This window comes from Pelomonas sp. Root1444, assembly GCF_001426885.1.
GTDB lineage: Bacteria > Pseudomonadota > Gammaproteobacteria > Burkholderiales > Burkholderiaceae_C > Pelomonas.
Genome location: NZ_LMFP01000011.1, coordinates 113763 through 168958 on the forward strand (window position 1 = coordinate 113763; position 55196 = coordinate 168958).

Annotated in this window: 51 protein-coding genes (2 of these 51 cut by a window edge); 24 read left to right on the forward strand and 27 right to left on the reverse strand. The window is 70.8% G+C overall.

Annotation, left to right across the window (positions count from 1 at the left end; genetic code table 11):
• Positions 1-109, forward strand: the 3' portion of a protein-coding gene (locus ASD35_RS12105; RefSeq protein WP_056875191.1) for a hypothetical protein. The gene continues 80 nt to the left of window position 1, outside the view; 109 of the gene's 189 nt are visible here — the last part of the coding sequence; the start codon falls outside the window, past its left edge; it ends in the stop codon at positions 107-109.
• A 68-nt stretch (positions 110-177) separates the two neighbouring features.
• Here ASD35_RS12105 and ASD35_RS12110 read toward each other — a convergent pair whose 3' ends face one another.
• Positions 178-828 carry a response regulator transcription factor gene (locus tag ASD35_RS12110; protein ID WP_056875192.1) on the reverse strand — a complete coding sequence of 217 codons (651 nt, stop codon included), beginning with the start codon at positions 826-828 and terminating at the stop codon, positions 178-180.
• Positions 829-1016: 188 nt separating this feature from the next.
• Between ASD35_RS12110 and ASD35_RS12115 the strand changes: the two genes are divergently transcribed.
• The 4 genes from ASD35_RS12115 to ASD35_RS12130 all read left to right on the forward strand — a co-directional run bounded on the left by ASD35_RS12115 (position 1017) and on the right by ASD35_RS12130 (position 3895).
• Positions 1017-1337, forward strand: a complete 321-nt coding sequence (locus ASD35_RS12115; RefSeq protein WP_056875193.1) for a BON domain-containing protein — start codon at positions 1017-1019, stop codon at positions 1335-1337.
• A gap of 125 nt (positions 1338-1462) precedes the next feature.
• Positions 1463-1873 carry a response regulator transcription factor gene (locus ASD35_RS12120; protein ID WP_056875194.1) on the forward strand — a complete coding sequence of 137 codons (411 nt, stop codon included), beginning with the start codon at positions 1463-1465 and terminating at the stop codon, positions 1871-1873.
• Entirely contained in the window at positions 1839-3332 is a 1494-nt protein-coding gene (locus ASD35_RS12125; RefSeq protein ID WP_056875195.1) for a CHASE3 domain-containing protein, read from the forward strand. The genes ASD35_RS12120 and ASD35_RS12125 overlap by 35 nt, the downstream gene beginning before the upstream one ends.
• Positions 3333-3451: 119 nt before the next feature.
• Positions 3452-3895 (forward strand): hypothetical protein, encoded by a 444-nt coding sequence (locus ASD35_RS12130; protein WP_056875196.1) that lies wholly within the window; start codon positions 3452-3454, stop codon positions 3893-3895.
• Here ASD35_RS12130 and ASD35_RS12135 read toward each other — a convergent pair.
• A complete protein-coding gene (locus ASD35_RS12135) occupies positions 3892-6453 on the reverse strand; it encodes an EAL domain-containing protein (RefSeq protein WP_056875197.1) in 2562 nt (853 codons plus the stop codon). The two genes, ASD35_RS12130 and ASD35_RS12135, sit on opposite strands and share 4 nt — an antisense overlap.
• Before the next feature lie 163 nt (positions 6454-6616).
• Here ASD35_RS12135 and ASD35_RS12140 point away from each other — a divergent pair, with 163 nt between their 5' ends.
• A complete protein-coding gene (locus ASD35_RS12140) occupies positions 6617-7078 on the forward strand; it encodes a hypothetical protein (protein ID WP_056875198.1) in 462 nt (153 codons plus the stop codon).
• Between the two features lie 256 nt (positions 7079-7334).
• Here ASD35_RS12140 and ASD35_RS12145 read toward each other — a convergent pair whose 3' ends face one another.
• Positions 7335-8741, reverse strand: coding sequence for a M28 family peptidase (locus tag ASD35_RS12145; RefSeq protein ID WP_056875199.1), 1407 nt, complete (start codon positions 8739-8741; stop codon positions 7335-7337).
• Positions 8742-8810: 69 nt separating this feature from the next.
• Between ASD35_RS12145 and fusA the strand changes: the two genes are divergently transcribed.
• Positions 8811-10880: an elongation factor G gene (gene fusA / locus ASD35_RS12150; RefSeq protein WP_056875200.1), complete on the forward strand. Its 2070-nt coding sequence runs from the start codon at positions 8811-8813 to the stop codon at positions 10878-10880.
• A 3-nt stretch (positions 10881-10883) separates the two neighbouring features.
• Here the strand turns inward: fusA and ASD35_RS12155 are convergent, their stop codons facing one another.
• Positions 10884-11321 (reverse strand): nuclear transport factor 2 family protein, encoded by a 438-nt coding sequence (locus ASD35_RS12155; protein WP_056875201.1) that lies wholly within the window; start codon positions 11319-11321, stop codon positions 10884-10886.
• Between the two features lie 133 nt (positions 11322-11454).
• Here ASD35_RS12155 and ASD35_RS12160 point away from each other — a divergent pair, with 133 nt between their 5' ends.
• The 4 genes from ASD35_RS12160 to ASD35_RS12170 all read left to right on the forward strand — a co-directional run bounded on the left by ASD35_RS12160 (position 11455) and on the right by ASD35_RS12170 (position 13726).
• Complete coding sequence (locus ASD35_RS12160) at positions 11455-12039, forward strand: hypothetical protein (RefSeq protein ID WP_056875202.1); 585 nt, start codon at positions 11455-11457, stop codon at positions 12037-12039.
• Positions 12040-12320: 281 nt separating this feature from the next.
• Positions 12321-12512, forward strand: a complete 192-nt coding sequence (locus tag ASD35_RS27165; protein ID WP_157275516.1) for a hypothetical protein — start codon at positions 12321-12323, stop codon at positions 12510-12512.
• A 66-nt stretch (positions 12513-12578) separates the two neighbouring features.
• Positions 12579-12818 carry a hypothetical protein gene (locus ASD35_RS12165; RefSeq protein WP_157275517.1) on the forward strand — a complete coding sequence of 80 codons (240 nt, stop codon included), beginning with the start codon at positions 12579-12581 and terminating at the stop codon, positions 12816-12818.
• A 65-nt stretch (positions 12819-12883) separates the two neighbouring features.
• Positions 12884-13726, forward strand: coding sequence for an HDOD domain-containing protein (locus ASD35_RS12170; RefSeq protein ID WP_056875204.1), 843 nt, complete (start codon positions 12884-12886; stop codon positions 13724-13726).
• On the opposite strand, the gene ASD35_RS12175 is transcribed toward ASD35_RS12170, so the two are convergent.
• The 3 genes from ASD35_RS12175 to ASD35_RS12185 all read right to left on the reverse strand — a co-directional run bounded on the left by ASD35_RS12175 (position 13711) and on the right by ASD35_RS12185 (position 15483).
• Positions 13711-14352, reverse strand: coding sequence for a PEP-CTERM sorting domain-containing protein (locus tag ASD35_RS12175; protein ID WP_056875205.1), 642 nt, complete (start codon positions 14350-14352; stop codon positions 13711-13713). The genes ASD35_RS12170 and ASD35_RS12175 overlap by 16 nt on opposite strands.
• A 104-nt stretch (positions 14353-14456) precedes the next feature.
• Positions 14457-14957 (reverse strand): RNA polymerase sigma factor, encoded by a 501-nt coding sequence (locus ASD35_RS12180; RefSeq protein ID WP_056875206.1) that lies wholly within the window; start codon positions 14955-14957, stop codon positions 14457-14459.
• Positions 14958-15000: 43 nt separating this feature from the next.
• The gene (locus tag ASD35_RS12185; protein WP_056875207.1) at positions 15001-15483 is read right to left on the reverse strand and encodes an Lrp/AsnC family transcriptional regulator; all 483 of its coding nucleotides are present in this window, start codon (positions 15481-15483) and stop codon (positions 15001-15003) included.
• A 117-nt stretch (positions 15484-15600) separates the two neighbouring features.
• Here ASD35_RS12185 and hppD point away from each other — a divergent pair, with 117 nt between their 5' ends.
• Complete coding sequence (gene hppD, locus ASD35_RS12190) at positions 15601-16740, forward strand: 4-hydroxyphenylpyruvate dioxygenase (RefSeq protein WP_056875208.1); 1140 nt, start codon at positions 15601-15603, stop codon at positions 16738-16740.
• On the opposite strand, the gene ASD35_RS12195 is transcribed toward hppD, so the two are convergent.
• Positions 16692-17552, reverse strand: a complete 861-nt coding sequence (locus tag ASD35_RS12195; RefSeq protein ID WP_235538328.1) for a triacylglycerol lipase — start codon at positions 17550-17552, stop codon at positions 16692-16694. The genes hppD and ASD35_RS12195 overlap by 49 nt on opposite strands.
• A 66-nt stretch (positions 17553-17618) precedes the next feature.
• Between ASD35_RS12195 and ASD35_RS12200 the strand changes: the two genes are divergently transcribed.
• Complete coding sequence (locus tag ASD35_RS12200) at positions 17619-18305, forward strand: hypothetical protein (protein WP_056875210.1); 687 nt, start codon at positions 17619-17621, stop codon at positions 18303-18305.
• 88 nt (positions 18306-18393) lie between these two features.
• Entirely contained in the window at positions 18394-20136 is a 1743-nt protein-coding gene (locus tag ASD35_RS12205) for a long-chain-fatty-acid--CoA ligase (protein ID WP_056875211.1), read from the forward strand.
• Between the two features lie 60 nt (positions 20137-20196).
• Here ASD35_RS12205 and ASD35_RS12210 read toward each other — a convergent pair whose 3' ends face one another.
• The 4 genes from ASD35_RS12210 to purE are packed head-to-tail and all read right to left on the reverse strand — an operon-like array spanning position 20197 to position 23794.
• Entirely contained in the window at positions 20197-21156 is a 960-nt protein-coding gene (locus ASD35_RS12210; RefSeq protein WP_157275518.1) for an esterase, read from the reverse strand.
• 24 nt (positions 21157-21180) lie between these two features.
• Positions 21181-22167 carry an L-threonylcarbamoyladenylate synthase gene (locus ASD35_RS12215; RefSeq protein ID WP_056875213.1) on the reverse strand — a complete coding sequence of 329 codons (987 nt, stop codon included), beginning with the start codon at positions 22165-22167 and terminating at the stop codon, positions 21181-21183.
• Entirely contained in the window at positions 22167-23330 is a 1164-nt protein-coding gene (locus ASD35_RS12220; protein ID WP_056875214.1) for a 5-(carboxyamino)imidazole ribonucleotide synthase, read from the reverse strand. Before ASD35_RS12220 ends, ASD35_RS12215 begins: the two co-directional genes overlap by 1 nt.
• Positions 23330-23794, reverse strand: a complete 465-nt coding sequence (gene purE / locus ASD35_RS12225) for a 5-(carboxyamino)imidazole ribonucleotide mutase (RefSeq protein ID WP_056875429.1) — start codon at positions 23792-23794, stop codon at positions 23330-23332. Before purE ends, ASD35_RS12220 begins: the two co-directional genes overlap by 1 nt.
• 375 nt (positions 23795-24169) lie before the next feature.
• On the opposite strand from purE, the gene ASD35_RS12230 reads away from it, so the two are divergent.
• Positions 24170-25114, forward strand: a complete 945-nt coding sequence (locus ASD35_RS12230) for a tetratricopeptide repeat protein (RefSeq protein ID WP_056875215.1) — start codon at positions 24170-24172, stop codon at positions 25112-25114.
• 7 nt (positions 25115-25121) lie between these two features.
• Here ASD35_RS12230 and ASD35_RS12235 read toward each other — a convergent pair whose 3' ends face one another.
• The 6 genes from ASD35_RS12235 to fba form a co-directional block, all read right to left on the reverse strand.
• On the reverse strand, positions 25122-26771 hold the full coding sequence (locus ASD35_RS12235; protein ID WP_056875216.1) for a serine/threonine-protein kinase: 1650 nt from the start codon (positions 26769-26771) through the stop codon (positions 25122-25124).
• Between the two features lie 52 nt (positions 26772-26823).
• Positions 26824-27951 carry a hypothetical protein gene (locus ASD35_RS12240; protein WP_056875217.1) on the reverse strand — a complete coding sequence of 376 codons (1128 nt, stop codon included), beginning with the start codon at positions 27949-27951 and terminating at the stop codon, positions 26824-26826.
• A 70-nt stretch (positions 27952-28021) separates the two neighbouring features.
• Positions 28022-28930: a phosphoribosylaminoimidazolesuccinocarboxamide synthase gene (locus ASD35_RS12245; RefSeq protein WP_056875218.1), complete on the reverse strand. Its 909-nt coding sequence runs from the start codon at positions 28928-28930 to the stop codon at positions 28022-28024.
• 29 nt (positions 28931-28959) lie between these two features.
• Positions 28960-32073 carry a PAS domain S-box protein gene (locus ASD35_RS12250; RefSeq protein WP_056875219.1) on the reverse strand — a complete coding sequence of 1038 codons (3114 nt, stop codon included), beginning with the start codon at positions 32071-32073 and terminating at the stop codon, positions 28960-28962.
• A 99-nt stretch (positions 32074-32172) separates the two neighbouring features.
• A complete protein-coding gene (locus ASD35_RS12255; RefSeq protein ID WP_082580109.1) occupies positions 32173-32598 on the reverse strand; it encodes a gamma-glutamylcyclotransferase family protein in 426 nt (141 codons plus the stop codon).
• Positions 32599-32606: 8 nt separating this feature from the next.
• The gene (gene fba, locus ASD35_RS12260) at positions 32607-33671 is read right to left on the reverse strand and encodes a class II fructose-bisphosphate aldolase (protein WP_056875220.1); all 1065 of its coding nucleotides are present in this window, start codon (positions 33669-33671) and stop codon (positions 32607-32609) included.
• A gap of 145 nt (positions 33672-33816) precedes the next feature.
• Between fba and ASD35_RS12265 the strand changes: the two genes are divergently transcribed.
• A complete protein-coding gene (locus tag ASD35_RS12265) occupies positions 33817-34836 on the forward strand; it encodes an STAS-like domain-containing protein (protein WP_056875221.1) in 1020 nt (339 codons plus the stop codon).
• On the opposite strand, the gene ASD35_RS12270 is transcribed toward ASD35_RS12265, so the two are convergent.
• From ASD35_RS12270 to ASD35_RS12305, 8 genes are all read right to left on the reverse strand, one after another.
• Positions 34833-35735: a pirin family protein gene (locus ASD35_RS12270; protein ID WP_056875222.1), complete on the reverse strand. Its 903-nt coding sequence runs from the start codon at positions 35733-35735 to the stop codon at positions 34833-34835. The genes ASD35_RS12265 and ASD35_RS12270 overlap by 4 nt on opposite strands.
• On the reverse strand, positions 35732-36292 hold the full coding sequence (locus ASD35_RS12275; protein ID WP_056875223.1) for an NADPH-dependent FMN reductase: 561 nt from the start codon (positions 36290-36292) through the stop codon (positions 35732-35734). Before ASD35_RS12275 ends, ASD35_RS12270 begins: the two co-directional genes overlap by 4 nt.
• A 74-nt stretch (positions 36293-36366) precedes the next feature.
• Positions 36367-38478 (reverse strand): hypothetical protein, encoded by a 2112-nt coding sequence (locus tag ASD35_RS12280; protein WP_157275519.1) that lies wholly within the window; start codon positions 38476-38478, stop codon positions 36367-36369.
• Between the two features lie 302 nt (positions 38479-38780).
• Positions 38781-41024 (reverse strand): xanthine dehydrogenase family protein molybdopterin-binding subunit, encoded by a 2244-nt coding sequence (locus ASD35_RS12285; RefSeq protein WP_235538329.1) that lies wholly within the window; start codon positions 41022-41024, stop codon positions 38781-38783.
• A gap of 10 nt (positions 41025-41034) precedes the next feature.
• A complete protein-coding gene (locus ASD35_RS12290) occupies positions 41035-41490 on the reverse strand; it encodes a (2Fe-2S)-binding protein (RefSeq protein WP_056875225.1) in 456 nt (151 codons plus the stop codon).
• Positions 41491-41649: 159 nt separating this feature from the next.
• Entirely contained in the window at positions 41650-44403 is a 2754-nt protein-coding gene (locus ASD35_RS12295) for a TonB-dependent siderophore receptor (protein WP_157275520.1), read from the reverse strand.
• A 200-nt stretch (positions 44404-44603) separates the two neighbouring features.
• Positions 44604-46982, reverse strand: coding sequence for a CHASE2 domain-containing protein (locus ASD35_RS12300; protein WP_056875227.1), 2379 nt, complete (start codon positions 46980-46982; stop codon positions 44604-44606).
• Positions 46979-48607, reverse strand: coding sequence for a FecR domain-containing protein (locus tag ASD35_RS12305; protein WP_056875228.1), 1629 nt, complete (start codon positions 48605-48607; stop codon positions 46979-46981). Before ASD35_RS12305 ends, ASD35_RS12300 begins: the two co-directional genes overlap by 4 nt.
• Positions 48608-48678: 71 nt before the next feature.
• Between ASD35_RS12305 and ASD35_RS12310 the strand changes: the two genes are divergently transcribed.
• Positions 48679-48960, forward strand: a complete 282-nt coding sequence (locus tag ASD35_RS12310) for a hypothetical protein (protein WP_056875229.1) — start codon at positions 48679-48681, stop codon at positions 48958-48960.
• On the opposite strand, the gene ASD35_RS12315 is transcribed toward ASD35_RS12310, so the two are convergent.
• Positions 48957-49652 carry a TetR/AcrR family transcriptional regulator gene (locus ASD35_RS12315; RefSeq protein WP_056875230.1) on the reverse strand — a complete coding sequence of 232 codons (696 nt, stop codon included), beginning with the start codon at positions 49650-49652 and terminating at the stop codon, positions 48957-48959. The two genes, ASD35_RS12310 and ASD35_RS12315, sit on opposite strands and share 4 nt — an antisense overlap.
• Positions 49653-49803: 151 nt before the next feature.
• Between ASD35_RS12315 and ASD35_RS12320 the strand changes: the two genes are divergently transcribed.
• The 7 genes in view from ASD35_RS12320 to bioA are tightly spaced (at most 31 nt apart) and all read left to right on the forward strand, a layout consistent with a single transcriptional unit that may run on beyond the window.
• Positions 49804-51411 carry a carboxyl transferase domain-containing protein gene (locus ASD35_RS12320; protein ID WP_056875231.1) on the forward strand — a complete coding sequence of 536 codons (1608 nt, stop codon included), beginning with the start codon at positions 49804-49806 and terminating at the stop codon, positions 51409-51411.
• Between the two features lie 5 nt (positions 51412-51416).
• On the forward strand, positions 51417-52202 hold the full coding sequence (locus ASD35_RS12325) for a M48 family metalloprotease (protein WP_162254452.1): 786 nt from the start codon (positions 51417-51419) through the stop codon (positions 52200-52202).
• The gene (locus tag ASD35_RS12330; RefSeq protein ID WP_056875233.1) at positions 52199-52732 is read left to right on the forward strand and encodes a GNAT family N-acetyltransferase; all 534 of its coding nucleotides are present in this window, start codon (positions 52199-52201) and stop codon (positions 52730-52732) included. The genes ASD35_RS12325 and ASD35_RS12330 overlap by 4 nt, the downstream gene beginning before the upstream one ends.
• 31 nt (positions 52733-52763) lie before the next feature.
• Positions 52764-53552 carry an enoyl-CoA hydratase/isomerase family protein gene (locus ASD35_RS12335; RefSeq protein WP_056875234.1) on the forward strand — a complete coding sequence of 263 codons (789 nt, stop codon included), beginning with the start codon at positions 52764-52766 and terminating at the stop codon, positions 53550-53552.
• Complete coding sequence (locus ASD35_RS12340) at positions 53549-54058, forward strand: hypothetical protein (protein ID WP_056875235.1); 510 nt, start codon at positions 53549-53551, stop codon at positions 54056-54058. Before ASD35_RS12335 ends, ASD35_RS12340 begins: the two co-directional genes overlap by 4 nt.
• Positions 54055-54669, forward strand: coding sequence for a DUF4126 domain-containing protein (locus ASD35_RS28060; RefSeq protein ID WP_056875236.1), 615 nt, complete (start codon positions 54055-54057; stop codon positions 54667-54669). Before ASD35_RS12340 ends, ASD35_RS28060 begins: the two co-directional genes overlap by 4 nt.
• On the forward strand, positions 54666-55196 hold the start of the coding sequence (bioA, locus tag ASD35_RS12350; protein WP_056875237.1) for an adenosylmethionine--8-amino-7-oxononanoate transaminase. It continues 762 nt past the right edge of the window; 531 of the gene's 1293 nt are visible here — the first part of the coding sequence; its start codon is at positions 54666-54668; its stop codon lies beyond the right edge, outside the window. Before ASD35_RS28060 ends, bioA begins: the two co-directional genes overlap by 4 nt.

The following is a 55196-nucleotide window of genomic DNA, read 5'->3' on the forward strand; positions in this document are numbered from 1 at the left end:
CTGGTGGGCACCGGCCGCGGGCAGCCAGGCGCCGGACGCCGAGCTCGGCTATGAGTCGGCGCTGCCCTGGACGCTGGACGCGCCGGGCGACGGCCTCGCCGGCAACTGACCGGCCGGCTCCAAAAGCAAAGGCTGCAGGGCGTGAGCCCTGGCAGCCTTTTGCGCCAGCCCCGCGCCTTACTGGATCAGCCCGTTCTTCAGCGCGTAGTAAGTCAGGTCGCTGTTGGTCGCCAGCTTGAGCTTTTCCAGCACGCGCGTGCGGTAGGTGCTGACCGTCTTGACGCTGAGGAACAGCGCCTCGGCGATGTGGCCCACGGTTTCGCCCTGCGCCAGCCGCAGGAAGACCTGGAACTCGCGCTCGGACAAGGTCTCGTGCAGCGGCTTGTCCGACGCCGTCCCGGCGGCCCCGCCGCCCACGACGCTGTCGGCCAGCTGCTCCGCGACAGCCGGGCTGATGTAGCGCCGGCCGCGTGCCACCAGGCGGATCGCGTTGGCGATCTCCTCCGGATCGCATTCCTTGTTCAGATAGCCGCTGGCGCCTTGGCGCAGCAGCGTCGTCGCGTAGTGCGCCTCGGGGAAGCCGCTGAGGATGAGGACCGGCAGTTCGGGGAAGCGCGCCTTGATGGCCGCCAGCGCATCGACGCCGCTCTGGTCGGGCATGGAGATGTCCAGCAGCAGCACGTCCACCTCCCCGCGCCGTGCCATTTCCAAGGCCTCGTGGCCGCTGCCCCCTTCGCCCGTGACGCGCAGGTCGACATGGTCGGACAGGAACTGGCGCAGTCCGGTGCGCACGATGGCGTGGTCGTCGACGATGCCGATGCGGATCATGGTGGGCTTGATGTTGGCGGGGACGCAGCAGCGTAGCAGCCCGCGAGGCCCGCCGCGAGAGGCCGGTGTCCTACAAACGCGCCAGCGGTGTCCGACAAGGGGCCGCGCTACGGGACTATGCCTAGTCCAGGCGGCTGCTCCGATAGTCGGTTCACGGCCTTTCGGGCCGCCAACAAGGAGATACCCAAATGAACAAGCCCGTCCTGACCCTGGCCTTCACCACCGCACTCGTCGCCACGCTGGCCACCACGGCCGGCTGTGCCGTCACACGCAATCAGGAAACCGTCGGCGCCTACATCGACGACGCGACGCTGACGACCCGCGTCAAGTCCAAGTTCGCGGCCGACCCGGTCGTGAGCGCCATGTCCATCAGCGTCGAGACGATGAAGGGCACGGTCCAGCTGTCCGGCTTCGCCAAGAGCAACGAGGAACGTGCGACGGCCGAGAAGCTGGCGCGCGAGACCTCGGGTGTCGTCGCGGTGCGCAACGACATCGCCGTGCGTCCGTGACATCCGACGCGGGACGCGCCACCTAGGACAATTCCTACAGTGTGACGCGTCCCCGACGCTGCCGGCGCGTAGCCGAAGCGGTCCATACTTGACCCCCATCACGCCATACCGCCAATCACCGGGCCATGCCAGCACTCAAAGCTTTCATCGTCGAGGACAGCCCGGTGATCCTGGAAAACCTGGTCGCCACGCTGGAGGAGCTCGCACAGGTGGAAGTGGTGGGTTCCGTCGCCGACGAGGCGGGTGCCGTGCGCTGGATGAGCCGCGACCCCGAAGCCAACGCCGACCTCTTCATCGTCGACGTCTTCCTGCGCTCGGGCACCGGCCTAGGCGTGCTGCAGGCGGCCCAGCAGCTAGGCGTGCGCGCCCGGCGGGTCGTGCTGACGAACTATGCGACCGAGGAAATGCGCCGGCGCTGCGCGAGCCTCGGCGCCGAACGCGTGTTCGACAAGAGCCGCGAACTCGATGACCTGATCACCTATTGCGCCGAACTGGCTGAACATGTCGCGCCCCGCCCGGCTGCCGCAGCCAGCTGAACGCCTCGCGGTGCTGCGTCATCTCGACCCCTGGCTGGAAGGCGCCACCCGCAATCGCGGCATCGCCGTGGCGTTTGCCGCGCTGGCCGCCGCCGCCGTCATGGGTGTCAGCGAGGCGGCCTTCTGGGGCGCCGACCAGGCACTGAAGCAGTCCCAGGCCCGCCATCTCGCCCGCGACGACAGCCTGCGCCTGCGCGAGCTGCTGACCAACGCCGAGACCGCGCAGCGCGGCTTCCTGCTGACCGGCCGGGACGACTACCTGGCCCCCGTACAGCAGGCCGAGCGCGAGCTGCCGGCGGTGCTGCAAAGGCTGCGCGGCCAGTACGAAAGCTCGGACTGGGCGGCGCTCGTCGCCGACGCCAGCGGCCGCGCCAACGAAAAGCTGTCGGAGCTGCAGTTGGTCGTCAAGCTGTACCGCGACGGCAACACGCCGGCGTGGCAGGGGCTGGTGGAATCGGACATCGGCCGCGAGAAGATGCAGGCGGTGCGCGATGCCGTCACGCAGCTGGACCGGCATGAACTCGGCCAGATCGCCCGCGAGCGCGACGCGGTCACCCGCTCGCTGAACTACGGCCGCCTGGGCGTGCATGGGCTGACGCTCCTCAGCCTGTTCGGCCTGGCCGTCTTCCTGCGCCGCAACGAGGCCCTGCACAACGCGCGCCGCCAGCATTCGCAGGAGCTCGCCCGCGAGCGCGACCGGCTGGACGGCGAGGTGGCGCGCCGCACCGCCGAACTCACCGAGCTGGCCCGCCACCTGCAAACGGTGCGCGAGGACGAGCGCGCCCACTTGGCACGGGAGCTGCACGACGAACTCGGCGCGCTGCTGACGGCGGCCAAGCTGGACGTGGCCCGCATCCGCCGCATGACGCGCACCGCCGCGCCGGAGATCGACGAGCGCCTGCGGCACATGAGCGAGCTGCTCGACCAGGGCATCGCGCTGAAGCGCCGCATCATCGAAGACCTGCGCCCCTCGGCGCTGTCCAACCTCGGCCTGATCCCGGCGCTGGAGATCCTGACGCAGGAGTTCGCCCAGCGCTCGGGCCTGCAGCTGAGCCTGGAGCTGGCCGAGACCGTCACGCACGACGCCGACCGCCTGGCGCTGTACCGGCTCGTGCAGGAAGCGCTGACCAACGTGATGCGCCATGCCAAGGCCAAGCATGTGCGCGTGAGCCTCGGCGAGGCGGACGGCTGGCTGCAGCTGCACATCCGGGACGACGGCCAGGGCTTCAATCCCGATGCTGTCGGCGCCGGCCACCACGGTCTGCTGGGCATGCGCCACCGCATCGAAAGCCTCGGCGGCACCTTGCAGTTGCTGTCGGCCCCCGGACGCGGCACGCTGGTGCTGGCGCGTCTGCCGCGCCGCCCGCTGCCGGAGCCGGTGCCCCCGGCGCAGGCCGAGCCGGCAACGCCCGCCGCACCCGTTCCACCCGCGTCGCCGCAGGCCGAAGCGGCATCCTGAAGTCCTACAGGCCAAGCCTGTGGCTGCTGACAAGTCGGGGCAGGCCCGCCCTCGAAACTGACGCCAGATTCCCTCCCCCCGCGAGGGACGACTCAGACTCTTCCGTTCAGGAGGGCCTCATGCGATTCCCCAAATCCCTGCATGCCGAGGGTTGGCATACCCACCTGCACCAGTTGCGCTTGGCCGCCCATGACGACGGCCTGCCTTCCTCCCGCGAGCGCCGCGGCTTCCACGTGTTGACCGTCGTGGTGCTCGCTGGCGGCCTGCTCGCCAGTGCCGGCCTCACCTTCGTCGACGACCCGCGTCCGCTGGATGTGCAGCTGACCACCGCCATGCACACCGCTGGCGAGACGTTGCGGCATTGGCAGGGCCAGCTGTCGCGCGGCCTGCAGGTCTCACTGCGCGCCGTCGCCGACGGCAAGGACGTGCCACCCGCCGTGGCTGACGCCACTGCGGCACAGCCCACGTTGGTCGCCCACGCCACGCCGGCCATCGACGCGGATGACCGCGACCAGCCCGTCAGCGCCGAGCGCAAGCCGGAGCCGCTGGCAGCCGCTCGCTAATAGGCGCTGATGGGGGCGTACGCGCTGCTGGCCGCCTCCTCCGTGGCAGCGGCCAGCAGTTGCAGCAGCGGCTCGGGGCGGTGCAGCAGGAAGCCTTGCACCTCGCCGACGCCCAGCCGCACCAGCTCCAGCAGCACCTCGGGCGTCTCCACGCATTCGGCCACGGTCGTCAGGTTCAACGTCTGGGCCACATCGACGAAGCTGCGCACGGCCACCTGATCCAGCGGGTCGGTCATCAGGGCCTTGACGAACTGGCCGTCGATCTTCAGCACGTCCACCGGCAGCGCCTTCAGGTAGCTGTACGACGACGCGCCCGCGCCGAAATCGTCCAATGCGATGCGCGCCCCCAGCGCCCGCATCTGCGTGATGAAGCGCGCCGCGTCGCTGAGCCGCGTGATGACGGCGGTCTCGGTGATCTCCAGGCACAGCGCGGCCGCGCGCTCGGGCCCGAGCTGCAGCAGCAGCGCGCGCGCCTCCTGGTGGAACGCCGCGTCCTGCAGCGTCAGCCCCGACACGTTGACCGACAGCGACACGACATCCACCGGCCCGTCCTGTGCCAGCAGGGCGACGGCCTGGCGCAGCACCCAGCGGTCCAGGCGCGGCGCGATGTGAAAGCGCTCGGCCGCGGGCATGAACGCACCGGGCAGCACGCGGCTGCCGTCACGCTCGCGCAGGCGCAGCAGCAGCTCCCCGCGCAACCGGCCGTCGTCCTCGGCCCCCTGGGCCGGCAGCACGCGCTGCAGGTCGAGCTCGAAGCGGTCCTCGTCCAGCGCCTGCTGCAGCCGAGTCGCCCAGCGGTGCTCGCTCTGGTGGGCGCGCAGCGTCGCGTCGTCCGGCGCCCACACCTGCACGCGGTTGCGGCCCTGCTCCTTGGCGATCATGCAGCAGGCATCCGCCTCGCGCAGCGCCGCCTCGGCGTCGGGCCAGCGCGAATCCAGCGGCGCGACGCCGACGCAAGTGCCGATGCGAAAACGCTGCCCGGCATGCGCGTAGCGGTACTGGTCCAGCGCGTCGCAAAGCTTCTGCGCGACATGCAAGGCCTCGTCCAGCGAGCAGTTCTCCAGGATGGCCGCGAACTCGTCGCCGCCCAGCCGCGCCACCGTGTCGCGGCCGCGCACGCCAGCTTCCAGCCGCTGGGCCACCTGGCGCAGCACCTCGTCGCCGGCCGCATGGCCGCAGTGGTCGTTGATCAGCTTGAAGCGGTCCAGGTCGAAGGCCAGCAGCGCGTGATGGCTGCCGTCGCGCTGGGCACGCTCGAAGGTGCGGGCCAGGCGCTGGCCGAACTCACTGCGGTTGACGAGCCCGGTCAGGCCGTCGTGGCTCGCGCGCCAGCGGATCTCGTCGAACTGGCGGCGCTGCTGTGTCACGTCGCGGAAGACCAGCACGGCGCCCAGCACCCGGCCGGCGGCGTCGCGGATGGGCGCGACCGAGTCGTCCACCGCGCGCAGTTCGCCGTCGCGCGCCAGCAGCATCGCGCCGCCGGGCATGCGCGTCGGCCGGCCGGTGGTCAGGCAGCGCTGCACGGGGTCGGGCAGCGGTTCGGGGCTGTCCTCGCGCTGCGCCCGGAAGACGTGGCTGGACGGCTGGCCGCGCGCCTCGGCGGCGCTCCAGCCGGTCAACCGCTGGGCCACCGGGTTGAGCCAAGTGACGCGCCCGCCGGCGTCGGTCGTCAGCACGGCATCGGCGATGGACTGCAGCGTCACCTCCAGCAGCTCGCGCTGTTCCGCCAGCTGCTGTTGCAGCAGCCGCTCCTCGCTGACATCCCAGCACACGCCCGACAGCCGCAGCGGCCGTCCACCACCGTCACGCAGCATGCGGCCACAGCCCCGCAGCACGTGCACGCTGCCATCGGGCCAACAGACCCGCCATTCGCCTTCGATCTGGGGCTCGCCGCGCAGCGCGCCGTGCAGCGCATGCACCGCGGCGCGGCGGTCCTGGCGGTGCAGGCGGCGGCGCCAGGCGGCCAGGTCGATGCGCTGGCCGTGCGGCGGCTCGCCGTGCAGACGCCACATGGCGTCGTCCCAGGCCAGCGCGCCGGCGCGCAGGTCGAGATCCCAGACGCCGATGCCGCCGCCGTGCGTGGCTAGCGCCAGCCGGTCGACGGTGCGCTCCAGCTCGGCGCGCACCTCGGCCGGCTCGGTGACATCCAGCATGACGACGCCAACCCGGTCGCCATCGCCGTCCAGACCGCCCACGACACGCATGACGCGCCGGCCCCTGGCGCCTGCATCGCAAGGCAGTTCCACATCCCACCCCTGGCCGTCGGCCACGGCACGGCGCAATGCCGCGTCCAGCATGGCGGCGCCGTCTGGGCCGAAGCGCAGCAGCAGCGCCGCCAGCGTCGGCACCTGGCCCAGCGGCAGGCCGAGCAGTTCGCAGGCCGAGTCGGACAGCACCAGCGCGTCGCTGTGGGCCTGCCATTCCCACGCCCCGACGCCGGCCAACCGGCTGCAGCGTTCCAGGAAGCGGGCGTTCTGCGCCAGCGCCAGTTCCGCGGCCACCGTGCGGTCGGGCGCGTCGTCGCACGGGGGCGCGCCCGTCCGCAGGGGTTCACTCATCGATGTGCTCCAAGCCAGGAAGAGCAAGCTTGATGCCGGGCGGCGCGCCGGCCTTGTAGGACTGGGCCGTGTCTGCCCTTTGTTACAGCGCCGCTGCCAACGGCGCGCGGGGCGCTGACGTTCCAATACGCGCAACGGCTCAGCCGCCTTCAAGGAGCCCCTCATGACCCAACCTTCCACCCGCCCCGTCCGCTGGCTCGCCGCCGGGTTCCTCGGCCTGGCCGCGCTGGCTGCCGTGCCCGCTGCGCAGGCGACCGACGTCGGCGTGTCCATCGGCTTCAGCCAACCCGGCGTCTATGGCCGTGTCGACATCGGCCGCTATCCGCAACCGATGCTCATCGCGCCGCAGCCGGTCTTGATCGGCCGGCCGGCCTACCGGGAGCCCGTCTACCTGTGGGTGCCGGTGGAGCACCGCCGCGACTGGCGCCGCCACTGCTACCACTACGGCGCCTGTGGTGCGCCGGTGTATTTCGTGCAGGACAACTGGTACCGCCAGAACGTCATCGTCCATCGCGACCATGACGGCTGGCGCCGCGACGAATGGCGCGACCACCGCCATCACGGCCACGGCCACGGCCACGGTCGGGGGCACGGCCATGGCCATGGGCATGGCCACCGCGACTGATCCTGCGTTGCCCGTCAAAGAGGGCGCGGGAGGCGGTGTCACCACTGCTCCCGCGCCTGTCATCACCGCTTCTGCCGCAGCCGGAAAGGCCTGGCAGATCGGGCGAGGCGGTCATGCTCGATGCAATGAAGCCCTCGCGGTGATGGCAAGGCAATGATGGGCGACGCCAGCCGCGCTGCGGTAAGCAGGTATTGCGCCCACCACGAGGCAGCGAACCGCGCGCAGCGTCTGTTACCCAACCCGCGAATTTCGGGCGCTAACGCTTGGGCAGCGGATAGCTCGCCAGACTCGCGTAACCCTTCGTCGACACGGCCTGCACGCCGAAGATGACGTTGTCCTTGGACACCGGCAGCGTGGCGCGGCCGACCTTGCCCACATCCTTGAACTGCTGCCAGGCGGCCGAGTCGGTGTCGCGCCAGACGACGCGGTAGCTGGCCACCTCGGGGTCGTCGCTGGCCGCCCATTCCAGCGTGGAGTCGTTCGTCAGCCCGCTGGCGTCCAGCCGCACGCCCCTGGGCGGCGCGGGGGCCCAGGCCAGCGTCGCCAGGCCCGCGAGGTTGGCGCGCGCCACGTCCGCGACGTAGGGGAAGTCGACGAACTCCGGCAGGTCGCCGTAGACCATGCCGTTTTCCGTGCGGGGGTTCTGGTGCTGGTGGGCGAAGTTCTCGAACGGCTCGCTGAAACGCACCGCCGCATAGCCGCGCTCCAGGAAGGGGATGTGGTCGCCGCCGCGCAGGTAGCGGTCGCGGCGCTGGATCAACTGCACGGTGAAGCCGGGCATCGCCGCTTCCGCCGCGGCCTTCAGGTGACGGCCGAGCTGGTGGGTGGGCAAATCCTCGTTGGCCCCCGCCTGCAGCAGCGGCAGCAGCTCGGCCTGCATCGCGGCAAAAGCCTTCTGGTCGGCCGCGTTGGCCGGGCGGTTGGCGTTGGCCAGCGTCAGCAGCCGCACCAGCGGGTCCAGCCCATCGGCGAACAGGCGCAGCCGATTCGGGTCGTGCTGGCCCGCGTCGCCGCGCGAGCTGCCGACGATGTCGTTGGTGATCATGGCCTCGACGTTGAGCGCCGAAGCGCGCGCATCCCGGGCCCACTGCGCGGCGCCAAGCAGGCCCTGCTCCTCGCCGGGCACGGCCATGAAGACAAGCGTCGCGTCGAACTGGCGCTTGGCCATCACGCAGGCCAGTTCCATGACGGCCGCCGTGCCCGAGGCGTCGTCGTTGGCGCCGGGCGCTTCGCCCAGTGCGTCCATCACGTCGCTGTTGCGCGAGTCGTAGTGGCCGCTGACGACCAGCGTGCGCCCCTTGCTGGCGCCGCGGCCCGGCAGCGTCGCGACGACGTTGACCAACTCGGTCGGCTGGTTGACGCGGTTGCCGGCCGGCTCGATGAAGCTTTGCTCCTCCACCTGCAGCCGTCCGCCGGCCGCCCTGGAGCACGCCGCCAGCTCGGCGGTAATCCAGCGCCGCGCCGCGCCGATGCCACGCGTCTCGGAGGCGATGTCGGACAGCGTGTGCCGCGTGCCGAAGCCGACGAGCTTGCGGATGCGCGCCTCGATGCGTGCCGGGCTGACCTCGGCCAGCATGGCCTGCAGTTCGTCGGCGGGTAGGGGCTGGGCCTGGGCCGCGACGGCGGACAGCGCCAGGGCGAGAGCGGTGAAGCGAGCTTGCATCCGAACGATTCTGCCCCCTTGCCGCGCCGGCCAGCTTCTTCTACGCTGGCCCCAACCAAGGAGAGTCCGATGAGCGCTGAAAGCCTGGATTCACGAGTGAGCGCGATCCGCACGGTCGCGCTGGTCGGCCCGGCCGCGGCCGGCAAGACGCTGTTGCTGGATGCGCTGCTGGCGCATGCCGGCGTCATCCCGCAAGCCGGCAGCATCGAGCGCGGCAGCACGGTGAGCGACCACGATCCGCTGGAGAAGCGGCTGGGGCACTCCTTGCAATCCAGCCTCGCGCACTTCACACACGGTGGCATCCGCGTGCATGCCATCGACACGCCCGGCGCGCCGGACTTCGTCGGCCAGGCGCTGCCGGCGCTGGAGGCGGCGGACACGGCCATCGTCGTCATCAATGCGCAGAACGGCATCGAGCTGATGGCGCAGCGCCTGCTGACCGCCGCTGGCGAGCGCGGCCTGGCGCGGCTCATCGTCGTCAACAAGATCGATGCGCCGGATGTCGACCTGCCTGGCCTGCTGGCGCAGATCCGCGAGGTCTTCGGCAGGGAGTGCCTGCCGCTCAACCTGCCCGCCGATGGCAGCCAGCGGGTGGCGGACTGCTTCTTCGCAGCCTCGGCCGGCCTGGACATCCAGGCCGATTTTTCGTCCGTGGCCGACGCCCACCGGGCGCTGGTGGAGCAGGTCGTGGAGGTCGACGCCGCCTTCGTCGACCGCTACCTGACCGACGGCGACGTCGACCCTCGCGAGCTGCACGCGCCGCTGGAACAGGCCCTGCGCGAGGGCCACCTGATCCCGGTCTGCTTCTGTTCGGCCAAGACCGGCGCGGGCATCGGCGAGCTGCTCTCCGCGATCGAGACGCTGATGCCCAACCCGGCCGAGGGCAACCCGCCGCCCTTCCTGGAAGGCAAGGGCACCGAGCCGCAGCCCTACCCGGCCCGGCCCGACCCGGCCGCCCATGCGCTGGCGCATGTCTTCAAGATCGTCGCGGACCCCTATCTCGGCAAGATGGGCGTCATGCGCGTGCACCAGGGCCGCGTGGCCAAGGGCGGCCAGCTGTTCGTGGGCCATGCGCGCAAGCCCATCCGCGTCGGCCATCTCTTCATGCTGCAGGGTGCCCGGCATGTCGACATCGAGGAGGCGCTGCCCGGTGACCTCTGCGCGATTGCCAAGGTGGAAGACCTCGCCTTCGATGCCGTGCTGCACGACGCCCAGGAGGACGAGCACATCCACCTGAAGCCGCTGGACTTCCCGACGCCTGTGCATGGGCTGGCCATCAGCCCCGCGCGGCGCGGCGACGAGCAGAAGCTCTGGGAGGTGCTGAGCCGCCTCGTTGACGAAGACCCCTGCCTGCGCATCGAGCAGGCGGGCGAGACCCACCAGACGCTGGTCTACGGCCTGGGCGAGCTGCACCTGCGCCTGCTGCTGGAGCGGCTGCGCGAGCTCTACAACGGCGAGGTCGTCACCGAACCGCCGCGCATCGCCTACCGCGAAACGATTTCGGCGCCTGCCGAAGGCCACTACCGCCACAAGAAGCAGAGCGGCGGTGCCGGCCAGTTCGGCGAGGTCTACCTGCGCGTGGAGCCGCTGGCGCGCGGCGCTGGCTTCGAGTTCGTCGACGCGGTCAAGGGCGGCACCATCCCCGGCCAGTTCATGCCAGCGGTCGAGAAGGGCGTGCGCTCGGCGCTGGCCAGCGGCGTCATCGCCGGCTACCCGCTCGTCGACCTGCGCGTCGTCGTCTACGACGGCAAGCACCATTCGGTGGACAGCAAGGAGATCGCCTTCGTCACCGCCGGCCGCCGCGCGCTGATCGAAGCGGTGCGGGAAGCCAAGCCGCTGGTGCTGGAGCCCATCGTGCAGGTCGAGATCACGGCGCCCGAGCACAGCATCGGCGACATCACCGGGGACCTGGCCTCGCGCCGCGGCCAGGTCAACGGCACGCGCGCCGCCGTGCCGGGCAGCCTGATCGTGCAAGGCCTGGCGCCGCTGGCGGAGCTGGCCAGCTACCAGTCGCGTCTGAACGCGATCACCGCGGGCGAAGGGCGCTACACGCTCGTGCTGTCGCACTACGAGGCGGTGCCGCCGAACACGCAGGCCGCCCTCGTCGGCGCCTACCGGGCGGGCGACGAAGGCGACTGAGGGTCAGTGCCCCGCCTTGCCGGCGGTGCCGCTGCCCTTCTTCTTGGCCTGCTGGTCCTTGTCGATCTCGGTCTCGGTGTGCATCACGCACAGCCATTCGCCGTCCTTGCGCATCCACACCGACGAGTCGGCCATTTCCTGTTCGACCTCCTTGGTGTCGCCGCGCTGGGCGATCGCCTGCTTGACGCGGTAAGTCAGCACGGCCGTGTCCTCGCTGGGGTGCATGACCTGCATGTCGCTGAGCTTGAAGGACTTGATGACCATGCCGCCCTTCTCGGCCATCTCGCGGTACTGGGCGTGGTCGAACTGCATCGCGCCGTGCGAACTCACCATCAGCGAGGGTTCGTTCAACATCGAGAGCGCGGTGTCCGTGTCCTCGTCCACCATGGATTGCCAGAACTTCTTTTCCAGTGCGATGAGCGTGTTGTCGGCAGTGCGCATGTCAATCTCCTGACGGCCTAAAACCTGAATATGGGCGCCAGGCCCGGCGGGGTCCGTAGGAAATCTCATCGGGTGCCAGTGGGAACCCTCCTACGGGCGCCTGCAGAGCAAGACGCATTTATCATTGCAGCCCATGCCCAGCGCCCCCCGCGACGTCGCGCAGATCCGATTGGACAACGCGATGCGCCTGTTCGAAGAGTTCGTCAGCGCCACCGTCAAACACGCCGATGCGGCCACCTTGCGTGGCCTGGAGCGGCGTTTCGCCGAGCGGCTGCAGATCCAGCCCAGCTACTGGAGCCAGATCAAGGGCCGCTCGCGCCAGATCGGAGAGCGGCTTGCACGGCAGTTCGAGCAGCTCTGCCACAAGCCGCCGGGCTGGATGGACCTGGAGCACGGCACCCGCGCCGCGACGCCGGCCTCGTCCATGGCCGCGGCCTTTGCCCCGGTCGCGGCGCCCGCCACGGTGGACGCGTCGCCGAGCACCCCGCAGGACGACGACGAGCGCTTCATCGTCGGCCTGGTGCTGACCTACTACCGCCGCCACCCGCAGCGCGCCCGCACGCGGCTGCTGGACCTGCTGGGCGAGGTGCTCACGCCCGAACCCGCCGCAGCACCGCGACCGGTGGCCAAGACCCCGCCCCCCAGCCCGCAGGCAGAGCTGGACGAGTGGCGCAAGCTGCAGTCGCACATCGCGCCGCTCAAGCCCAAGAAGCGCTGACCGCCAACCGCGCCCCTGACCGGGCGCCTCCCGCACGTTAGGGGTGTTGGATAAAAGCTGCTTGCGCAAGAGAAACGTTTGTTTATCATTTGCGCAAGTCGTGCTGCTGAAGTCCCGCGCACACGGCGAGGTCGCACACCCCAATAGCCCCTGACCGCCCGGCCCGCTCGTCTCGACGCACAAGCCCCGGGCACTCCCTCCATCGTCCGCAAACGCAAAGCCCTCACGGGCCGAGCCGCTGCATTGCCCGCCGCCTTGCGCGGCCCCTACCGGAGCTTTCCATGCCCCAGTTCACCTCTCCCCGTCCGATGCAGATCAAGGCACTCAAGCCGCGCAATCCGCTGGTGGCACCGGCCCTGAAACGCCAGGCCGGCCGGCACCAGAGCGCCACCGACGCCCATGCCCAGCGCCAGCAAGCCCGCCTCGAACTGCGACGCCTGCTGCGCGACCGCTTCCCCGACGAAAGCCCCTGACACCCGTGCCGCCGCCCGCCCCTCATCCATGTCATGAGGGCCGGCCAGGCGCCCAAGGAGACCCTCATGAGATTGATCGAGTTGCGCGGCCCCGACGCCGCCGAAACCTACCAGGCCTGGGCCCTGCGCTGGACCCGCCTGAAGCGCGCGGCACGCGCCATCCGGCTGGTGTTCTCGCCCGCCTACCGTAGGCGCCGCCGCGCCCGCAGCCAGCTGGAGTTCTACGCCGAGGCCGGCGCGCCCGAAGGGGCGCTCTATGTCGACGGCCAGCTCGTCGCCCAGCTGGACGGCATCCGCAGACTGTGAACTGAGCCGCAAAACGGGGTCGCATGCGAAGACCATGCAATCCCGCATCGGCCTAGCATCGGGCCATGTCCGACCGCCTGCGCCTGACCGCCCCGCTGCCCACGCTCGACGCCTGGGTCGACGCCTTCGCCCGCGCGGAGATCCCGGTGCTGGCCGAGACGGCCGAGTCGCTGGAGCACATGCGCGCGACCGAGGACGACGTCGATGCGAACGGCCTGGGCGAGATGATCGCGTCCGACCCGTTGATGACGCTGAAGGTGCTGGCCCATGCCCACACGCTCAGGCGCGGCAGCAGCACCGGCCTGCGGGCCGCGCCCGAGACTGTCACCGGCGCGCTGGTGCTGATGGGCATCACGCCGTTCTTCCGTGCCTTCGGCCCGCAGCCGACGCTGGAGGACGTGCTGTCGGACCACGAGGCCGCGCTGCTGGGCCTGTCGCGCGTCCTGCAACGCGCCGAGCGCGCCTCGCGCTACGCGCTGGCCTTCGCGGCCCATCGCGCCGACCCCGATGCCGCCATCCTGCACAGTGCCGCGCTGCTGCACGACTTCGCGGAGATGCTGCTGTGGGTGCATGCGCCGGATCTGGCATTGCAGATCGCCGCGCTGCAGGAGGCCGACCGCCAGCTGCGCAGCAACGCGGCCCAGCGCCAGGTGCTGGGCATCGAGCTGGCCGACCTGGAGCAGGCCCTGATGAAGCGCTGGCAGCTGCCGGAGCTGCTGACGCGCATCACCAACGACAAGCATGAGCGCGATCCGCAGGTGCGCTGCGTCTACCTGGCCGTGCGCCTGGCGCGGCACACGGCCCGGGGCTGGGACGACGCCGCCGTGCCGGACGACCTGCACGACATCGCCGAGCTGCTCAACCTCAGCGAGTCGCACGCCCTCAAGCTACTTCACGAATTCGACTGACGGCGGCGGCGCCAGGCCACCAGCCCGCCCAGCCCCAGCAGGCTCAGCACGGCCGTGCTCGGCTCGGGCACCGGGGTGGCGGTGAAGTTGGCGTTGTCGGGCGCGAAGTCCGCAATGGCGGTGAAGCCGGCGAAGGCGCTGTCGCGCGGCCACAGGTTCCAGGTGTAGTCCAGCTTGTTGGCAAAGCCGGTGCTCGGCAGCAGGCTGCCGCTGACGGTGGCCGTGATGGTGTTGCCACTGAGCATGACCGAACCGCCCGGCAATGCGCCGGCACCGGCCACGGTACCCGTGCCGTCGGGGCGCAGCAGGATGACGCGGTCGAAGCGCACGCCGGTGATGCCGTTGGCCGCGAAACCGGCCGCGCCCGCGCCGCGGTTGACGCCCCAGACGTACAGGCCGGTGGCCGTGCTGCCGACGGCGCCGCTCATCGTCGCGGTCAGCGTGAAGACGTCGGTGCCGGCGTTGTAGAAGACGCTGGCGCCCAGCACGTCCAGGTCGGTGCTGGCGCTGCTGCCGGCGAACGTGGCCAGGAAGTCGCCGGGGCGGTCGGTGATGCCGTCGAGGGCGTGGCTGGCCAGCGGCAGCGCGAGCAGCGTGGCGGCGGACAGGGAGGCGAGAAGGCGCATGCGGAACTCCTGGTTGGGGTGGTGGCTGGATGGCGGCCGTGATGGCCCGCCTTGGATGGACGGCTGGCGTGGCGGGCTATTCCCGCACCCCCTAGAAGCAAGGCTCACATCAGCCCCCGCAGCCGCTCCCGTCCACGCGACAGGCGCGACATCACCGTGCCGATGGGGATGCCCAGCGCCTGCGCGATCTCGGCATAGGCCAGGCCGTCCAGCGCGGTCAGCAGCAGCACCTCGCGCTGCTCGGCCGGCAGCGCGGCGAGGGCGGCGTCCAGGTCGCGCAGGACGAGGATCTGCCCCTGGGTCGGCGCCACCGGCACTTCGGGGGTCTGCTCGTCGAGGTCGACGGTGTCCAGCCGGCCGCGGCGCAACGCGTCGACGTGCAGGTTGTGCATGATGCTGAACAGCCAGGTGCGCATGTCGCCCACGCCCTGCCAAAGCCGGGCGCGCGACCAGGCGCGCTCCAGCGTGTCCTGCAGCAGGTCGTCGGCGTCTTCGTCGTTGCGGCGCAGCGCGCGCGCATAGCGGCGCAGCCGCGGCAGCGAAGCCAGCAGCTCGGCGGCGTTGGGATGGGCGGGGTTTGCGAAGGCGCGTGGGGCGGCTGCCATGGCCGGTGAGTACCACCGCCAAGCACCGCGGTTCAAAGCCCCGCTAAACGGGCACGGCGGTGGTGTTCTTCAGCCGCTCCAGCACGAAGCTGGTCTTGCAGTCCTGCACGCTGGGGTGCATCAGCAGCGTGTCGCTGATGAAGCGGGCGTAATGCTGCATGTCCTGCACCAGCACGCGCAGCAGGTAGTCCATCTCGCCGGTCAGCGCGGCGCACTCCACCACCTCGGGCCAGGTCTGCACCGCCGCGCGGAACAGGTCGCGCGGGTTGCGCAGCGGGTTGTCGGTCTGCTTCTCCAGCCGCACGTTCAGGTACGCCGTCAGCCCCAGGCCCACGCGCTCGGGCGGCACCAGGGCGACATAACGACCGATGACGCCGGCCTCCTCCAGCCGCCGCACGCGGCGCAGCACGGCCGAGGACGACAGGCCCGCATCGGCCGCCAGCGCGTCGTAGGTCAGCCGGCCGTCGGCCTGCAGCGCGCGCAGGATGCGTCGGTCGATGGCATCCAGGTCGATGGTGGCGTCCATTCAGCAATTCTTGCAGCTTTCATGCGTCCGTCAGTTATTCGGCGCCTGACATTGCATGAAACCTGCGCGCCCGGCGCCGCAGAATTTTCGTTTCCGCGCAATCGAGAGGAGACAGCCATGGCCAAGTTCACTCCCTGGGACAACCCCATGGGCACCGACGGGTTCGAGTTCATCGAGTTCGCGGCGCCCGACCCCGCCGGTCTGGGCGCGCTGTTCACGACGATGGGCTTCAGCGCCGTGGCCAAGCACCGGCACAAGGACGTCACCCTGTACCGCCAGGGCGGCGTCAACTTCATCATCAACGCCGAGAAGGATTCGTTCGCCCAGCGCTTCGCGCGGCTGCACGGACCGTCGATCTGTGCCATCGCCTTCCGTGTGCAGGACGCCGGGCTGGCCTACCAGCGCGCGCTGGAACTGGGCGCCTGGGGCTTCGACAACAAGGCCGGCCCGATGGAGCTGAACATCCCGGCCATCAAGGGCATCGGCGACTCGCTGATCTATTTCGTCGACCGCTGGCAGGGCAAGGGCGGCGCAGCGGCGGGCGCCATCGGCAACATCAGCATCTACGACGTGGACTTCGTGCCCGTGCTGGACGCGCAAGGCCAGCCGGTGGACCCCGACCCGGTCGGCCACGGCCTGACCGAGATCGACCACCTGACGCACAACGTCTTCCGCGGCCGCATGAAGGAATGGTCGGAGTTCTATGAGCGCTTCTTCAACTTCCGCGAGGTGCGCTACTTCGACATCGAGGGCAAGCTGACCGGCCTGAAGAGCAAGGCCATGACCAGCCCCTGCGGCAAGATCCGCATCCCGATCAACGAGAGCAGCGACGACAAGAGCCAGATCGCCGAGTACCTGGACCTGTACCACGGCGAGGGCATCCAGCACGTCGCGCTGGGCACGACCGACATCTACCAGACGGTCGAGGGCATGAAGCGCACCGGCGTCCAGTTCCAGGACACCATCGAGACCTACTTCGACCTGATCGACAAGCGCCTGCCGCAGCACGGCGAGAACGTCGCCGAGCTCAAGCGCCTGCGCATCCTCATCGACGGCGCGACCCACCTGGGCGCCGACAACGAGCTGCTGCTGCAGATCTTCACGAAGGAAGTGATCGGCCCGATCTTCTTCGAGCTGATCCAGCGCAAGGGCAACGAGGGTTTCGGCGAGGGCAATTTCAAGGCGCTGTTCGAGAGCATCGAGCTGGATCAGATCCGCCGCGGTGTATTGAAGGACGAGCCGGCCAAGGCGGTCTGAAGCGACGGAGTCCGAAGGGCCTCCTGCAAGACCTTCCAGGCCTCGGGCGAATGCACGAGGCCCATGTGGCCCACGCCATCCAGCCGGTGCGCCCGCGCGCCCGGCAGGATGGCCCGCTCCGCCGGGTTGACGATCTGGTCGCAGGGTGTCCAGAAGCAGTCGGCATTCGGCAGCCCCGGCAGCGCCCCCAGCCAGGCGTTGCCCAGACGCATCTGCTGCGTGTTGACGCCCAGGCCAAGCGCCGCCATGCGCGTGCCCTGGTGCGGCGAGCCCAGCGTGATGACGTGGGGCGTCTCATGGCCCGCGCCGTACTTGCGCCACCAGGCCCGCAGCGCCAGGCCGCCCATGCTGTGGGCGCACAGCACCGGCATGCGGCCGGTCAGCGCCTGGAGCCGCCGCACGCCCGCCTCGATCTCGTCGGCATAGGCGTCGATGCTGCCGAAGGCCGGCTCCAAGGACGGCGCGATGAACGCCACGCCCTGCTCGCGCAGCCGCTTCATCCACCCGTTCCAGCGGCCACGGTTGCAGGAAAAGCCGTGCACCAACAGCACGCCGTGCGGCGCGTTCGCCGGCAGGTGGTCGGGCTCGGCCCATTCCCGCCAGGGCTGGCGCCATGAGAAGGCCAGCTCGCTGGCGACCACCTCGCGCGCCCAGGCCCGCAACAGCTGGCCCCAGGCTGGCGGCGGCCGGTTGACCCAGCGCAGCTGCACGAAGCCCAAGGCCAGCACCGCCGCATGCAGGCCCAGCGTCAGCACCCCCCAGGCCCAGCCAAAGTACCAGCCGACGGCCAGCGCCGCCAGCAGGCGCAGCACCACCCAGATCCTCTGCAACCTCCCATTCATCGGCCCAGTCTAAGCGGGCAGAATCAACGCCGCCCCATGGACCAACTGAGTGCCGAATCCCTGCTGAAGGAGCTGCGCGCCGTGGACGCCGAACGCGCTCACCGCGCGGCCGACCCCGCGCTCGAAGCGCGCGTGCAAGCCCTCAAGGCCTGGCAGCAGCGCCGCTTCGCCCAGACCTATGCCGACCTGCTCGCCAACCCGCGCTACGAGGGCGCGACGCGCTTCTTCCTGCAGGAGCTCTACGGCCCGGGCGACTACCGCCAGCGCGATGCGCAGTTCGCCCGCGTCATCCCGACGCTGACCCGCCTCTTCCCCGAGGAGGTGGTCGACACGGTCGCCAAACTCGCCCGCTTGCATGCGCTGTCCGAGCGCCTGGACACGCGCATGGCCGAGCACCTCTTGTCGCCCGACATCACGCCGGCCGAGTACGGCATCGCCTGGCGCGCCTGCGGCGAGCCGGCGTCGCGCCAGCAGCAGGTCGACCTGACCATGGCCGTCGGCGAGTCGCTGGACAAGCTGACGCGCAAGCCGCTGCTGCGCCAGACGCTGCGCCTGATGCGCGGCCCCGCGCAGATCGCCGGGATGGGCGCGCTGCAGAGCTTCCTGGAGACCGGCTTCGACACCTTCCGCGCGATGCGCGGCGCCGGCGAGTTCCTGTCCATCGTGAAGCAGCGCGAGGAGGCGCTGGCGCGCTCGCTCTTCGACGGCGGCTCGACGGCCTAATGTCACAACCGCGACGTAGGGCAAGTCCCCTAGCCGGGTGACACGCTGCAACCCAAGATCAGCGACCTTCTTTCGCCGAGGCCTGCTGATGACTGCCGCCGTTGCCGCCCTTGATGAAGCCTCTGTGCTGAGCCCGCGCGACAAGCCCTGGCTGGCCAGCTATCCGGCTGGCGTGCCGGCGCAAATCGACACGCGCGTCTACGGCTCCCTGGTCGACCTGCTGAACGAGGCGTTCGCCAAGCATGCGCGGCGCGACGCGGCCATCTGCATGGGCCAGCGGATGCGCTTCGCGGAGATCGACCAGCTGTCGCTGCAACTCGGCGCCTGGTTGCAGGCCCAGGGGCTCAAGCAGGGCGACCGCGTCGCCATCATGATGCCCAACCTGCTGCAGTACGGTGTGGCCATCGCCGCCATCCTGCGCGCCGGCTTCGTGGTCGTGAACGTGAACCCGCTGTACACGCCGCGTGAGCTGGAGCACCAGCTCAAGGACTCGGGCGCGCGGGCCATCGTCGTGCTGGAGAACTTCGCGCACACCTTGTCCGAGGTCATCGCCGAGACCGACGTGAAGCATGTCGTGCTGGCCTCCATGGGCGACCTGCTGAACTGGTGGAAAGGGCCGCTGATCAACTTCGCCGTGCGCCACCTGAAGAAGATGGTGCCGGAGTTCCGGCTGCCGGTCGGCGACGGCCGCACCGTCGTGCGCTTCAACGAGGCGCTGCGCCATGGCGAGCGGCTGACGCTGAAGAAGCCCGCGCTGAGCCCCGACGATGTCGCCTTCCTGCAGTACACCGGCGGCACGACCGGCGTGTCCAAGGGCGCCACGCTGCTGCACCGCAATATCGTCGCCAACATCCTGCAGGTCGAGGCCTGGTTCCAGCCCATGCTGGCCAGACTGCCCGACCAGAACATGCAGTTCACCAACGTCTGCGCGCTGCCGCTGTATCACATCTTCGCGCTGACGGCCTGCTTCATGCTCGGCGCGCGCATGGGCCACCTGAACATCCTGGTGCCCAACCCGCGCGACATCCCCGGCTTCATCGAGACGCTGCGCGGCCACAAGATCCACATCTTCCCGGCCGTCAACACGCTGTTCAACGCGCTGGCCGCCGAACCCGGCTTCTCGCGGCTGGACTTCTCCGAACTCGTCATCTCCAACGGCGGCGGCATGGCCGTGCAGCAGGCCACCGCCGAGAAGTGGCTGAAGGTCACCGGCTGCCCGGTCGTCGAGGGCTACGGCCTGTCCGAGACGTCGCCGGCCGCGACCATCAACCCGCTGGACCAGCGCGCCTTCAACGGCAGCATCGGCCTGCCGGTGCCGTCCACCGAGATCGCCATCCGCGACGACGAAGGGCGAGACCTGCCCATCGGCGAGCGCGGCGAGATCTGCATCCGTGGCCCGCAGGTGATGGCCGGCTACTGGAAGCGCCCGGAAGAGACCGCCAACGCCATGTGCGCCGACGGCTTCTTCAAGAGCGGCGACATCGGCATCATGGACGCGCGCGGCTTCGTGCGCATCGTCGACCGCAAGAAGGACATGATCCTGGTCAGCGGCTTCAACGTCTATCCGACCGAGATCGAGCAGGTCGTCAACCTGCACCCCGGCGTGCTGGAATGCGCCGCCGTCGGCGTGCCGGACGCCAAGTCCGGCGAGGCCGTCAAGCTCTTCGTCGTCAAGAGCGACCCCGCGCTGGCCGAGGAAGACCTCGCCAGCTACTGCGCCGCGCAGCTGACGGCCTACAAGCGGCCGAAGTTCATCGAGTTCCGCGACGAGCTGCCCAAGAGCAACGTCGGCAAGATCCTGCGCCGCGAACTGCGCAGCACCACCGCCTGACACGTCAGAGGCCGCCTAAGGCCTTGAGGCGAGGCGCGTGAGCGCCCCGGGGTGGTCCGGTCAGAACGGGTTGTTCTTCGCGCGGGTGAGGAACATCGTGCCGATGCGCTGCTGCGCATTGGGGCCCAGCAGCGTGTCGCCGGCCCACAGCCACTGCGTCGGGTTGGCGTCGGTCACCAGCGTCGAGGTCGTGCAGTCCTGCGGGGCGACGTCGGAGCGGCAGGCGGCTTGCGTCACGTTGGAGTAGCCGAAGGCGCCCGGAAAGCGGGCGATCTGCTGGATGGTCTCGTCGACCAGCACCAGGCCGATCAGGCGGCCGTCGTTCAGCAGGTTCAGGCGCATCGAGATGTTGAAGGCCGCGCTCAACTCGTCCAGGAAGGCCGCGCGGTCGATGTCCGTCTGCTGCAGCTTCTCCTTCTGGCCGAACGGCGTCAGGCCCACGTCGAAGATGGTCGCGATCACCACGCGGCCGTTGGCGTTGGCGATGCGGTTGGCCTGCTCGGCCAGCAGCTTGCCGCGCGCCTTGGCCTCGTTGATCAGCGAGTCCTTGTTCTGCGCCGGGAACTGGCGGTACAGCTCCAGCACGTCGTTGACGCCGACATTGATCGCCACCAGGTCCTTGGGGCCGAAGCGGTCGTTGGACAGGTGCTGGTCGATCCTGTCGCGCACGTTCGCCACCTTGTCGCCGAGCGTCGCGTACATGATGCCCTGGGGCAGCGCCACGAAATCTTTGTTGCACTGCGGGTAGACGAAGGCGAAGCCGGCCGCCAGCAGCTGGCTCCAGACCGGGCTGAGCGTGCAGTCCACCAGCAGGGTGTCGGCGGTGAGGCCGTTGATCGTGTACTTCTTGCCGCTTTGCAGGATGGTGCCGCTCTCGTCGCCGAAGGCGATGACGCGGGTGGGCGCGAAGGGTTCGATCTGCGCGGTGCCGCCGCCGCCGCAACCGGCGATCAGCGCGGCCGCGGCCAGTGTGGCCAGGGCCAGGCCGCGCTTGAACTTCTGGGAGACAACACGTTGCATGACGATCAACTCAGGAACAAAAACTCAATCGGTGAAGGCGGCGGCGGCCCGGCTGAGCCGGTCCCGCACACCATCCCAGGCCGGGTCGCGTGGGGGCGCCTCGACCCAGATCTCGCGGGCGCCGGCCGCATCCAGGGCCCGCAGCACCGCGAACAACTCGTGCGCCGCCGCCGCCGGGTCTGACGGCTGGGCCTGCCAGCGCCAAGCCGGCAACTGGGCGCGTGAATATACCGCCACCCCTTCCAGCCCCCCGCTGGCCGCCACTGTGGCCAAAAGTAAAGGCAATGCGTCGGCGTCCAGCAGGCGCACGCGGGCGCTCGGCGCGTAATGCGCGGCCAGCGTGCCGGAGGCCTTGGGCGCGGCGGCGTCCGGCTCGGCCAGGGTCTCGCCGAGCGCGGCCTCGATGCGGGCGCGGCTGAGCAGGCCGGGGCGCAGCAGGGCCGGCCGCTCGCGGCTGCAATCGACGATGCTGGACTCGATGCCCACCTCGCAGGCGCCGCCGTCCAGCACCATCAGGCCGGGGCCGAACTCCTCGACGACATGGCGGGCCAGCGTGGGGCTGACGCGGCCGAAGCGGTTGGCGCTGGGCGCCGCGACGCCCTCCACGCCCAGTGCGCGGGCGGCGGCCAGCACCGCACGCGCGACCGGATGCGCCGGCGCGCGCAGCGCCACGGTGGCGTGGCCGCCCGCGGCGGCTTCGGCGACGCCGGGCCGGCGCGGCACGATGACGGTCAGCGGGCCGGGCCAGAAGGCGTCCATCAGCCGCCGCGCGGTCGCGGGCAGGTGGTCGGCAAACGCCTCCGCCCCTGCGGCGTCCAGCACGTGGACGATCAGCGGGTGGTCGCTGGGCCGGCCCTTGGCGGCAAAGATCCCAGCAACGGCCTCGTCGCGGTCGGCCCGCGCGGCCAGGCCGTAGACCGTCTCGGTCGGCAGGCCCAGCAACCCGCCGTCGGCCAGGCGCCGTGCGGCGGCCTGGATGGCGTCGGGATCGTGACCGGGCAGGACCAGCATCAGAAGTCGGTCGGCAGGCCCAGGATGGCCGCCGCCTGCACGGCCACGTCATGCGCGGCTTCGGGCGTGTCGGCCGTGATGTTGAGGTGCCCCATCTTGCGGCCAGGGCGCGCATCCGCCTTGCCGTACAGGTGCAGGTGCGTGCCGGGCAGCGCCAGCACGCGGTCCCACGCGGGTGGCGTCGGGCCGCCTTGCTCGCCGAACCACAGGTCGCCCAGCAGGTTCAGCATCAGCGATGCCGAATGCTGGCGCGGCGCCGGCAGCGGCAGGCCGGCCAGCGCCCGCACCTGCAGCTCGAACTGCGACACGTCGCAGCCGTTCATCGTCCAGTGGCCGGAGTTGTGCGGGCGCGGCGCCATCTCGTTGACGACCAGGCGGCCGTCATGCAGCCAGAAGAACTCGATGCACAGCACGCCGACATAACCCAGCGTCTGGGCCACCTGGCGGGCGGCGGAGACGGCCAGCGCCTGCACCTCGGCGGGCACGTCGGGCGCGGGCACCTCCGTGACGGCCAGGATGCCGCCGCGGTGCAGGTTCTGCTGCACGGGATAGTTGACGAGCTGGCCATCCGCGCCGCGCGCCACCAGCACGCTGAGCTCGCGTTGAAGCGGCAGCATCTGCTCCAGCACGCAAGGCACGCGCTGCAGGTTCTCCCACGCGGCGGCCAGCTCGGCGGCCGTGGCCACGCGGACCTGACCCTTGCCGTCGTAGCCCATGCGGCTGGTCTTGAGGATGCCCGGCAGCAGCGCCGGGTCGATGGCGGCCAGCTCGATCTCGTTGGTGATGACGGCATGCGGCGCGCACGGCACGCCGGCCGCCTCGAAATGCGCCTTCTCGACGGCGCGGTCCTGGCAGACGGCGACCGACGCCGCGGCGGGCGCGACGACGCGCATGTTGGCCAGCGTCTCCAGCGCCATGGCGGGCACGTTCTCGAACTCGGTCGTGATCGCGTCGCAGTCGCGCGCCAGCTGGGCCAGGCCCACGGGGTCCAGGTAGTCGGCCTTGATGTGCTTCTCGGCCACCGACCCCGCCGGGCTGATGGCATCCGGGTCCAGCACGATGCAGCGGTAGCCCATGGCCTGGGCGGCGTGGACGAACATGCGGCCCAACTGGCCGCCACCGAGAACGCCCAGCGTCGCGGTGCCGGGGAGCAAGGCCGCCATCAGCGCAGGTCCTCGGTCATCGCCTGGGCGACGGCCGTCTGCCTGGCGCGGAAGGCCGTCAGCTTGTCCAGCAGCGCCGCGTCGCCCGTGGCCAGCATCGCGACGGCGAACAGCGCCGCGTTGGCCGCGCCGGCATTGCCGATGGCGAAGGTCGCGACCGGGATGCCCTTGGGCATCTGCACGATGGAGTGCAGCGAGTCGACGCCCTGCAGGTGTCGGCTGGCGACCGGCACGCCCAGCACCGGCACCGTCGTCTTGGCGGCCAGCATGCCCGGCAGGTGAGCCGCGCCACCGGCACCGGCGATGATGGCCTTCAGGCCGCGCGGCGAGGCCGCTTCGGCATAGGCGAACATCTCGTCAGGCATGCGGTGGGCCGACACGACCCTGGCTTCGAATCCGATACCGAACTCGGTCAGAATCACGGCCGCCTGCTTCATCGTTTCCCAGTCGCTGCTGGAGCCCATGACGATGCCGATGACGGCGTCTGGGTTCAAAGGGGCTGACGTGGACAAAGCGCGCTCCGAGGCTCAGAAAAGCCTTGAATTGTAGGTGGCGCTCCTCGGAGCCTGCTGGCGATACGGGAGTCGGATGCGTTGACACTCAAAAGCCCGCGAGCAAGGCGCGAAACGAAGCTGGGGTCTTCCCCAGCGAGGCTTCGCAACGCTGCGCGCGGGTTTTTGAGTGACAACCCTTCGGGAGAGGGTCTGCGCGGGCGCATGGCGTCGTTGCGCGCCTTACCTGGGCATAAGCCCAGGCGGCGTCGCGCGCCTAGCCCTGCACCCGCGCAGCTCCTCTCGCACCGATTCCCGTAGCGCCAGCAGGCTCCCTCCCCTCTCGCCATGATCGACATCACCCTCCAGAACTTCGAAGCCGAACTCATCACCGCCTCCCAGCAGCGCCCGGTGCTGCTGGACATCTGGGCGCCGTGGTGCGGCCCGTGCCGCACGCTCGGCCCCGTGCTGGAGAAGCTGGAAGAGGCCTACGCCGGCCGCTTCACCCTCGCCAAGCTCAACAGCGACGAGGTGCCCGAGATCGCGACGCAGCTGAGCCAGATGTTCGGTGTGCGTTCCATCCCGTTCTGCGTGATGTTCGCGGGCGGCCAGCCGGTGGACGGCTTCGTCGGCGCGCTGCCCGAGGCGCAGATCCGCGAATTCCTCGACAAGCATGTGCCGCCCGGCGAGATGCTGGAAGCCGAGGCCGACGTGGCCGAGGCGGAGGACCTGATGGCCGAGGGCGACCTGGAGGCCGCGCTGCAGAAGCTCGCCCACGCGGTGCAGACCGACCCGGGCAACGACGCGGCGCGCTTCGACTACATCAAGGCGCTGCTTGAGATGGGCCTCGTCGCCGAAGCGCGCGAGGCGTTCGCGCCCGTGGCCGTGAAGGCGGCCGACACGCTGGTGCCCTCGCCGCGTCTGGCCGCGCTGGCCACCTGGCTGCAAGCCTACGAAGCCGAAGCCGACCCGGTCGCGCTGCAGGCGGCCATTGCCGCCAACAAGCGCGATTTCGAGGCCCGCTTCGCGCTCGCCCAGCATCACCTGGCCGGCCAGCGCTTCACCGAGGCGATGGACGAGCTGCTGGAAATCATCATGCGCGACAAGGCCTGGAACGGCGAGGCGGCGCGCAAGACCTACGTCGCCATCCTGGAGCTGCTGACCAAGCCGGCGCCCAAGCCGGCCGCCGAAGCCAAGACCGGCACGCTGGAACTCGCCGGCAAGGCCGCCATCGTGCACAGCGACCCGCTGATCGACAGCTACCGGCGCAAGCTGTCGATGGCGCTGTTCTGATGCGGCGTTAAGGCACGTCGCGGTGGCTGTTGCGCAGCTCCCGCATCTCACGCAGTCGCACGCACTCGGGGTCGTTGCGGAAGACCGGCTTCTCGCACTGGCGGTCGATGCACCAGGCGCGCGCCAGCAGCATGCGGCTGCCGCAGGCTTCGGCCGGGCTGCGCGGTTCGGCGGGTGCGACTGAAGCGGGCGCCGCAGGTGGCGGCGTGGGCGTGGCCGATGCCGCCGGTTCCGGTGCCGCGAACACCGGGCTGCGTGGCACGGGGCGGAAGTCGCCGGCCTTCTCGGTGACGATGGGCTTGGCAGCATCGCGGCGTGGCGCTGCCCGGGCCGGCGCGCTGGCCACGGGTGTGGGCGCCACGACGGCGGGTGTCGCAGCCGATGCCGGAGCGACCACCGCCGAGGCGGGCTCGCTCGCCGCAGAGGCGACCGGCGCGGGGCCCGAAGCTGCGGTGGCGGCGGAGGCCGCCGATTCGACCGGCGCTGACGCCGCGGACGCCTCGGTAGGCGGCGCATGCTGGGCCATGTTCTGGCGCAGTTGCACGACGAAGAGTCCCAGCAGCACCAGCGCCGCCACGGCCGCCGCGGAGAGCAGCAGGCCACGCAGCCGCGCCGGCCGGGGCGCAGCGGGCGGCGCCAGCGGCAGCAAGTCCTCGGGCATGGCCTGCACGGTGTCGGCGAACTCGATGTCCAGCCGCGCGGGCTGCGTGGGGGGTGGCCGCGGCGCGGCAGGCTTGGGCGGCGCGGCCCGCGGCGCCGGCACGCGGGCGCGGCCCGCCACCACCTCGCGCCAGGCGGCGGCGCTCTGCGGACGCTGGTGGGGCGGCACGCGCAGCCCCCAGTCCAGCGCGGCGAGGAAGTCGGGCGAATAGCCATCGATGGCCAGCGGCTGCAACTCGTCGCCCATGGCGCGAGCCGTGCATGGCGGCGGCGGATGGCCGGTCAGCAACTCGTGCATGACGGCGGCCAGCGCATAGAAATCGGTCCACGGGCCCTGCTTCAGGCTGGCCGCTTCGGCGTATTGCTCGATAGGCGCGAAGCTGGGCTTGAGGATGGCGGTGAAGACCTGCGTGCGGTCGCCGATGGCCTGCCGAGCGGCGCCGAAGTCCAGCAGGATGGGCGGGCCGCCATCCGCCGGCAGGAAGATGTTGTCGGGCGCGACGTCGCGGTGCCAGACCTGCTGCGCGTGCAGCGCCTCCAGGCCGCCCAGCACGGCGTCGAAGACGCGCCGCGCCCAGGCCTCCGGCGGCGGGGTGGGCAGCGTCTTGCGCGCCTCGCGCAGGTTGTGGCCGATCAGGCGCGGCATGGCCATGTAGGCCGTGCCGTTGGCTTCCCAGAAGCGGTAGACCTTCAGCAGCGAGGGGTGGTCGAAGCGGGCCAGCAGCTTGGCCTCGTTGACGAAGCTGCGCCGGCCCAGCTCGAAGGTGTCGCGCATGGACAGCGAGCGCACCGACACCTGCGAGTGGCCGTCGCGCTGCGCGAACTGGCTGGGCATGTATTCCTTGACCGCCACCTCGCGCTCCAGCGAGTGGTCGCGCGCCAGGTAGACGATGCCGAAGCCGCCCACGCCCAGGGTGCCCAGGATCTCCAGCTCGCCGAAGCGGGTGCCGGGTGGCAAGGCGTTGACGGAGTCGTCGGCAGGGGCGTCGGCGGTCATGGCGCGCGAGGGTAACGCAGCGCCCCGGCCCCGACCGCTCGAAAAACGCGCCTCAGCGTGGCGGACTGCTCAGGCCAGCGGCCGTCAGTCGCTCGGCCCAATCGCGGCGCTGCGCGGCGTCGCGCGCCCAGGCGGCCGCGGCGGCGTCGGCCTGGGCGGCGGCCAGGCCATCCTCGCGCAGCCGCGCATACACCTGAGCCAGCCGCGCATGCAGCGCGGCCAGCTCGTCGATGTCGCAGCAGCGCTCGTCCTCGGCTTGCACCTCGATGGCGGCCTGGTCGGCCAGCGCGCGGGCGCGCAAGGCCTCGCCGGTGTTGGCCCAGCACCAGGCCAGGTCGGCCAGCAGGCTGATGCCTAGGCGCGCCAGGCCCGCGGCCATCGCGGCGGGCAGCTGGGCCTGCAGCAGCGCGGCGGCCTCGGCGAAGTCGCCCTGCACGGTCAGCAGTTGGGCGCGCAGCAGCGGTGTGAGGTCGGCGCGCGCCGAGCCGCCGACGGCGTCGTCGTAGCGGCCGATGGATTCGATGCCCAGCAGCACGGCCGGGGCCTCGCCGGGCTCGCCGGCCAGCGCGGCATGGCGGATGCGCAGGCCGCGCATCAGCGTCTGGTTGTAGTGCAGCGCCGCCAGGCCGGCATCGTCACCCTCGGCAATGGCGTGCTGGCGGGCCCAGGCATACCAGGGCGAGGCCGCGGCCTCGCCGCCGGCCAGGCTCCAAGCAGAGGCCAGCGCGGTGGCCACGCGATAGCCGGCGGCATGGTCGGTCGGCTGCAGCGCGGCGAGCGCGGCCTGGGCATGGTCGACGAGGTTCTCGATGTCGCGCCCGACGAAGTCCATCTGCGCCAGCCAGGCGTCGGCCAGGGCCTGCAGCGAAGCGTGGCCGCCGGCGTGGGCGACGACGCGGGCGCGGCGCACGCGGTCACGCGCATCGCCACCGAAGGCGCCGAAATAAGCCATCAGCCCTTCGGCCAGATGCAGCCAGGCGGCCAGCTCGACGCGCGGATGCTGCAGCGCGCGCGCATGCAGGCGGTCCAGCTCCTCGCGAGCTTCGGCCTCGCGGCCGTGGCGCAGCCACAGGATGGCGCGTTGCGCCTGCAGCACTGCGCAGCGCGCCGGCATGGCGGCGACGGCGGCGATTTCGCCGTCCAGCTTCTGAGCCAGCCGGCTGCGCAGCTTGACGCTCATGTGCGCACCCTTCGCGCTGCGCGCTGTCCCGCCAGGCGGGAATGAGCCCCTTCGGGCGGCCGTGCGCGGCTCATGCCGTCAACCGCTGCAGCGCTTCCTCGTACTTCTGCACCGTCCTGGCGATGACCTCGGCCGGCAGCGCCGGCGCGGGCGCCGTCTTGCCCCAGGGCTTGCCGTCGACGGTGGCCTGCTCCAGCCAGTCGCGCACGAACTGCTTGTCGTAGCTGGGCGGGTTGCTGCCCGGCGCGTAGCTCTCGACCGGCCAGTAGCGCGAGGAATCGGGCGTCAGCACCTCGTCCATCAGCGTCAGGGTGCCGTCGGCGCTGTTCGTGAAATCAAGGCCGAACTCGAACTTGGTGTCGGCAATGATGATGCCCTTGGTCAGCGCGAAATCGGCCGCGCGCTGGTAGAGCTGAATGGAGATGTCGCGCACGCGGGTGGCCAGCTCCGTGCCGATGATGGTGGCCGCCTGCTCGAAGGAGATGTTCTCGTCGTGGTCGCCCATCTCGGCCTTGGTGGCGGGCGTGAAGATGGGCGCCGGCAGCTTGTCGGCGTTGCGCAGGCCCGGCGGCAGGGCGACGCCGCAGACGCTGCCGCTCTGCTGGTACTCGGCCCAGCCGCTGCCGGCCAGGTAGCCGCGCACGACCGCCTCGATGGGCAGCGGCTTCAGGCGCTTGACCAGCATCGCGCGGTCGCGGATCTGCTCGCGCTCGGCGGCCGTGACGACGGCCAGCGGGTCGTCGCCGGTCAGGTGGTTGGGCACGATGCCCTGCAGCTTGTCGAACCAGAACAGCGCCATCTTGGTCAGCAGCGCGCCCTTGCCCGGGATGGGCTCGCCCATGATGACGTCGAAGGCCGAGAGGCGGTCGCTGGCGACCATCAGGATGCGGTCGTCGCCGACGGCATAGTTCTCGCGCACCTTGCCGCGGCCGAGCAGCGGGAGGGAGGTCAGGCTGGATTCGTAGAGGGCTTGGGGCATGGCGGCGCTTGGAGGGAAGGCGGCGGATTTTAGGTGCCGCCCTGGCGGCGGCCGCGGCGCTGCTGGCGCGCGGCCTGCAGCAACGCATCGCGCACGTCGGCCAGCGGCGACTGGGCCCGCCCGCTGGCAATCGCCTGGGCCGAGCGCGCCAGGGCTTCGATGTCCTCGGTGCCCAGGTTCAGCGTCGTCCACACGATGACGGGCAGCGCCGCCCAACGCGGGTCGCTGCGCAGCGCATGCAGCACCTGCAAGCCGTCGACGCCGGGCATCACCAGGCCCAGCACGATGGCCGCGGGCTGCAACGTGGGCAGCACCTGCAGGGCTTCGGCGCCGCCGGCCGCCGCGACGGCCTCGATGCCGCTGGCGGCCAGGGCCGAGCACATCAGCTCGCGCGCCTGCGCTTCGTCGTCGACCACCAGCACCGGCCGCCCGGGCCCGAAGCGCTCGCGCAGCGGCACCAGGGCGCGTGCCAGCGCCGCGCGGCGCAACGGCTTGGCGAGCACGTCGGCCACCGCGAACGCGACGCTGTCGCCCGTGGCCGGCGTCAGCGCCAAGGCCTTGACGGCGGCGTGCATGGACGGCCCGCCGCTGCGCAGCGCCGCCAGCAGGGACAGGCCCGGCGCATCGGGCAGGCCGAGGTCCAGCGCCAGCTCGGTGTAGCGGCGCAGGCGCGCCAGGCGCAGCCCCTCGGCGACAGTGGCTGCGGCGTCGGCGCTGACGCCGGCCTGCGACAGCTCGCGGGCCACGCCGTCGCGCAACGGATGGTCGCGCAGCACCACGAGCTGGTGCCGAACCGGGTGCGGCGCCTCGGCATCCGCGTGTTCGGGCTGGCGCGGCAGCACGGCGTAGAAGCGGCTGCCGTGGCCAACCTCGCTGTAGACGCCGACCCGGCCGCCCTGTGCCTCGACCAGCCGGCGCGTCAATGCCAGGCCCAGGCCCGTGCCCGGGTGGCGCTTGGCCAGGCCGTCATCGAGCTGCTGGAACTCGACGAACAGGTGGCCCAGGCGGTCGGCCGGGATGCCGATGCCGCTGTCCTCGACCTCCAGCCGCCACAACCGCGGGCCTTCGCCGCGCATGCGCAGCTCGACCCGCCCGCCGGCGGGCGTGAACTTGATGGCGTTGGACAGGTAGTTCAGCAGCACCTGCTTGAGCCGCGCCGGGTCCAGCACCAGGCCGCGCAGCCCGGGCGCGATGTCGGCCTTGAGGCTCAAGCCCCCCTGCTCGGCCAGCACGGCAACGGTGGCCATCACATCGCCGACCACGGCCGGCAGATCCACCGCCTCGGCGTGGAAATCCATCTTGCGGGCCTCGATCTTGGAGAGGTCCAGCACGTCGTTGATCAGGCTCAGCAGCTGCCGGCCGCTGCTGCCGATGTGCTGCAGCCATTCGCGCTGCCGCTGCGGATCGAGCGGCTGCTTGCTCATGCTGAGCAGATCGGCGAAGCCGATGACGGCGTTCAGCGGCGTGCGCAGCTCGTGCGACATGTTGGCCAGGAACAGGCTCTTGAGCCGGCTGCCCTCCTGCACGCGGCGGTTCTCGGCGGCCAGCCAGACGGACTGCTGGCGCGCCTGCTCGGCGGTGCGCATGGCGGTGACGTCGGCGACGATGCCGACCAGGCGCGCCGCGCCAGCGTCGTCGCGCGTGACGCGCGCATCCATGCGCAGCCAGTGCACGCTGGCATCGGGCCAGGTGACGCGGAACTCGGCATGCCAGGGCAGCTGGCCCTGCGCGGGGCCCTGCAAGGCGTCGAGCCCGGCCGCGACCATCGCGCGGTCTTCGGCATGCACCGCGGCCAGCATGCGCGCGCCGTCCCAGCCGCCGATGCCGTCGGGCAGCCCGAAGCATTGGTCATAACGGCGTGAACGGTGGATGCGGCCGCCCTCCAGCTCCATCTCCCAGTCGCCGATGGCGGCGGACTCCAGCGCGAAGCGCAGCCGCGCCTCGCTCTGGCGCAGGGCGGCCTCGATCTGGCGTTGGTGGGTCAGGTCACGCACCGAGCTGACACCGCCGACGATGCGGCCCGCCGCGTCGCGCAGCGGCGAGACCTGCGCCGAGACCTCAATGCGCCGGCCGTCCCTGGCCAGGCGCACCGTGCGCAGCGGCGGCAGTTGCTGGCCTTGCGCCAGGCTGGCAAGCACGTGCGTCTCCTCGGCCTCGCGCTCGGGCGGGACCAGCATCGTCACCGGCTGGCCGACCGCCTCCGCGGCGCTGTAGCCGAACATCTTCTCGGCGGCCGCGTTCCAGTTGGTGATGCGGCCGTCCAGCGTCTTCACGAGGATGGCATCGGCCGAGGACTCGACGACGGCGGCCAGCCGGCGCACCTCCGCCTCGGCGTCGGTGAGCCGGCCGATGTCGCGGAAGACCAGCGCGACACCGCGCTCGCGGCCGTCGGCATGGTGGGTCAGGCTGGCATGGACCTCGATGGGCCGGTGGCTGCCGTCGCGCGCAATGCAGACGGCCTGGCCGCGATAGCCGCCGTCGCGCACCACGGCGATGGGGTCGTGCGGCGCCGGGCCCGCCGGCGCGCCCTCGCGCACGAAGACCTCGCCGACCGGGCGACCCAGCGCCTCGGTGGCAGGCCAGCCGGTGATGCGCTCGGCCACCGCGTTCATGCGCGTGACGCGGCCTTCGCCGTCGGTCGCGATGAAGCCGGCGTCGATGGCCGACAGCGTCGCCGCCAGGCCCTGCGCCGTTTCGAGCAGGTCGTCCTCGGCGCTGTGGCGGCGGTCCATCTCGCGGCGCAGCGCCTCGTTGGCGGCGCGCATCTCGTCCACCGACGGCACGGCCAGCAGGCGGGGCATCAGCCGCCACGCGACGGCCGCCGTCAGCACCGAGGCGCAGGCGGTGAAAAACTTGCCGGCCGTCTGCAACTCGTAGTCGGGCCGCCAGATCGTCCAGACGTCCAGCACGTGCGTGATGCCGCAGGCGAAGATGAAGACGGCGAACAGCGTGGCCAGGCTGCCGAGGTTGACCTGCGGACGCTGGCGCGCATAGCGCGCGATGACCAACGGGATCGAGAAGTAGGCCAGCGCGATGGCGAGGTCGGAGCCCACCATGGTCCACAGCAGACCGGGTGACCACTGGAAGCAATAGCCGTGCGGCAGGAACCCCGCCCGCGCGACGATCCCGGTCAGCTCGTCCATCCCCTGCTCCGGCCCCGGCAACGAGGGGGCGATGCGGCGGCATTGTGACCCCGCGAACGAGGGGTGCCAGGAGCCGAAACGTGGCGTATTGCCGGGAGTTCAGCGCGGCGTGAGCAGGTCGAAGCCGACGTAACGGGCCATGAAGCGGGCCCGCCCTTCGCGCTCGAAGGCGTCGGCATCCCAGTCGCCCGGCAACAGCCGTGGCAGGAACTCGGCGCGGAAGCGGTAGACCTGCGCCGCCAGCGTGGCGCCGCCGGCCAGCGTGACGACGACGTCCGCACGCTCGTACTCGTCGCCCTCGAAGGCGTCGAGCCGCGCCCAGGCGGCGGCGTCGACGTCACGGTAGAGCCGCCCCGGCACGAGCGCACCGGGGGCGGGCTGCAGGCCCGGGTAGTCCTGCCCGCGCACAGGGTGGCGGCGGTGGTCGGCCAGCGAGGCCGGCTCGCTGGCGAACTCACGCCCGCAGACGCGGGCCATGATGTCGGCCCACATCAGCGAGCCGTAGGTGAAGCAGTGACGCGTCACTGCACCCGTCACTGGACTTTCTGCGCCAGCTCGCCGCGCGCATAGGCGGCGGCGATGTCGGCCAGCGAGCGCGCCTTGATCTTGCCGGCCTGGCCTTCGCAGCCGAACTGCAGGTAGCGCTCCTTGGCGATGACCTTGGCGGCCTCGCGCGCCGGCTTGAGCCACTCGCGGGCGTCGAACTTGTCGGGGTTCTCGGCCAGGAACTTGCGCACCGCGCCCGTCATCGCCAGGCGGATGTCGGTGTCGATGTTGATCTTGCGCACGCCATGCTTGATGGCCTCCTGGATCTCCTCGACCGGCACGCCGAAGGTCTCCTTCATCTTGCCGCCGTACTGGTTGATGATGGCCAGCAGCTCCTGCGGCACGCTGGACGAGCCGTGCATGACCAGGTGGGTGTTGGGGATGCGCGCGTGGATTTCCTTCACGCGGCTGATGGCCAGGATGTCGCCCGTGGGCTTGCGGCTGAACTTGTAGGCGCCGTGGCTGGTGCCGATGGCGATGGCCAGCGCGTCCAGCTGCGTGGCCTTGACGAAGGTGGCGGCTTCTTCAGGGTCGGTCAGCATCTGGCTGTGGTCCAGCTTGCCTTCGGCGCCGATGCCGTCTTCCTCGCCGGCGTCACCGGTCTCGAGGTTGCCCAGGCAGCCCAGCTCGCCCTCCACGGTGACGCCGACCGCATGCGCCATCTCGACGACCTTGCGGGTCACTTCCATGTTGTAGTCGAACGAAGCCGGCGTCTTGCCGTCTTCCATCAGCGAGCCGTCCATCATGACCGAGCCGAAGCCCAACTCGATGGCGCCGGCGCAGATCTTGGGGCTGGTGCCGTGGTCCTGGTGCATGACCAGCGGGATGTGCGGGTAGGCCTCGCAGGCGGCCTGGATCAGGTGCTTGATGAAGGGCTCGCCAGCGTACTTGCGGGCGCCGGCGCTGGCCTGCAGGATGACCGGCGCGCCGACTTCGTCGGCCGCGGCCATGACGGCCTGCACCTGCTCCAGGTTGTTGACGTTGAAGGCTGGGATGCCGTAGCCGTTTTCAGCGGCGTGGTCCAGCAACTGGCGCATGGAGACGAGAGGCATGGGAATTCCCCGGTGGAGTTGAAAAACCTGGGCCGACTGCGATACCAACCGTAGTTGGTAACCGCGCCGTAACTGGGTGGGGATTCTATGGAGTCGGTAGCGACCCCACCCCCCGTGGTTGAAGTAGTCAGCACAATGCGCGGTCATGACAAGACTGGTGCTCGACCACCTCACCAACTGGATCACGGCCGCCGCCAGCGAACATTCGCTGGACCTCGCGGCCCATGTCGAGGAGCGCACCGGGGCCAGCCACCGCGCCACGCAGTCGGCACTCAAGCGCCTGGTGGACGCCGGTTGGCTGGCGCGCTCGGGCACCGCCCGCCGCCCGGTGTTCTCACCCGGCAGCCTGCGCCAGGTGGCGCGCAGCTACACGCTTTACGGCCTGCAGGAAGACCTGCCCTGGCAGCGCGACTTCGCGCCCTACTTCGCGCTGCCCAAGCATGTCGAGCGCATGGTGCAGCACGGCTTCACGGAGCTGGTCAACAACGCGGCCGACCATTCCGGCGGCAGCAGCGTCACCGTGTCGCTGCGCCAGACGCCCACGCATGTGCAGCTGCTGGTCAGCGACGACGGCTGCGGCGTGTTCGACAAGATCTGCACCGCCTTCAACCTGGAAGACACCCAGCACGCGATGCTGGAGCTGAGCAAGGGGCGGCTGACCAGCGCGCCCGACGCCCACACCGGCCGCGGGCTGTTCTTCAGCAGCCAGCTGGCCGACGTGTTCGACATCCATGCCAACAACACCGCCTACCAGCGCCGTGCCTGGGAAAGCAGCGGCTGGAAGAAAGGCCGCGCGCTGCCGCGCCAGGGCAGTTCGATCTACATGGCGATTGCACTGAACACGACGCGCACGCTGGATGGCGTCATGGAGGCCTGGAGCATCCGGGGCGACGGCATCGAGTTCGACCAGACCCGCGTGCAGCTGCGCCTGTTGACGACCGAAGGCCAGGCGCTGGACTCCCGCGCCGCCGCCCGCCGCGTCGGCTCACGGCTGACGACGTTCAAGCGCGCGGAGATCGACTTCGACGGCGTGGCCGACGTGGGCCATGGGTTCACGGACGAGCTGTTCCGCGTGTTCGCGAAGGCGAATCCGCAGGTGGAACTGGTCGCGGTCAACGCCAGCCCGCGGGTCGAGGCGCTCGTCAAAAGCGCCCGCGCAACCTAGGGTTTGCGAAGCGCCGGCACCGGCGGCACGGGGATGCGCGGGCCGCCGTAGCCCTGCACCTCGCCGAAGCGCCCGCCATCGGCGCGCGCCCAGTCCTCCGCCCAGGTCTGCATCTCGGCCGGCTCGCGGCCGACGAAGTTCCACCAGAGCAGCGGCGCTTGCGCCCAAGGCTCGCCACCGAGCAGCAGCAGGCGCGACGCCGCCGAGCAGCGCAGCTCGAGGGACTCGCAGCCGGCGCCGACGTAGAGCAGCGTGCCGGGCGCAACGGTCTCGACCGCGTCGTGGCCGGTCGGGCTGACCTCGACCTCGCCTTCCAGCAGCATCACGCCATGCTCGAAGCGCGCATCCAGCGCCAGCGTCGCGCAGGCCGGGCCGGCGGCGGCGAGGTCGACGCCCAGCAGCGGCGTGAAGCTGGGCACCGGCGAACGCTGGCCAGCGAGTTCGCCAATCAGCACCGTCGCGTCCCAGCCCTCGCCCAGCGCCGCATGCGGCAGCTCCGGGAAATGCTGGAAGCTCGGCGCCCGCTCGCGCTCGGCGTCCGGCAGCGCGATCCACAGCTGCGCCAGATGGATGCGGTCGGACAGCGATTCCTCGCTGTGCGAGATGCCGTGGCCGGCCGTCATCAGGTTCACTTGGCCGGCGCGCAGCACCTGCTCGGAGCCCAGGCTGTCGCGGTGCAGCACCTCGCCTTCGATCATCCAGCTGAAGGTCGACAAGCCCGTGTGCGGATGCGGGCCGACGTTCATGCGGCGCTCCGGTGGCAGCGTGGCCGGGCCGGCGTGGTCGGCAAAGCACCAGGCGCCGATGACGCGACGGGCTTTATTCGGCAGCGCGCGTTGGATGGGAATGCCGCCGACGTCGCCGACATGGCTGGTGATGCGCTCGACGAACACGCTCATGCCGACCTCTTCCGCACGAAGTCGACAAAGCCCAGCACGAACTGCTGCAGCTGGCCGCGCACCTTGTCATCGACCAACCGGCCGTCGTCATCGAAGACCTTGCCGGCGTGCGACACCATCAGCCGGCCGGCCATCCAGAAATCGCTGCCGAAGGTACGGAACACCGACAGCAGCGCGTCCTGCGACTGCACGGTGCCGAAGCCGCCGGGCGTGGCGCCGATCAGGCCGGTCGGCTTGCCGCCGAACAGCTTGGCGCCCTCGCCGCTGGGGCGCGACAGCCAGTCCAGGCCGTTCTTCAGCACGCCAGGGATGGCGTTGTTGTACTCCGGCGTGCCGATCAGCAGCGCGTCGGCGGCGCGGATCTCTTCGCGCAGCGTTGTCACGGCCTCGGGGATGCCCTGAGCCTCGACGTCGCCGTCGTACAGCGGAATGCCGTGCAACGTGCGCAGCGCGATCGTGACGCCCTCGGGCGCCATGCCGGCCGCCGCACGCAGCAGCGCCGTGTTGTAGGAGGCGCGCCGCAGCGCGCCGCTGAGGGCAATGATCTTGAGCGTCATGACACGACCGGCGAGAGGGTGGGGCTGGCCATGATGCCAGCGCCGCCTCGCCGGGTGTCAGTTCGACGCTGCGGTCAGGACCGCGTGCAGTACACCGGCGTGCTGGAGGGCACGGTGGGCGGCGTGGCCGTGTAGGCCTCGGTGCGCGTCAGCGTGACGTTGCACTGGGCGTCGACGACCAGGTCGAACAGCGTCCAGTAGTCGGTGGAGGCGGTTTCGCCCGTGGCCGGCGGGATGAACAGCTCGGTGCGGCCACCCGGCAACACCAGCTCGACACGCGCGCCGCTGACGGCGACGGGGCCGCTGTCGTAGCCGCTGTAGTTGCGCACCGCGTACTTGTAGGTGCCCACCATCAGCTTGGTCAGCGTCACGACCTCGGGGCCGAAGCTGCTGGTGTCGTCCACGTCCAGGTTGGCGAAGGGCGCGGCCGCGAGCTGGCCCTTGCTGCTGTAGTAGACGTGCGCACCGCTGGGTGTCCACAGGTGGCTGTCGAGGTCGCTCGGCCGGGCGCCCCAGGTCAGCTTGATGGACACGCCGTTGGCGTTGGCGGCCAGCACCAGGCAGTCGGGCAGGGTCAGTTCACCCGTGCTGCTTTCCACACGCAGCGTGTTGCTGATCAGCAGGCCGCGCACGCCGATCAGCGTGGCCAGGCTGTTCTGGCGCACGGCGATGCGGAAGGCCCCGGTCGCATCGCTGAGCGCGCTGCTTGTGCCGCTGTAGTCGATGCCGTCGCTGGTGATGCTGGCGCCGGCCACGCGGGCGCCGGCAGCGTCGGTGATGCAGCCGTTGATCCAGACCGTCTCGCTGACACGGTCGGCGTTCCAGACGCTGAAGTGGCTGACGCTGCCTTCGTAGTAGCGCGCCGTACCGCTGCCTTGCAGCGTGGCGGAGCCCTCCTGCATCCAGCGGCCGCTGGCCGTGTCGAAGTGGAACAGCGGGATGGTGGCGGGCGGGTTGGCGTCACGGGTGCCCAGCGGGATGCGGATCGTGGCCGTCTGGCCGGCGCGCAGGTTGGCGGGCTTGCCGGTGCTGTCGGTGATCTGCACGCTCAGCGCGCCGAAGCTCTCGATGGGCACGGCGGTGCCGGCGTTCAGCGTCGTGTAGTCGCCGGGCATCAGGCTGGAGTCCAGCGACGGGTCAATGGCGGCGATGCTGACGGTGGCGTTGCCGGTCAGCGTGCTGCCGTCGGCCCGGGCCAGACTGGCCGCGGCCAGCGTGACGCGGGCGTTGCCGGCCGCGTTGGACACGCTGCCGCCGACGGACGCGTCGAGCGTGGCGGTGGCCGTCGCAGGCACCAGGCGCGCCAGCACGCCGCTGGCCCCGGTGTCGCCCACGGCGACGATGCGGGCGCTCTCGCCATAGCCGGCGCCGCTGAAGCTGACGACGGTGCGTGCATTGGCGGTCACGCCGCTGACGCTGAACTGGCCTTGCGCGTCCGTCGTGGCGGTACGCGTGCCGACGGCGACGGTGATGCCGGGCAGCGGCGCGCCGGTCAGGCCATCCAGCGCGCGGCCGCTGACAGCCAGGCGGCTCAGCAGCGTCAGGTTCACGCTGGCGTCGGCGCAGTTGGTGGGTGCGGCGGTCTGGCAGATGCGGTAGCCCAGTGCCGTCGCGCCTGCCGTGGCCGCGGCCGTGTCGGCGGCGATCAGCACGCCGTCGGCGCGCAGCGTCACGCCGGCAGGCCAGGTGCCGGTGGTGGCGGCGGTGACCGTGTCGGCCGTGGCGGCAACGCCGTCGAGCTGGTCATTGGCCAGCAGCGTGGCGGTCTCGCCAGCGGCGATGCTGAGGTTGTCGGCCGCTGCGGCGATGGGGGGCTTGGCGATGGTCAGCGCGGCACTGCCGGTCGCGCAGTTGCTGGCGGCACCGGCCTCGCAAAGTTGGTAGCTCAGCGTGTAGCTGCCCGGTACTGCACCGCGCGCGACGGCCACGACGCCGTCGGTCACGCTGACACCCTGCGGCAACGTGCCGCTGAAGGTCACTGTCGCGTTGCCGCCAGTGCCCACGCGGGCGGCAGCGCCACCCACCGTGTCATTGGCCAGCACCGAGGCGTTCTGCCCCGTGCCCAGTGCCAACGTGTCGGCCGCAGCCACCATCGGTGTCGGGCCGCTGTCGCCCCCGCCACAGGCAGTCAACAGTGCCGCCAAAGCCGCGGCGCACGCCAGCCGACCCTGCGTGTTCATCCTCATGTGCAATCCTCTCTGTGTTTGTCCGTCTCGGGCGACGAGCCCGAAAGCGGCGCGGATGCTAGATGCGGGAAGACCCGCATTCGCCGCACAAACACCGGGCCTCCCAACCCTTAGGGGCCCCTAGATGAATGGCTCTCAACAGGGGAACAACACCCGGAGCCGCAGCCCAACGGGGTGGGCGCGAGCTGCGCGGCGGCGCTGCGGCAATCACGGAAGAGGTGCCGCAAAAAGCAGGCGGGCCCGAAGGCCCGCCTTTCATGTTGAAACACAGCCGCGCGGCTTGCCGCGACGGCGAGAGATGCTCAGGCGAACCTGAACGGCAGCTCGCGCTGGCGCTGCCCCGTCAGCCGCGCCACCGCGTTGGCGAGTGCGGGCGCAAGGGGCGGCAGGCCCGGCTCACCCATGCCCTTGGGCGGGTCGTTGCTGGGCACGATGCTGACCGTCATCACCTTGGGCGCGTCCGTGATGCGCGGCATCGCCATGTCGTAGAAGTTGTTCTGCTCGACGACGCCGTCCTTGAGCGTGATGCGATGCGTCGGCATCGTGGTCGCCAGCGCCATGATGGCCGCGCCCTGCACCTGGGTCTCGACGGCGCGCGGGTTCACGCACAGGTTGCAGTGCACGCCGGCATGCACTTCCTGCAGCACCGGCTGGCGGTCCTTGCCCTTGCCCTTCATGCTGGCCACGACGACATAGGCGACGACCGACTCGAAGCTTTCGTGCACGGCGACGCCCCAGGCCTGGCCGGCCTTGAGCTTGCGCTTGCCATAACCGCTCTTGTCCACGGCGGCCTGCAGCGCGGCACGATGACGCTCGGCCTTGCCGTTGCCTTCCATGAGCTTCAGGCGGTAGGCCACCGGGTCCTGCTTGGTGGCCAGGGCAATTTCGTCGACCAGCGTCTCCATCACATAGGCGGTGTGCGTGGAGCCGACCGAGCGCCACCACAGCACCGGCACGCTCACGTCCGGGTGATGCACGCTGAGGTTCATCGGGAACTCATAGGGCTCGCGCATGCCCTCGGTGGCCGTGCCGTCCACGCCCTTCTGGACGCCGAAGCCTTCGAACGGCGAGCCCTTCAGGATGCTCTGGCTGACGATGCGATGCTGCCAGCCGGCGATCTTGCCCGCGGCGTCGAAGCCGATCTCCGCGCGGTGCACGGTCATGGGCCGGTAGTAGCCGGCCTTGACGTCGTCCTCGCGGCTCCAGATCACCTTGACGGGCATCGGCTTGCCGGCCTGGGCCAGCGCCACCGCGACGGCCGCCGCCTCGCGCGGCCATTCGGAGGCGGGCGTGGCGCGCCGGCCGAAGCCGCCGCCGGCCATCTGCACGTTGATCTGCACCTGCTCGGGCTTGAGGCCCACCGCCTTGGCCAGGTTCATCGCGTCGACGCCGGGCATCTGGGAAGCGAAGTAGAAATCGCAGCGGTCGGCTTTCAAATCCACCGTGCAGGCCAGCGGCTCCATCTGCGCATGGTTGAGGTAGGGGAAGACGAAGTCCGCGACGAGCTTCTTCGGCGCCTTGCTCCAGCCGCTCACGTCGGCCTGGAACTCGGGCTTGGGCGCGGGCGTGCCAGGCGACCGGGCGAGCGCCAGGTATTGCTTGGTCAGCGCCTGGGTGTCGGGCTTGGGCGTGCCGCTCAGGTCCCAGTCGACCTTGAGCGCGTCGCGGCCCTTCTTGGCGGCCCAATAGCCGCTGGCCACCACCGCCACGCCCTGGCCGCCGCGGTCCAGGGTCACCGGCAGCACGGCCTTGACGCCCTTGACCTTGAGCGCCTCCGCCGCGTCGAGCTTGGCGACCTTGCCGTTGAAGACCGGCGGGCGCTGGATGACCGCAACCGCCATGCCGGGCAGTTGCACGTCCATGCCATAGGCCTGCGCGCCGGTGGACTTGGCCTCGCTGACGATCAACGTGGTGGGCTTGCCGATGAGCTTGAAGTTCTTCGGGTCCTTCAGCGTGACGGCCTCGGGCACCGGCAGCTTCATGGCCGCGTCGAAGAATTCGCCATAGCCGGCCGTTCGCCGCGCGTCGCCGATGAGGCCGGAGATGACGCCCTTCTCCGCCGTCAGCGACGCCGGAGAAACGCCCCAGCTCTGCGCCGCGGCTGCCAGCAGCATCGCCTTGGTGCGGGCGCCCAGCTCGCGGTACTGCTGGTAGCTGTTCTTGATGGAGTTGGAGCCGCCGGTCAGGTGGATGCCCATGGCCGGGTCCACGTAGGCCGGTTTCTGGTCGCCGAAGCCGCTGCGGACCTTGCTCCAGTCGGCATCCAGCTCCTCCGCGCAGATCATGGCCAGGCCGGTCTCCACGCCCTGGCCCATGTCCATGCGGTTGCACAGGATGGTGGTGGTGCCGTCCTGTGCGATGGTGACGAAGGCGACCGGCTGCTCGGTCGGCTTGGTGCCCGGCTTGGCAGCGGGCGGTTGCTGCGCCGCAGCCAGGCCCGGCAGCAGGGCCAGGCCGACGGCGCCGCCGACGGTGGTGGTGACGAAGGCGCGGCGCGAGACGCCGACGCCGGTGACGAGGCGGTCCAGCCGTTGGGGGTTGAGCATGTCCGTCTCCTCAGGCGAGTTGGGCCGCGGCCGCATGGATGGCAGCGCGGATGCGGGTGTAGGTGCCACAGCGGCAGATATTGCCGGCCATGGCTTCGTCGATCTGGGCGTCGGTGGGCTTCTTGTTGGCCTTGAGCAGCGCCACGGCGCTCATCACCTGGCCGCTCTGGCAGTAGCCGCACTGGGCCACGTCATGCGCGACCCAGGCCGCCTGCACGAGCTGGCCGACCTTGTCGGAGGCGATGCCTTCGATGGTGGTCACCGGGCCTTGCACGGACGAGATCGGCGTCATGCAGGCCCGCACCGGCGCGCCGGCCACGTGCATCGTGCAGGCGCCGCACTGGGCCGCGCCGCAGCCGAACTTGGCTCCGGTGAGCTGCAACTCCTCGCGAACCGCCCAAAGCAGCGGCATGTCGGGGTCGGCGTCCAGCGAGACGGCGCGACCATTGACGGTCATGTTGATCATTGGGGGGCTCCGGAGGGGGATGGGACGGCGGGACTCTAGCCAGAAGCGGCGACCCAGTACTTCAGTCAGGTATACCGTTTGCTGCCCGGCCCGCCCGCGCGGGCGCTCAACGCATGAAAAAGGGGCTCCGGAGAGCCCCCTGCGCTTGGCGCACCGCGCTCACTTGAACTGGTAGCTCGCGCTCAGGTACCAGAAGCGCCCACGCGGGTCGACGAAGGAGCCGGCATAGCCGGTCACGTGCGATCCGTAGCTGGACACGGCGGTGAACGGCGGGTCCTGGTTGAAGACGTTGCGGGCGCCGACGCGCAGCGCCAGCGCCGGCACGGGCTTCCAGCCCACCGCCATGTTCCAGCGGCTGCTGTCCTTGACCTTGTACTCGACCGCCGGACCGACGTTGGCCTCGACGAGGCCTGCCGATTCCGTCCAGCCCTTCACGAAGACGTTTTCCAGCGTGAAGTTCCAGTTGCCGAGGTTCCAGTCGAGGCCCAGCGTGTGCTGCCACTGCGGCACCGGCTGCACGCTCGCGCCGTCGCCGGCCGTGCCCTCGTAGGAGACGAAGGGCGTGCCCTTGCCGTTCTGCTGCTTCCAGGTGTTGATGTAGCTGCCGGCGAAGCTGGCGCCCAGGCGGCCCATCGAGCCCAGGCCCCAGCTGGCCTTGACGTCGACGTCGATGCCGTTGGTCTTCAGGTCGCCGAGGTTCTCGACCGGCGTCTCGATGTAGCTGATGAAGCCGTTGGCCAGGCGGTGGATGCGGGACTTGTAGCGCTCATAGAGCGTCTCGTCGGCCATGATGGCATCGCCGCCGATGACGCTGATCTGGTCCTTCTTCTGGATGTGCCAGTAGTCCAGCGCGATCGACAGGTCGCGCACCGGCTCGAAGACGACACCGACCGAGTACTGGCGCGACTTCTCGGGCTTCAGGCTGGGGTCGCTGGACAGGCGCACATTGAACTGCGTCTCGCAGCGCGGGTCGTTGGCCTGGCCGGGCGGGCAGTCGGGGTCGACCAGCGAGTTGGCCGTGTTGGTGAAGGCCGTCGGGCTGTTGATGTCCCACAGCGTCGGCGCGCGGAAGCCGGTGCCGGCGCTGGCGCGCAGCAGCACCGCCTTGCTCGGCTGGAAGCGCAGCGTGACGCCCGGGTTGAAGGTGTTGCCGAAATCGCTGTAGTGGTCGTAGCGCGCCTTGACGGTGGCTTCCCAGCCCTTGGCGAAGGGCATGGACAGCTCGCTGAACACCGCGTAGATGCTGCGCGACGCGGTGGTGTTGGGCACCGAGCCCTCGCCGCCGATGTGCAGGCCCAGCTCGTAGTCCGCGTTGACGGACCGGTCGTTGGCCTTTTCCTTGCGCAGGTCGGCGCCCAGCGCCAGCATCATCGGGCCGCCGGCCATGCTCATCAGCTCGCGGCTGGCCTTGGCGTCCAGCGCATAGGTCGTGCTCTTGGAGCGCCGCATCGGGCCTTCCATGCGCGCACGGTTCAACGCCGCCAGGCCCGCTTCATCCTGCGGGCCGAAGGGGTTGATGACGCCCGTGGCCAGCTCGGTGATGAAGCGGCCCTCATGCAGATAGTTGAAATAGTCCAGCGAGCCCTTGGCCTGCGACACCGTCAGGCCGGCGTCGTAGTCCCAGCCGGCGGCGACGCCGGTCAGGCCGGCGACGAGGCGGGTCTGCTCGTTCAAGGTGTTGTTGGTGCGCGGGCCGACGGGCACGGAGCGCATCGCGATCTCGGTGAAGCCGCCGCCCAGCGTGTCGAAGTCCGCCGCCGTGTAGCCCAGGCTGAGCAGCAGCTCACGTGGGAAGTACTTGCTCGTGATGGGCAGCGCGAAGGACGGGTAGGTGCCGTCGGCCTTGACGTGGCCGGCCGTCGAGTCGATGGGCACGGCGGCCGTGCGACCGATGGACTTGCTGCGTGCGTAGCTGGCCTCGAAGAACAGCGTCGAGTCTCTGCCCATGTCCAGCGACAGGCGGGCGAAGGCGTCGGCCTTGGTCGAGTCGGGCAGGTTCTCCTGCATGGCGGGGTAGATGAAGCGACAGCGCTTGATCGGCGTGCCGTTGGGCGTGGTGTCCTCCAGCGTCTGGATGGTGTTGAAGTTGGGGTCGCAGGCGCTGAAGTTGGTGCCGGCGTTGGCATAGGCGCCCGGCGTGATGCCGAAGTCCACGAGGCGGCCGGGGAAGGAACGCCCCGACGTCGGGGGATCGGAGCCGGGGATCTCCTCCAGGCCGCGCAGGTACCACTTCTGGTCGATGGCGCTGATCTTGGTCTGCTTCTTGACGTTGCCGGTCAGCAGCAGGTTGTAGCCGTTGCTCTTGAGGTCGCCCATGCCGAAGGCGACGGACGCGCTGGTCTCCTTGCCGCCGATGTTCTTCTCGGTGTCGCCGTACTTCAGCGTCAGCTCGCCCTTGTCGTAGTCCTTGCGGGTGATGAAGTTGATGACGCCGCCGACGGCGTCGGTGCCGTACACGGCGGAGGCGCCGTCGCGCAGCACCTCGATGCGGTCGATGGCCGCGAACGGGATGCTGTTCAGGTCCACCGACGAGTTGCCGCCGATGGAGCCGAACGCGAAGTTGGCCAGGCGCCGCCCGTTGAGCAGCACCAGCGTCGAGTTGGGGCCCAGGCCGCGCAGGTTGGCGAAGCTCTGCGCGTAGCCGGCGCCCTGCGTGGAGTCGGACTGCAGCGCCGTGTTGGCGCCGACGCGGCGCAGGATGTCCTCGATGTTGGTGGCACCGGACTTGAGGATCTGGTCGCGCGTGATGACGCTGACGGGCAGCGCCGTCTCGGACTCCACGCGCTTGATGGACGAACCGGTGATGGTGATGCGCTCGAGCTGCTGTTGCCGCGGCGCGTCCTGCGCCGCGGCCGAGCCGGCGATGCCGGCGGCCAGCAGGGCCAGCGCCAATCGGGTGTGTCGGTGTTGCATGAAGCTCACTCCTCTGGTCTCTGGGCTGTGTCCAGGGTCGTCCCGACCCTCGCCGCGGCGCGGCTTTGCAGCCCTTGTGCAAAGAAGTGTTGAGCGTCATTTCATGCGTGATCCCCTGCGGAAAGTCAGGCTGTGGCGTGGCCACAGCACCAAGAACTAGGGCCTGACTTCCCGCACGGGAAGGGCCGCGCCCGCAGCGCTCAGACTCGCGCGTGCCGGGCCAGCGCCTGCAGCAGCGCGGCGACGCTGAGCGGTTTGGTCAGGTGCGCGTCGCAGCCCGCGGCCAGCGATTGCTGCATGTCGCCGTCGAAGGCGTTCGCCGTCAGCGCCACGATGGGCGTGCGCGGCCGGCCCTCGGCAGCCTCGACGACCCGCCATTGCCGGGTGGCCGACAGGCCGTCGAGCACCGGCATCAGCATGTCCATCAGCACCAGGTCGAACTCCCGCTCGCGCAAGGCCGCCAGCGCCTGCGCACCGTCATGCACGCGCGTGATGCGGTGGCCCAGCGGCGCCAGCATGCCTTCGATGACCAGCACGTTGACGTCGTTGTCCTCGGCCAGCAGCAGCGACAGCGGCCGGCCCGGCACGGTGGACCCGGCCCGCGCATCGGCCGGTTCTGCCGGCGGCGCCTCGGTGGCGGGCAGCTGCAGGCTGACCTCGAAGCGGCTGCCCTCGCCCGGCCGGCTCTGCACGCTGACGTCGCCGCCCATCAGCCGCGCCAGGCTGCGCGTGATGGCCAGGCCCAGGCCAGTGCCGCCGAACTCGCGCGCGATGCTGGCGTCGGCCTGCGCGAAGGGCATGAAGATGTGCGCCAGCCGATCCGGCGCGATGCCAATGCCGCTGTCCTGCACGCCGATGCGCACGCGGCCATCGGCTGCGCGGGACAGCGTCACGGTCACGCCACCCGCGCGGGTGAACTTGATCGCATTGCCGACCAGGTTGGTGACGATCTGCGCGACGCGCTGCGCGTCGCCCAGCACCCAGCCGGCCACGTCGGCGCCGGCCTCCAAGCGCAGCCACAGACCCTGGCCGTGCGCGCGCTCGCGCAGCAGTTCGAGCTGCAGCTCGATGAGCTTGATGAGGTTGAAAGGGCTCGCCACCAGCTCCAGCCGGCCGCTCTCGATGCGGGCGTTGTCGAGCAGGTCGTTGATGAGGGCGAAGACCTGGCGGCCGGCGTGGCCCAGCACCTCGACGTAATGTGCCTGCTCCGGCGTGAGCGGCGAGCGCGCCAGGATGTCGGAGAAGCCCAGCACCGCGTTCATCGGCGTGCGCATCTCGTGGCTGACCTGCGCCAGCAGCTCGGTCTTGGCGCGGCTGCGCACCTCGGCCAGCTCGCGCTCGCGCGTCAGCCGCCGCTCGCGCTCGCGGGCCGCATGCTCGCGCACGACGGCGGTCAGCAGCAGCGCCAGTGCCAGCAGGTAAAGGGCCGGCGCCGGCGCCAGCAGCAGGCCGGCCGATGCCGCGGCCCAGGCCGTGAAGCTGATCGACGCCACGCCGAGGCCGGCGGCCAGCGCCTGGTGGCGCAGCAGCAGCGGCAGCGCGCCGAGCAGCAGCAGCAGCCCGTCCAGCGCCCACACGGTGGGGCCGCGGTCGCGCAGCAGCGGCAGGCGTTCGGCACCCAGGGCTTCGAAGACGGCGGCGTTCAACGCCGTGCCCGTGAGGCGGCCCTGCGGCGTCATGACCTCCTCGGCAAAGAAGGCGCTGCTGCCGACGAAGACGCTGCGGCCGGCGAGCAGGCGGGGCAACTCGGCGTCATCGACTTCGCCGAGCGCGGCGCGCATCAGCCGCTGCCAGGGCAGGCGCGGCAGCTCGCCGCCACCGGCCGGCAGCCGCAGCCGCAGCCGGGCCTGCCCGTCCACCGGCCAGCGCCGCACGCCGGCGATCAGCTCGCCACCCTCGATGCGCCAGTCGCTCGCGCCATCCGCGCGCAGCCGCGCGGCCAGCGCCAGGCTGGGCAGCGTGCGGCCCTGCACCTGGTGCAGCAGCGGCAACTCTCGCAGCAGGCCGTCATCGTCCAGCGACACCGAAATGACCCCCAGGCTGCCGCGCACCGTCAGCGCATCCAGCAGCGGGTCGGCCGGCGCCGTCAACCCGGCCCAGGGGATGCCGGCGGCTGCCGCGCCGACGCGCTGCAGCGCGGCCTCTTCGGCCGGCGTGGCGTGCGCCAGCTCGACGGCGGTGCGCTGGCGCGGCGCCAGGCCGGCCGCCGCCAGCACCACCGGCGGCGTGCCGGCCAGTGCCTTGGCGAAGCGCGCATCGCCCTCGCGCGGGCCGGCGAAGACGATATCCATGACGACCAGCCGCACGCCCGCCTGGCGCAGGTAGTCCAGCATCAACGCATAGACCTCGCGCGAGTACGGCCACTCGCCCAGCGGCCCGCGCAGCGCACGCAGCGAGGTGTCGTCGATGTCGACGATGACGCTGCCCGAACCCGCCGAGGCGGCCGGCGCGGGCGCGGCGGCGCGCACGAGCAGGTCGGCCAGCAGGCGGTCCACCCGAGGCTGCACGCCGGCCAGGCTCAGCAAGGCCCACAGCACCAGCGCCGCGGGCAGGGCGAGCCAGGGCCAGTACGTTTTCAAAGCAGGGGCACAAGCAGCAGCGGCAGCAGCCAGAGCCAGCGCGGGTACGGCTGCTCGACCCGCTGGGTCTGGCCCCACGGCCCGGGGGCACCGGCCGCGTTGACGGCGCGGGCGCGCAGGTAGTAGGTGCCGGGCGATGGCTTGGGCAGGGCCAGCTCCGCCTGGTCGGTGGCGAAGCGCTGCACGTCGGCGCCGTCGAACGCGTCGGTCCTGGACCATTCCAGCTCGTAGCGCGCCACGGCCGCATCGGTGCGCCAGCGCAGCCGGAGCTGGTCGCCGACGACCTCGGGCTCGGCCGGCGGCGGTGCCGCAGGCGGCGGCCGGATCTCGAAGGTCTGCGCGTCGCCGAACGGGCCGGCGCGACCGCCGGCCTCCACCGCCGCGATGCGCCAGTGATAGACGCCCTCGGGCAATGGGGCCTGGTAGCCGGCCGCAGCCAACGGCGGCGGCTGCAGGACGAGGTCCGTGAATCCCGCGTCGTGGGCGATCTGCAGGCGCACGTCGGGCGCGGCGGTGTTGCGCGTCCAGGCCAGCGCCATCGCGCCGTTGTAGCTGACGGCGCCTGGACCGGGCGCCTGGACGAACGGCGGCTCGGGCCGCGCCTGCAGCTGGATGCCGGCATCCGCCGCGGCGCCTTCCTGGCCGCGGGCGTCGATGCCGCGCAGGCGCAGCGTGTAGTCGCCGTCGGCCAGCTCGCGCACCTCCGCCCAGGCGGCCATGGGTTCGGCGACGCGGGCGTCCAGCAGCAGGCGGTCGAAGTCGCCCTTGGGATAGAGCTGCGCCCGCCAGGCCACCGCACCGGCCGGCGACGCCGCCCAGCGCAGCTGCAGCGGCAGGCGCTGGACCGTGGCCGGCAGGCCGGCGAGGTCGGGCGCCGGCAGCAGCGGCGCGACCTGGCGCGCCGCGCCCTCGGCCAGCAGGCCCTGGCCGGCCGCCACGTCGGCGCCGAGGCCGTCGGCGTGCACGGCGCCCGAGATGACCTGCATGCGCGTCGCACCGCCGGCCGCCTGCACGCGGAACTCGGTGCCGCGCACGCCCAGGTTGACGTGCGGCGTGCGCAGTTCGTACAGCGGCACGCGCTGTGCGTTGGGCGCGACGCGGTGGTCCGCGCCGCCGCGGTCCAGGTCCAGGCGCACGGCAGGCAGCGCGTCGCGGCCGAGCACCAGCAGCTGCGCCAGCGCGACCTCGCTGTCCGGCGGGATGAGCAGGCGAGAGCCATCCGCAAAGCGCAGGCTGGCGCTGGATTGCGCGCCGGTGCGGATGCGGTCGCCGCTTTGCAGCGTCGCACCGGTGGCGAGCGGCGCGCTGGCGGCCCCGCGCTGGCGTTGCACCTCGCCCCTGACGAACACCGCCTCGGCGACACCGGCCTCGCGGCGCAGCCAGGCCAGCGGCATGCGCAGCGTGGAGCCGGGCATCAGCCGCAGCGGGTCGTTCACATGGTTGAGCTTCTGCAGGTCGCGCCAGGTCTTGCCTGGTGCGAGCCAGGCTTCGGTCAGCGCAATCAGCGTGTCGCCGGGGACGACGCGGTAGCGCCAGTCGGCGTCGGCTGCAACGGTCTGCGCGCGCGCGCATCCGCCGGCCAGGGACAACAGGCTTGCCGCAAGCCAGACCGTCGTTGCTTTCATCGGAGCCTCCCGTCTCCTGCCAGATGGCGAATACTAGCCAGACAGGGTCGAACACAGCAGGAGCACAAGCGATGGTCACGATTTCGGGCTTCACCGGTTGGTTGCGCCGCCACCGCCTGGCGTGCTTCGCCGTCATGGTGGCGGGCTTCATGGCCTTCGGCCTGCTGACCCTGGACCTCGTGCGGCTGGTCGGCGCGAACGCGACGCTGCTGTCCGAGCACGGCTGGCAGGGCCTGCAGGACGGCGGTCTGCGTCAGCTGCTGGAGCTGCTGGCCTCGTCGGTGGGCGCCATGTTGGCCTGGCTGCTGTTCAAGGTTTGCGAGACGGTGTTGGTGCAGTCGCTGACGCGTTAAGCCTGCGCCAGGGCGTCCTGCAGCTGCCCACGCAGCCGGCGCAGCCGTTGCAGCTCCTGGTCGGGCGCCTGCAGCGCCGGCCACAGCAGCGCGACGAGGTCGGGCGCGCTGGCCTCCACATCGATCTGCCGGCCGGTGATGACCACCTCCCACAGCATGTGCTCCATCGGCCCGAACACCAGCGAGCGCAGCAGGCGCAGCGGGATGTCGTTGCGCACCTCACCGGCCTGCTGGCCGCGGGCGAGCAGGTCCATCAGCGGCGCGGTGTAGCGGCGCTGCAGCTCGATGAAGCCTTCGCCAAGGTCCTGGCCCTTGGTGCGGCCCTCGGACAGCACCAGCGCGCACAGCCCCGTGCCCTGGATCAGGAACAGGCGCAGGTGCGTCAGCACGACGAACTCCAGCTGCTCGCGCACCGGCTTGTCACGCGGCAGGCCGGCCTCGATGGCCGCGATGATCTCGTCGTACCAGTCCTGGATGACGCGCATGCACAGCTCGCGCTTGCCGCGGAAGTAGGTGAAGACGGTGGCCTCCGAAACACCCAGGCGCTGGGCGATCTCGGTCGTCGTCGCGCGCTCGTAGCCGCGCTCGGCGAACACCTCGCGGCCCACGCGCAGGATGTCGCGCACGCGCTGCTCGGCCTTGGGGCCGGCGGGCGAGCGTCGCTGGGGCGTGGTGGCGGCGGCGGCGGTCATCGGGGTCCGATTCTGCGCAATTCTTGAGGATCACTCAAGTGGCGATTGCATCCGGGTTCGCCCTGGATTATTCTGGCGCCCCTCACGCGGCCCACAAGGCCGCCAACTGATCAAGTTGAGCCTTGCTTAAGACAGGCTCGCGGGAGACTCCATGCCGGTCCTGAACACGCAGCTCAACCCGCGCTCGGCGGACTTCAAGGCCAATGCCGACGCGATGCGGGACCTCGTCGACGACCTGAACGCTCAGCTCGCCCGCATCGCCCAAGGCGGCGGCGAGGCCGCGCGCGCCAAGCACACCGCCCGCGGCAAGCTGCTGCCGCGCGACCGCGTCGAGATGCTGCTGGACCCGGGCACGCCCTTCCTCGAACTGGCGCCGCTGGCGGGCCTGAACCTGTACGACAACGCCGCCCCGGGCGGCGGCGTGGTGGCCGGCATCGGCCGCGTGTCGGGCGTGGAGTGCGTCATCGTCTGCAACGACGCCACCGTCAAGGGCGGCACCTACTACCCCATCACCGTCAAGAAGCACCTGCGCGCGCAGGAGATCGCGCAGCAGAACCGCCTGCCCTGCATCTACCTCGTGGACAGCGGCGGCGCCAACCTGCCCAACCAGGACGAGGTCTTCCCGGACCGCGACCATTTCGGCCGCATCTTCTTCAACCAGGCCAACCTCAGCGCGCAAGGCATCCCGCAGATCGCCGTCGTCATGGGCTCGTGCACGGCCGGCGGCGCCTATGTGCCGGCGATGAGCGACGAGACCATCATCGTGAAGAACCAGGGCACCATCTTCCTGGGCGGCCCGCCGCTGGTGAAAGCCGCCACCGGCGAGGTCGTCACGGCCGAGGACCTGGGCGGCGGCGACGTGCACACGCGGCTCTCGGGCGTGGCCGACCACCTGGCCAACAACGACACGCATGCGCTGGCGATTGCGCGGCAGTCGGTGGCGCGGCTGAACTGGTCCAAGGCGAATCCGCTGGCGATGCAGGAACCCAAGGCGCCCGCCTTCGACCCCGCCGAGCTGCACGGCGTCATCCCGACCGACACACGCAAGCCTTTCGACATCCGCGAGGTCATCGCCCGCATCGTCGACGGCTCGGAGTTCGACGAGTTCAAGGCCCGCTACGGCGCCACGCTGGTGTGCGGCTTCGCGCACATCGAGGGCATGCCGGTGGGCATCGTCGCCAACAACGGCATCCTGTTCGCCGAGAGCGCCAACAAGGGCGCCCACTTCATCGAGCTGTGCTGCCAGCGCAAGATCCCGCTCGTGTTCCTGCAGAACATCACCGGCTTCATGGTGGGCCGCAAGTATGAGAACGACGGCATCGCCCGCGCCGGCGCCAAGATGGTGACGGCCGTGGCCTGCGCGCAGGTGCCGAAGTTCACGGTGATCATTGGCGGCAGCTTCGGCGCCGGCAACTACGGCATGTGCGGCCGCGCCTACAGCCCGCGCTTCCTGTGGATGTGGCCCAACGCGCGCATCTCGGTGATGGGCGGCGAGCAGGCGGCCAGCGTGCTGAGCACCATCCGCCGCGACGCCATCGAGGCCAAGGGCGGCACCTGGAGCGCCGAGGAAGAGGAGGCCTTCAAGGCCCCGCTGCGCCAGCAGTACGAAGACCAGGGCCACCCGTATTACGCCTCCGCGCGGCTGTGGGACGACGGCGTCATCGACCCGGCCGACACGCGCCGCGTACTGGCCCTGGGTCTGAGTGCGTCGCTGAACGCGCCGATTCCTGAAACCAAGTTCGGCGTGTTCCGGATGTGATGGCGATGCGCGCGCGCCTGCTTCTCACCCTGCTGTCGGCCGGCCTCGTCGCCACGGCCGGTGCCGCGACACAGCAAGACCTGGCCCGCGTGGAGGCCGACCTGCGGCGCGTCGCGGCTCCCTGGTGCGGCCGCCTCGCAGAGCTGGACGCGCAAGGGCGGCGCCACTGCACCGTGCCCTTCGAGAGCTTCGGCTCCGCCGGTGCCGGCAACGCCTTCGCCTTTCTCGGCAAGGCGAACATCACCGACGAGCTGCTCGCGACCCTATCCGTCGACGAGCTCGCCGCGGTGATGGGGCATGAGTTGGCCCATCTCGTGCTGGGTCACGGCCTCTTCAGGATGCGCCAACGGCTGGCCGCCGTGCCCGGCGCCCCCGACAACCAGTTTCTGCCGCTGTTCGAGCAATCCAGCGTCGAACCCCATAGCCAGACACCCGCCGACCCGCGCGCCCAGGAGCTCGACGCGGACACGCTAGGCCTGGTGTTCGCCGGCATGGCCGGTCACGACGTGCGCCACGGCGCCGCGCTGTGGCGCACGGCCGCCCGCCGTGTTTCGGGCTGGGCCGCCCATGGCAGCGCGACCCACCCCGACACCGTCCGCCGGTTGGCGAACGCCACGGCCGTGGCCGACGCCTTCTGCCGCGCCGCTGCCGCCTCGCGCCCGCCCTGGCCGGCCGCCGAAAGGCTGCTGCCCGCCTACGAGCTGTCGCGCGATGAAGCCCGGCAGCAACTGGACCGCGCCGCCCTGGCCCGCGCCTGCGGCAGGGCGCTACCACGCAAGACCGCCTCATGACGGCATCGCCCAGCCCGACCATCCGCCCGCTGGCCGACAGCGACTGCCTGACCGAGCTGACGGCGTTGCTGCACGCCGCCTACGCCAGCCTGGCCGCCCAGGGCTGGAACTTCACGGCCGTGGACCAGTCCGTGAACGTCACGCGCGAGCGCCTGACGGGCGCGCAGGGCTTCGTCGCCGAGCTGGAGGGCCGCCTCGTCGGCACCGTGGCCGTGCGTGGCCCCAAGCGCGCCGGCGAGGCCTACATCGCCGACCCGCCACCGCCGCTGTACACGACGCCCGGCACGGCCATCCTGGCGCAGCTGGCCGTCCACCCCGAATGCCGCGGCGAAGGCCTGGGTGAACGGCTGATTACCGCGGCCGAGGCGTGGGCCCGTGACCAGGGCTTCGTGCAACTGGCGCTCGACACCGCCGAACCCGCGGAAGCGCTGCGCCGCCGCTACGAGCGCCGCGGCTACGCCACCGTGGGCCGCATCCAGTGGCAGGGCAAGACCTACGTGTCCGTGCTCATGAGCAAGCCGCTGGCCTGACGCGGACAATCCGCCTCCACCGAGCATCGCCATGAGTACCTGCCTGACCGTCACGATCCAGGGCCCCGTCGCCCGCGTCACGCTGAACCGCCCCGACGTCCGCAACGCGTTCAACGAGGTGCTGATCCACGAGCTGGCCTCAGCGTTCACGACGCTGGGCCAGCGCGGCGACCTGCGCGCCATCGTCCTGGCCGCCGAGGGCAAGGCCTTCTGCGCCGGCGCGGACCTGAACTGGATGAAGGCGATGGCGGGCTATTCGTGGGAAGAGAACCACGCCGACGCGACGCGGCTGGCCGACATGCTGTGGGCGATCTACAGCTGCCCGGTGCCGGTCATCGCCCGCGTGCAGGGCGATGTCTACGCCGGCGGCGTGGGGCTGGTGGCCTGCGCAGATGTCGTCGTTGCCGTGGACACGGCGGGCTTCTGCCTCAGCGAAGCCAAGCTGGGCCTGCTGCCCGCCACCATCGGCCCGTATGTCGTCAAGGCGCTGGGCGAGCAGGCCTCGCGGCGCTACTTCGTGACGGCGGAGCGCTTCTCGGCCGATGCGGCCCAGCGCCTGGGCCTGGTGCACGAGGTGGTCGCGGCCGATGCGCTGGACGCCAGGGTCGGCGAGATCGTCGCCGCCATCACCGCCAACGGCCCGGCCGCCGTGCGCGCCTGCAAGCAGCTCGTCAAGGACGTGGCCGGCCGCGAGATCACGCCCGAGCTGCGCGACGACACCGCGCGGCGCATCGCCGACATCCGCGCCAGCGACGAAGGCCGCGAGGGCGTGCAGAGCTTCCTGAGCAAGGGCAAGCCGTCCTGGCTGGCCTCACCATGAGCCTGCTGAAGTACAGCTTCCCGCTGACGCCGCCGGCGCCCACTCCGGCGGCCGCCCAGCACCAGTACGCCTATTCGGAGTTCGTGCTCGACCTGTCCACCCGCTGGCGCCAGATGCCGACCGAGGACGACAACACGCTGAACTTCGAGTGCGACGAGGAAGGCGCCGTCCTCGTCATCGCGGCGGACTTCTACGACATCCCCGACGACAAGGCCCAGGCGCTGGCGGAGCAATGCCTCGGCACCCGCATCAAGGCCCTGCACGGCGCCGGCAGCGGGCCGGTCGAGGTGCTGCAACAGCGCATCCAGCCCCACACCAGCGGCACGGGGTTGGAACTCTCCCTCGCGGCAGAAGTGGGGGGCGACGCCGCGCATGTCCACCTCTACCTGGGCTACGTCACCTCGCGCAAGGTGCTCCACTTCTCGATGGTCTGCCGCCCCGGCAGGCAAGCCGCCGTGGCCCTGTTCAATGCCACCGTGCCCGGCTTCAGGCCGCGCCTGCCATGACGCACCTCGACGCCGTCCAGCTGATCGCCCTGGCCGCCGCCCTCGGCTGGGCCAGCGGCCTGCGCCTGTACCTGACGGTGCTGCTGGTGGGCATCGCCGGGCACTGGGGCTGGGTCGCGCTGCCACCCGGGCTGCAGGTGCTGGCCTCGCCGCTGGTGATGGCCTGTGCCGCGGCGCTCGCGTTCATCGAGTTCCTGGCCGACAAGATCCCGCTGGTCGACAGCGCCTGGGATGCCTTGCACACGCTGATCCGCATTCCCGCCGGCGCGGCGCTGGTGGCCGGCCTGGTCAGCGGCTGGGCGGGCGACGGCGGCCAGGCCTGGGGCATCATGGCCGCGCTGCTCGGCGGCGGCCTGGCGGCCGCGGCGCACACGGCCAAGGCCAGCACGCGCGCGGCGGCCAACACCTCGCCCGAGCCCTTCTCCAACATCGGCCTGTCGCTGATGGGCGACGTGGCCGTGCCCACCATGCTGTGGCTGGCCTGGGCGCATCCCTTCGTCTTCTTCCCGCTGCTGGCCGTGGCGCTCGCCGTCATGGCCGTGCTGACCTGGTTCTGCTTCAAGTTCGTGCGCGCACTCGTGCGCCGCGTGCGACGCCCCGCTTCCGCATGACTTCCCTCCAAGACCGCAGCCGCGCCGCCGTCTGGCACCCCTGCACGCAGATGGCCCGTCTGGCCGACATGCCGCCGCTGCCCATAGCCCGCGGCGAGGGCCCCTGGCTCATCGACACCGACGGCCGGCGCTACTTCGACGCCAACTCGTCCTGGTGGGTCAACCTGTTCGGCCACAGCGACCAGCCGCTGCTGGACGCCATCAAGGCCCAGCTCGACACCCTGCCCCACGTGATGCTGGCCGGCTGCACGCACGAGCCCGCCGTGCGGCTTGCCGAGCGGCTGTCGGCGCGCACGGGCGGCGCGCTGGGCCATGTGTTCTTCGGCAGCGACGGCGCCAGCGCCGTCGAGATCGCGCTGAAGCAGAGCTTCCATTCGTGGAAAAACCGCGGCCGCGCCGAGAAGCGCGAGTTTGTGTGCCTGAAGAACAGCTATCACGGCGAGACGCTGGGCGCGCTCAGCGTGACCGACGTGCAGGTCTTCCGCGACGCCTACGATCCGCTGCTGATGCGCGCCCACATCGTTGCG

What these genes read in the sequence shown, in the direction of transcription:
- ASD35_RS12185 (WP_056875207.1), bottom strand. Translation starts at nt 15,483, where the DNA reads ATGGACGCCACCATCGACCTGGATGCCATCGACCGACGCATCCTGCGC.
- ASD35_RS12165 (WP_157275517.1), top strand. Translation starts at nt 12,579, where the DNA reads ATGAGATTGATCGAGTTGCGCGGCCCCGACGCCGCCGAAACCTACCAG.
- ASD35_RS12330 (WP_056875233.1), top strand. Translation starts at nt 52,199, where the DNA reads ATGACGGCATCGCCCAGCCCGACCATCCGCCCGCTGGCCGACAGCGAC.
- ASD35_RS12270 (WP_056875222.1), bottom strand. Translation starts at nt 35,735, where the DNA reads ATGAGCGTGTTCGTCGAGCGCATCACCAGCCATGTCGGCGACGTCGGC.
- ASD35_RS12215 (WP_056875213.1), bottom strand. Translation starts at nt 22,167, where the DNA reads ATGCTGGTCCTGCCCGGTCACGATCCCGACGCCATCCAGGCCGCCGCA.
- ASD35_RS12310 (WP_056875229.1), top strand. Translation starts at nt 48,679, where the DNA reads ATGGTCACGATTTCGGGCTTCACCGGTTGGTTGCGCCGCCACCGCCTG.
- ASD35_RS12320 (WP_056875231.1), top strand. Translation starts at nt 49,804, where the DNA reads ATGCCGGTCCTGAACACGCAGCTCAACCCGCGCTCGGCGGACTTCAAG.
- ASD35_RS12170 (WP_056875204.1), top strand. Translation starts at nt 12,884, where the DNA reads ATGTCCGACCGCCTGCGCCTGACCGCCCCGCTGCCCACGCTCGACGCC.
- ASD35_RS12235 (WP_056875216.1), bottom strand. Translation starts at nt 26,771, where the DNA reads ATGACCGCCGACGCCCCTGCCGACGACTCCGTCAACGCCTTGCCACCC.
- ASD35_RS12135 (WP_056875197.1), bottom strand. Translation starts at nt 6,453, where the DNA reads ATGAGTGAACCCCTGCGGACGGGCGCGCCCCCGTGCGACGACGCGCCC.
- ASD35_RS12220 (WP_056875214.1), bottom strand. Translation starts at nt 23,330, where the DNA reads ATGGCGGCCTTGCTCCCCGGCACCGCGACGCTGGGCGTTCTCGGTGGC.
- fusA (WP_056875200.1), top strand. Translation starts at nt 8,811, where the DNA reads ATGAGCGCTGAAAGCCTGGATTCACGAGTGAGCGCGATCCGCACGGTC.
- fba (WP_056875220.1), bottom strand. Translation starts at nt 33,671, where the DNA reads ATGCCTCTCGTCTCCATGCGCCAGTTGCTGGACCACGCCGCTGAAAAC.
- ASD35_RS12315 (WP_056875230.1), bottom strand. Translation starts at nt 49,652, where the DNA reads ATGACCGCCGCCGCCGCCACCACGCCCCAGCGACGCTCGCCCGCCGGC.
- ASD35_RS12120 (WP_056875194.1), top strand. Translation starts at nt 1,463, where the DNA reads ATGCCAGCACTCAAAGCTTTCATCGTCGAGGACAGCCCGGTGATCCTG.
- ASD35_RS12205 (WP_056875211.1), top strand. Translation starts at nt 18,394, where the DNA reads ATGACTGCCGCCGTTGCCGCCCTTGATGAAGCCTCTGTGCTGAGCCCG.
- ASD35_RS12210 (WP_157275518.1), bottom strand. Translation starts at nt 21,156, where the DNA reads ATGCAACGTGTTGTCTCCCAGAAGTTCAAGCGCGGCCTGGCCCTGGCC.
- ASD35_RS12130 (WP_056875196.1), top strand. Translation starts at nt 3,452, where the DNA reads ATGCGATTCCCCAAATCCCTGCATGCCGAGGGTTGGCATACCCACCTG.
- ASD35_RS12285 (WP_235538329.1), bottom strand. Translation starts at nt 41,024, where the DNA reads ATGCTCAACCCCCAACGGCTGGACCGCCTCGTCACCGGCGTCGGCGTC.
- ASD35_RS12180 (WP_056875206.1), bottom strand. Translation starts at nt 14,957, where the DNA reads ATGGCAGCCGCCCCACGCGCCTTCGCAAACCCCGCCCATCCCAACGCC.
- ASD35_RS12275 (WP_056875223.1), bottom strand. Translation starts at nt 36,292, where the DNA reads ATGACGCTCAAGATCATTGCCCTCAGCGGCGCGCTGCGGCGCGCCTCC.
- ASD35_RS12250 (WP_056875219.1), bottom strand. Translation starts at nt 32,073, where the DNA reads ATGGACGAGCTGACCGGGATCGTCGCGCGGGCGGGGTTCCTGCCGCAC.
- ASD35_RS12305 (WP_056875228.1), bottom strand. Translation starts at nt 48,607, where the DNA reads ATGAAAGCAACGACGGTCTGGCTTGCGGCAAGCCTGTTGTCCCTGGCC.
- ASD35_RS12290 (WP_056875225.1), bottom strand. Translation starts at nt 41,490, where the DNA reads ATGATCAACATGACCGTCAATGGTCGCGCCGTCTCGCTGGACGCCGAC.
- ASD35_RS27165 (WP_157275516.1), top strand. Translation starts at nt 12,321, where the DNA reads ATGCCCCAGTTCACCTCTCCCCGTCCGATGCAGATCAAGGCACTCAAG.
- ASD35_RS28060 (WP_056875236.1), top strand. Translation starts at nt 54,055, where the DNA reads ATGACGCACCTCGACGCCGTCCAGCTGATCGCCCTGGCCGCCGCCCTC.
- ASD35_RS12265 (WP_056875221.1), top strand. Translation starts at nt 33,817, where the DNA reads ATGACAAGACTGGTGCTCGACCACCTCACCAACTGGATCACGGCCGCC.
- ASD35_RS12325 (WP_162254452.1), top strand. Translation starts at nt 51,417, where the DNA reads ATGCGCGCGCGCCTGCTTCTCACCCTGCTGTCGGCCGGCCTCGTCGCC.
- ASD35_RS12340 (WP_056875235.1), top strand. Translation starts at nt 53,549, where the DNA reads ATGAGCCTGCTGAAGTACAGCTTCCCGCTGACGCCGCCGGCGCCCACT.
- ASD35_RS12280 (WP_157275519.1), bottom strand. Translation starts at nt 38,478, where the DNA reads ATGAGGATGAACACGCAGGGTCGGCTGGCGTGCGCCGCGGCTTTGGCG.
- ASD35_RS12155 (WP_056875201.1), bottom strand. Translation starts at nt 11,321, where the DNA reads ATGCGCACTGCCGACAACACGCTCATCGCACTGGAAAAGAAGTTCTGG.
- ASD35_RS12175 (WP_056875205.1), bottom strand. Translation starts at nt 14,352, where the DNA reads ATGCGCCTTCTCGCCTCCCTGTCCGCCGCCACGCTGCTCGCGCTGCCG.
- ASD35_RS12110 (WP_056875192.1), bottom strand. Translation starts at nt 828, where the DNA reads ATGATCCGCATCGGCATCGTCGACGACCACGCCATCGTGCGCACCGGA.
- purE (WP_056875429.1), bottom strand. Translation starts at nt 23,794, where the DNA reads ATGGGCTCCAGCAGCGACTGGGAAACGATGAAGCAGGCGGCCGTGATT.
- ASD35_RS12115 (WP_056875193.1), top strand. Translation starts at nt 1,017, where the DNA reads ATGAACAAGCCCGTCCTGACCCTGGCCTTCACCACCGCACTCGTCGCC.
- ASD35_RS12145 (WP_056875199.1), bottom strand. Translation starts at nt 8,741, where the DNA reads ATGCAAGCTCGCTTCACCGCTCTCGCCCTGGCGCTGTCCGCCGTCGCG.
- ASD35_RS12295 (WP_157275520.1), bottom strand. Translation starts at nt 44,403, where the DNA reads ATGCAACACCGACACACCCGATTGGCGCTGGCCCTGCTGGCCGCCGGC.
- ASD35_RS12200 (WP_056875210.1), top strand. Translation starts at nt 17,619, where the DNA reads ATGGACCAACTGAGTGCCGAATCCCTGCTGAAGGAGCTGCGCGCCGTG.
- ASD35_RS12335 (WP_056875234.1), top strand. Translation starts at nt 52,764, where the DNA reads ATGAGTACCTGCCTGACCGTCACGATCCAGGGCCCCGTCGCCCGCGTC.
- ASD35_RS12125 (WP_056875195.1), top strand. Translation starts at nt 1,839, where the DNA reads ATGTCGCGCCCCGCCCGGCTGCCGCAGCCAGCTGAACGCCTCGCGGTG.
- ASD35_RS12245 (WP_056875218.1), bottom strand. Translation starts at nt 28,930, where the DNA reads ATGCCCCAAGCCCTCTACGAATCCAGCCTGACCTCCCTCCCGCTGCTC.
- ASD35_RS12140 (WP_056875198.1), top strand. Translation starts at nt 6,617, where the DNA reads ATGACCCAACCTTCCACCCGCCCCGTCCGCTGGCTCGCCGCCGGGTTC.
- ASD35_RS12240 (WP_056875217.1), bottom strand. Translation starts at nt 27,951, where the DNA reads ATGAGCGTCAAGCTGCGCAGCCGGCTGGCTCAGAAGCTGGACGGCGAA.
- hppD (WP_056875208.1), top strand. Translation starts at nt 15,601, where the DNA reads ATGGCCAAGTTCACTCCCTGGGACAACCCCATGGGCACCGACGGGTTC.
- ASD35_RS12160 (WP_056875202.1), top strand. Translation starts at nt 11,455, where the DNA reads ATGCCCAGCGCCCCCCGCGACGTCGCGCAGATCCGATTGGACAACGCG.
- ASD35_RS12230 (WP_056875215.1), top strand. Translation starts at nt 24,170, where the DNA reads ATGATCGACATCACCCTCCAGAACTTCGAAGCCGAACTCATCACCGCC.